This window comes from Lysinibacillus sp. NPDC056185, from assembly GCF_047737915.1.
In the GTDB taxonomy this organism is placed as follows: domain Bacteria; phylum Bacillota; class Bacilli; order Bacillales_A; family Planococcaceae; genus Lysinibacillus.
The window spans coordinates 1-57671 of record NZ_JBLLLQ010000018.1; the positions used below are offsets into that span (position 1 = coordinate 1).

Genomic DNA, 57671 nt, shown 5'->3' on the forward strand with positions numbered 1-57671 from the left:
CTGACCTTTTATTTTTTTTGTTCTTAGTATTTTTAGTATCATCTTCCCATCTACAAATACTTTATTCTCTAATTTTACCTTGTGGTTATTTTTTATTTTATTAATAATAATTCTTTGTATTTTAGGGATAGGTTATTCAAAATATAAGACCCCTCAATTGAAAATTTTTTTACTAAGTATTATTATCCCATTCTTACCATTCCTTTTTTTGTTTGCTATACCTGAGATTATTTCCTATAAATATATACTTTCTGCCGAAATATGCTCCTTATTTTTAATGTTCATACCATATAGCTTTATATGTACACAGCTCACTGAACGTATATTTGATATGGAATACTTTATTACCCGTTTACGCTATTACTTTAATTTTTCATTTGTTTTTACGATTTGGTTATTAGCAGGTCTGTATGTAATTACTGATTTGTCTATTTCAAGAATGGCGGAATTATTCTTTTTTGCCTTCTTATCATTAATAGCACTTTTCTATATTAAAGAGAAAATAGATTATCATAAGCGAAAAATTCTTTTTTCAACAAAAGGGGATTATATCCATCGATTGTATACGACAGTTGATAGTATAGGTAGGGTCGTGAAGATTGAAGACTTGCTAGATAAATTTGTTCAAGAAATTGCTTTACACCTTGAGATTAAACATGTTTACGTATTAACCTATGATTTGCAAACACATCAAGTTACTTCCACAAGTACATCAAAAGACTATACTCAAAATCAAATGGACGAAATATTACTTGAGAATCTCCACATGGGGGATATAAAGAAAACGGAGCATTTTTATATAGCTTTTATCCACCAAGATGTAAATTATAAAAGAATACTAGTCGTAGACCATAATAAATCGATTTATTTAAAGGATGAGGAGTTATTATGGCTTGAATTATTACTTTTATATGTAAATAATTTTATTGAAAATACGAAAATGGTGGAAGGTCTATTAGAACAGTTAAAGCATATGAAAGAGGCTGATAAAAGTCAGCTACCATGGCTCAATAAGCTTCTTTGGCTACGATTTGAACAAGAAAAATATCAATTAGCTCAAGAGCTTCATGATACGGTTTTACAAGAGCAGCTACATATTGCTCGAGAAATGGATGTATGTATTCATGCGAAGAGGACAACAGATATTCAGGTGAACCTTACTAAGATTCATGATCATATGATTGCATCGTTGAATGATTTAAGAGGCTACTGTGAAAATTTGAAGCCACCATTATTAGATACACTAGGCTTAAATGCTGCGCTTGAGAAGCTTATTCAAAAAGTTCATAAGCGTGCGAATTTTGTTTTAGTTTATACAATCGATCGTCTATATTTAGAAGATGAGCGTTTAAACTTGATGATTTATCGGCTTTTTCAAGAGTTGTTAAACAATGCATTAAAACATTCGTATGCCAACACTGTCGAAATTCATTTGTTAGAAACAGACGATGGCTTTGAAATTATTTATTTAGACGATGGTGTAGGATGCAAAATGGATGGAATTATTGTTTCTGATTCAATGGGAATCAGGGGGATGCAAGAGAGGGTACATGCTTTTAATGGTCAGTTTTCTATCAATACCAATGTAGGAGAAGGAATGTCCATTCGAATTAAGATAAATGAAGGAAATGATACTCATTCCTATGACTACGATACTTATAATAGAAAGCCAACTCTTAGTAGAGGATAATATATGAATAGAAAGAAAGATATGAACCATTTAAACACCTCCTAATCTTCTCGTATTGTGTAGAAATTACAGTGCGAGTTGGATTGGGAGGTTTTGCATTGAAGTATATAGAACTTCAAGATATGCGGATTTGGCAACTCATCAGGTAAAAAATTTAAAGAATGATTATTCATTTTAGTAAGGAGAAACTCACATGCTATTAGAAGAACGGTTAAATAATTGGGTAGATTCTTATAATCGAAACGGTTATTTGAATGGTACTTTATTAATTGCATCTAATGAGAATATTCTTTTAAACAGAGGGTTTGGTATGGCGAATTGGGAGCATAGCATTCCCAATGTACCCACAACTAAACTTCGTATAGGGTCGCTCACGAAAGCATTTACAGCGATGGCTATATTTCAATTGCATGAAAAGCAAAAATTGAATATTGATGATTGCGTAGGAAAATATCTACAAGATTATCCGAATGGTCAACAGATAACAATATTTCATTGTTTAACTAATAGTTCTGGAATACCTAATTATACAAATGCCCCTGATTTTTGGTTTCGCACAATGAGATTGCCATCAACATTAGATCAACTAATTGATTCCTTTAAAGAAAGGGAATTAGAGTTTGAACCTGGTAGTAAATTTGGCTATTCGAATTCAGCGTATGCGTTGTTAACGGCTATTATTGAAGAAGTTTCAGACATGTCTTATGCAGATTACATACAGCAGTATATATGTCATCCATTAGGTATGTATCATACAGGCTGTGATGATGGGGTGAAGCTTGTTCCAGGTTTAGCTTCTGGTTATTCATTTTGGGAAGAACCCATTCATTCAGCCTATGCGGATATGTCATTCCCATTAGGTTCCTACGGTTTATATTCAACAACAGAGGACTTATTTATTTGGGATCAGGCATTAACATCATCCAAAATACTTCGCAAAGAATTAACAGAGAAAATGTTGACTCCAAATCTTGGCTCCTATGCGTGTGGCTGGATGGTCTCTGAAGTAATGGGGAAAAAATGTGTGCATCATTTTGGAGATATTAGCGGTTATTCAAGTGATTTCCTTAGATTTGTTGATGACCAAGTTACGATTATCCTTTTAAGTAATATGAATGTTACACCTGTCATGCACTTAAGTAGAGAGATTGCAAAGATTGTTTTTGATAAAAATGTATCTTCACCAACACCTAGAGTTCCGATAGCATTCACAAAGAAAGAATCTATCGTGGGGCAATATTTAATGGAAAATAAAGTACTTACTATTTCAATTAAAAATGAAGAACTTTATCTAACAGTCCCTAAGATGTATGGAGCTTTATATAAATTTAAGCTTATACCATTTAGTCATGACGCAACGAAAACGGCTTTTTTAACCGAGATGATTTATGAACGATTGATATTTTATTATTCATTATCAGGCGAAATAGAGCGTGTGCAGTACGTCGATTGTTATGAAAAAACTTATACGCTTCATAAGCAATAGATGGAGCATCAATATTATATTTTGAAACTTAGAAAGAGGCATCCCAAATCATTAGTTGAGATGCCTCTTTGATTTTATTTATTATATGCGCTTAGCGTGAAACCGAAGATACTTTCCGGTACTTTTCGTATTGTGCAGCATTCACGGTACGTGTATGGATTGGAGGTTTTTGCTTTTGGTTGCTATATTTCCTATAACAAACACTGTTATTTATGTATCATGATAGTATATTTATATAGAGAGGAGATGATATCTTCATGGAAATGGAAGAAATGATCCTGAATTATACATCGCAACAAAATGAATTGAGGAAGCGTATTTCCCTACAAAACAATTTTTCTAATGATCAAATTCAGCTCGTTGCAGGGGTGGATATTGCCTATTGGGGCGAAAATAATAAAGAATATGGAGCTTGTTGCATTCAAGTTATTGATTTTAGTTCCAAAAAAATCGTTGAACAAGTTGAGTACATAAATGAAATCACAATTCCATATATTTCTGGGTTTTTAGCCTTTCGTGAATTGCCTCTTGTATTAGAGGCTGTTAAAAAGTTGAGAACGGATCCAGACATTTATATGTTTGATGGAAATGGTTATTTACATAGTCGTCATATGGGCATTGCTACACATGCCTCATTTTTCTTGGAAAAACCGACAATTGGAGTTGCTAAAACTTATTATAAAATAGAGAACACAGATTTTATAATGCCGGAAAATATAACTGGAGCGTTTACTGATATTGTGATTGATGGGGAAGTGTATGGTCGTGCTCTAAGAAGTAGAAAGGATGTTAAACCGATATTTGTGTCATGTGGTAACGAGATTGATTTAGATACGGCAACTAATATAACGATGCATTTTATTGAAAAAGACAGCCGTTTACCAATCCCTACAAGATATGCGGATTTAGCGACTCATCAGGCAAGAAAAATACAACGAGATTAGAGTAAGTGTTTAACTTCTTTCAGCGGGTATTCAAACTCGCTGAAATAGAGGAACTCAGGCTAAGTACTTCACATCCTGTGAAAACGCCTGAGTGACGGACATCGTGTCGGCCTAAATCCTCCGGACGCAATTATGCCAGGGCATAATTGATTAGTGTTAAGGAATTCAATTAATAATTAAAATGAGAGGGATAACAAGTGAAAAGTGAAGCTGAAATTCTATGGAATCGTATAATTGAAAAAAATTCGAAGTTAGAAGTGAATGGTATAGAAGCATTAAACCTTCAGCCTGGTGCAACAGCTGAAGAATTTCAACTAATCGAAACTACATTAGGTATTACTCTTCCAGAAGAGATGAAAAATTTTTATCGTATATGTAATGGGCAAGTCTGGTCGCAAGGTGTACAGCCCTTTGTTAGGAATTTAACACTTTCCCCCATTTCTGAAATTATTGACAATTGGAAGTTTCTACAGGAGGAGTTTGATCCAGATGATTTGCTTTCAGATACAGAGTATGCTGTTGAGGTAAAACCAACGCTTTGGAATGAAAAATGGATTCCGATTGCTGAAAATGGTGGAGGCGATTATCTTTGTCTTGATACAGATCCAACAGAAAAAGGAGTAGTGGGTCAAGTGTTGTATTTTTGGCATGATTGGGGAGATCGAACAATTGATGCAGATGGTCTGTTTGAATTTATAAAAATCGCTTTAAATGAAGAAACTATTTAAAAAAGGAGGTAAACGACGATGATTCAGTTGATAATGAACAAATTAAAGGTTCAATTAGACCAATTATTTTCACCTTTTTTAAATCCACCAGCTTCTGAGGAAGAGATACAGAAGGCTGAAATTAAGATGGGTATTAAATTTCCTGATGAATTAAGGGAGCTTTATCTTTTGCATAATGGAGAGAACGAAGATGGGCCGGGTTTGTTTTTTGGAATGCCGTTTTTACCATTAGATGATGTTTTACAGGAATGGCATGTATGGGCACAGCTAGAAGAGAAATTTGCATTGGAAGGTGCTTCTTATTCCGTCCCAACTGGATACATAAAAGAGAGGGGTATCAATCGTAAGTGGATACCTATTAGTAAAGATTTTGGTGGCAATAATATCGGCATAGATCTCGATCCAGATAAGAAAGGGCGAATAGGGCAAGTCATCAATTTTGGGCGTGATGAGGAAATAAAGTATGTGATAGCAAATCAATTATCAGAATTCCTACTATTTATTTCTGAAACGATAGTACAGGGTAATTATCAAATTGAACAAGAAGAAGATTATATCTACTGGAATTATGAAAACAGCACCCATTTTTTAGATATACTAAACGCCATTGAATTGCCTGTTCTAGACCCTGTGCCGAGGCATAATTGATAGTAACATACATGTGAAAGAGGCATCCCAAATAACAATGGAGATGCCTCTTTGATGTCATTCTTTAAATGCGTTTAGCATGGGTACGTAGATATTTTTCAACATCATTGTATAACCCTGATTGATTTGCGTATTTCACGTAGTTTTTTGCAGTACGTAACCAATCTAATGTAGATGGTTGTATCTCTTCTAAAACGTGTAATAAATCATTAGTTGTGATTGGACGTTCATCACCGGTTGCTAAAATTTCAGCAAGTACATTTTCAGTAGCTAATTCAATCATATTTTCAATGTCTGCACCTGAGAAAAATTCTGTTTGAGCGGCTAGTGTTGCTACATCTATTTCTTCAGCATATCTTCCCGCTAGCTTCAATTTAAAAATTTGCTCTCTCGCTTTTTTATCTGGTGGAGCGACAAAGATGAGACGGTCGAATCGACCAGGGCGCTTTAAGGCATTATCGATATCCCAAGGGGTATTTGTAGCAGCCATAATAAGCACTTCATCTGTGCTTGTATCAATTCCCTCTAACTCTGTAAGGAATGTGTCGATGATTCCTCGAGTATATTCAGAAGCTTTAGACCGACTCATACCAATCGTGTCTACTTCATCAAAAAACATAATACTTGGCTTTTGAAAACGCGCTTTATCAAAAGCAGCTTTTAAATTTTGTTCACTTTCTCCAATATAGCGATTTAATATGTCTGTAATATGAACAGGATAGAAATTAGCCTTACATTCACCAGCGGTTGCCTTGGCGATAAATGTTTTTCCACAACCCGGGGGACCATAGAGAAGAACGCCGCCGCCAACTTTTTTTCGAAACTTAGCAAATAGACCTTTGTTATAAAATGGGCTAATAATACGTAAAGTAATGGTCTTTTTTAAGTCATCAAGCCCAGCAACATCTGTAAAAGTGATTTGTTCCTTACCTTTTTTTACTGTTTTAGGGGCTTTACCATCAATAATTTTTAACCTAGGTGTAAAGTCTATTAATTGATCCGACTCGGTTTCTTCACTTTTGACTTCTCTTTCAAGCAATTCTTCTGCTGAAGCGGCAATGTCTTCAGTAGTCTCAATCATTTCATCTAAATCAGGACTTTTCTGCTGAATAACTGGTGATTGGATATCCATTGACTTCGTTTGCTGAAGTTGTATACTCGTTTTTGTTAATTCATTAATAATTTCCATACGTAGTGTATCATCTGTACAGAGAGAAATTCCTGTTGAATACGATTGTACAGCTTCTAGCCAGCGATCGTTTTCAGCAAGCTCTTTTCCAAGCCAGTAATGTGCTTGAGGGTCAGTTGGGCTTTGTTCCACCATTTGCTGTAACCATTTAATTTTATCCATATCGATAACCCCTTATTTTTCTTAGCCCTTTTGTCAAAGGAACTGATATCCATGTATAAAGTGCAAGTACTACATAGCATTTTAAAAACAGCATGGCTAGACTATCAAACCCTAATGCTAGTAACAAAAAGGTTAGCCCAATCCCTACAAGCCAAATGATAGAGGGACCCCCTAAACGCTCCATAAAACGATTAGGCGCTAGCAGAGGGTGAGTTGTAATTTCCATCTCTTCTAATATAGATAGTAGTGTTTGATCCTCAGGATTTAAAAGAAAGGCTTGTCTGTAATATTCTTTCGCTTCTTTTTCATTATTTCGGAAGGAGGCATTTATTCCAAGGTGCAACAATTTTGCAACTTCACTATCTGCTGAATTCATATATTGTTCTAATGCAAGGATTTGTTGTTCTTTACTTCCATGTACACCTTGTAAAATAAAGTTTCTACGTAACACATATGAATTTTCTGGATCTAATTCTAATGCTTTATTGATTAATAACTTTGATTTATTACGATATCCTGTTTGTTTCATTAAAACAGCATAGCTTGCATGTGTTTCTGCATTATTTGGATTTAAGCGAAGTGATTCAAGAAAGGCTTTTTCTGCTTCTTGCCATCGCTCCGTTTCCATGTATAGATGGCCGAGAAAATAAAATATGAGTTCCTCATCGAATCCTAATCTCATGGCTTCATGAAATTGTTCTTCAGCTTCGTCAAATTCATTTATTGCATAGTTACTGTAAGCTAACATATACCAAAGCCCGCTATTTTCAATATTGTCTTGTAATTCCTCGTTAATAAGCTCGATAACTTGGGGATATTTCCCTATATTAAAATAATGATTGATAACTTCAAAGGATGGTTCTTCATATTCATCATATTCATCATATTCATCATATTCTTCGAATTCACTCATAATATACCTCCTATAGTGCTAGTAAGAATAACGTAATCAAAGCATCGATTAAGCCAGAGAAGATGATTGCGATAAACCCTGGCTTCCATAATGATTCAGCAACACCATCTACTGCTAAATGTTCTTTATATGGCTCGTCTAAAAAAACGAAGAAAATGAAAAAACAGGCAACCCCAAATAGTCGGCCAACTAATTTAATATACTTTTCATCTATGAGGATTAGTTGTTGACCAATTGCGTAAACGATTGCAAGCTTCGCAATAATAAGTACAATACTAATAATCGTTAACAACTGTATGTATTTTTTCTCGATTTTTAGCCATTTAGCGTTTTGTATACCTAGTATGGTAATGGCAAAAATACCACCAAACATAGCAACAAAAAATAGATTACCAATCTCGTAGCTTCTTGTCCTGTCTACTTCATTGTTTGTTAAACTAGGTTCATAAAGATTTTCCATAATACCATCAAGCTCCTTGTTCCCTATTAATATCCTAATAATAGTTGTATTATACATATATTTCTTGAAACTGGAAACACCTTCTTTGCAGGATTGTAAAACGGTTATTATGCTCCTTAATTCTCATTACTTACTATATTGTTCAGGTTAATTTTTTGGATCAAATTCATTCGATGATTTCTTTTGTTTCGTCGTTTTGGAGCTCATTAACTCAAGTAAATGACATTTGCTGTGAAAATGTGGAAGGGGATAAAAGTAGTATTGAAATCGATGGATAATCAAAATATTATTATTTTTGTTATTGAAATAGGGAGGAAATACACTTTTTAGAAATATTCAATAAAATGAAGAGAATTATTAAAAATGTAACCGATATAATTCAATAGATGATAGAGGAGGTATGAAAATTTGAATAAAAAATTATTTTTGACAGCAGCAGCTATCCCAGTAGCTCTTATTGTACCAGCAGTTGCAGGAGCAGCAGCCAATACAGTTTCCATCACAGGACAAAATACAGTAAATGAAACTTTAAAAGCTTCTATTGAAAACTTACCAGCAAATTCGATTGTTAAAGGCTATCAGTGGTATTATGTAGATGGTTCTAACGATTCAACGAATAAACCAATCTCTGGTGCCACAACAGCGTCATTTACAATACCAGTAGAAGCGGCAGGCAAAGCAGTTTTCGTGGAAGCGACTACAACAAATGGCGATAAGTATAAGAGTGAACCCCGTTCGATTAATGAACTAAAACTTTCAATAACTGCGCCAAGAATTGATAGTAGTTCAAATTATGCAGTACCTGGTGAATTGGTACAAGTCGCAGGTGCGATTGTAACCGATGATGCCGGAGCAAAGTTGAAAAGCAGTCAGATTACATATAGCTATCAATGGTTTTATAAAGTAGGTGAATCCTTCACAATAATTGATGGAGCTACTAACGACACATACCGAATTCCTAATAATGCTTTAAGTATTGGCATCACAGATATAATGGTTAATGTAAAGGCAAAGGTAGGAACTGCTTTCGTAGAATCTGAGTTTTCTAGTGTGGTAACAGTATCTAACGAACCATCTGAGTCAATGATTAAGGAAATAAAAACTTTATTAATAAATGACAACAAATATAATGTAAAAAGTTTAGAATCTTTTAAAGCAGAAGTAACGGCATTAGAAAGTAAATATCAGGCACTATCAACTGCAGCAAAGGCGAATGTGACAAATTATGACGTATTAAAGAGAGCAGCTGCAGATGTAGATTTAATTAGCAAGTTAAATGAGAAAGTAGATAAGGTAAAAGAGGTTAATGAAAAAGACCTACCGAAATATTTAAAAGAAATCGATGAGTCCTATGATAAGTTTGATTTATTACAACGTAGTTTAGATATAAATGATGCTTTATACAATAGTATTAAAAACATTTTGATAGATCCGTCACATATCGAAGAATTTAAAGAAGTTAGAAGACTAAATCAGGCAATTGTAGAATTGTTAGCATATAAAAATTCTTTTGTTACGTATGTACCTACTAGCATAGAATCTTTACAAACAGCAGTTGAAACAATTGAAAAGGATATAGCAAAATTATCTCAAACTTACCGAGCAACTGTTCAAAATCAAACAATTTTAAGTGATGCTAAGTCGGATATTAAAAAGATTGAACAATTTATTAAACTTTTCGATAAGCTGTCACAAAATGATTCGCCTAGCAAACAGGTGACAACAGCAAAATCAATTCGTACGTCTTATGAAAAGTTAACTTATAAACAACTTCAACTTGTACCAGCAAAATATATTAGTACATTACTTCAAGCAGAAAACGCAGAAAACAGTCAAATTGACAGATTAAATATCGAGATTGACAATTATGTAGGCGATGTGGATGACAGTTACCCAATTGATCCGTCAGTAACTTCTTGGCAAAGTCATGTTAATAATGTAAACCGTATTATTAATGAATATAAGGGCTTAACGAAAAATTCAGCGGCTAAAATTGTCGGATATGATAGCATGGTAACCCTGCAAAAGGATTTTAAAGCAGCTGAAAAAATTATTAAGGACATGGACGCCTATCAAAAGCTATCAGTAACGCCAGGGGTAGCTGAAAGTAAGTTGAAAACTAATTACACTAATGTATTGAAAGCTTATAATAAGTTAACTAGTCTACAACAATCACTTGTTTATAATGCAAACGATTTTTTATTAAATACCCCGACTATTACGGTTGATTTAAATGGTAAGGAACCTGCTGATAAAGCTGCTGCATTGGCTTTAAAGACGGATGTTGATAAGCTTACTGATGTAACGAAATATACGTTTACCCAATTCGAAAGTGCTGTTAATGCAGCAACAACAAAATATAAAAACTTATCTTCCGCTGGACGAAAGTACGTAACAAACTATTATTTATTAACAGCGGCTAGTAAAGATCTTTCTGGTGTTAAGTCATTCCATAAAAAAGTGCAAACTGCAAGAGAAGAAACAGATGCTACGAAACAAGCGAAAAAAATTCAAACAGTACAAACTGCTTATGCAAAGCTACCTGCAAATCAACAGTTTCTAGCAAAACAGCAATATGAAGACTTGCTTAACCATCGTTTAGAAGATGTTAATGCACCAGATATCACAAAGTTAAATAATGAAATTGCAAAAATTGTCTCAAATGATACGTATACAGTTTCAATAGAAAAAATTAATGAGCTTTCAACGCAATATAATAAGCTGAGCTCTAGTGATAAAAAACGTATTACGAATGCGTCTATCTTAACAACAGCGGTTTCCGATGTGAAAAAAGTAGAATCATTTATGAAGACGTATGAAAAATCATTTACTAATAACCCAACAACTGTCATTAAAGCTTTTTATAAGCTAACATCAAAACAAATGAGTTTAGTCAGTCCAGAAATACGACAATCCATTATCGATAAGGATCAAGGTCAACAACAGTCTAATGAAAGTGCTTTGAAGTTAGTAGAATCAATTAATTCACTCCTTGTAAATGGTGAATATATTGATGATTTGGAGACTAAAGTAAAAGAAATTCGTACAGCATATGATGGCCTTAGTGCTTCAGAAAAGAGCATCGTAAAAAATTATTCTAAGCTAACACAGGCCGAGAGTGATTTGAAAAAGGTAGCCGATGTACATGCTCTTTATGTACCTTCGACAGAAGAGAATGCAGCAGCTCGTAAAACTTGGCAAACTGCTTACGGTAAGCTCTCGAAAAAATTAGAAATTTTATATAATAAAATGTATGCAAACGATTTATAAAAAATAGTTTAAACCAAAACCCCGAATAACGAATTTATTCGGGGTTTTAGTGTGTGTGCCTGGAAGGTGGATGTCGATAAAAATTAAAAGTTGGGTGATAAAACGTGAAAGTTAGTAGATAAAATTCAAAAGTTGGTTGATAAAACAAAAAAGTGTTCCGATGAAATTCATAAGTTGGATGACATTATGTTAAAAAGGATGTCATGTGGATAAGTTGATTGGAGAGAGGAAAATGGTTCAGGTAAAGCTTATATGGCGACAGCTGGTATTTTTGATGATGTCAATGATGCAATATCTTATCATCCGGGTACTTCTACATCTGTTTTGACTTACACCTCTCTAGCAAACTATGCAGCTACTTTTAAGCTTACCGAGAAGCAGCCACACCACATTTAGGAAGAAGTGTATTAGATGCAGTTGAACTCATGAATGTTGGGTAAACTATTTACATGAACATATCATTCCAGAAGCACGCGTGCATTATGCGATTACAAACATAGCAGGATCGTCTCCAAATGTCGTTCAACCATATGCAGAGGTGACATACTTAGTGATTTAGGAATACCAACTTATGAAATAGACTGCTGTTGATTTAATTGACAATCCAGCACTTATTGAAGAAGCTAAAAAAGAGTGGTAGGAACGTCTGGATGGGGAGACTTATGTTTTGCTAATTCCAGAAGGCTAAGCCTCGAAAACTTTAAAAAGTCTTTAAAAAGTTATACCAAATAGAGTCTTCGTAGGGTAAACTATGGAGACTCTGTTTTTGCCTATTATTAAGTTTTTTTCTTAGTAAAGTGTATTTATTGAGTAGTTATGGCGTAAAAATGCCATTTTTTGAAAGGAGATCACAAAATGCCGACAGAACATATCAATCATAATAATCAGCTTGCGGCAGAATGGGTGAAAATGTTTCGTCCTTATGCTAAAGAGGGACAATGCGCAAGCTATATTCCTGCTTTAGCGGAAAAAGATCCAAATCAATTAGCGATTTCGATTATCGGTACTAATAATGAGGAAATGAAAGCCGGAGAGACAACTGAACTATTTACCCTGCAAAGTGTTTCAAAAGTCGTTACATTTATTTTAGCGTGTATGGAACGAGGGTTACCTTATGTTTTAGAACGAGTAGATGTTGAACCTACAGGTGACACCTTCAATTCAATTATTCGTCTAGAGAGCCATCAACCTGGAAAACCTTTTAATCCAATGATTAATGCAGGTGCAATTACAGTATCCTCTATGCTTGATGGAAATTCTCCGCAAGAGAAGGTTTCAAAAATCCTTCAATTTTTAGAACAAATCGTTGGCAAGGAATTAAAGGTTAATGAAGAGGTTTATCAATCTGAGTGGCAAACTGCAAATCGAAACCGTTCATTAGCCTATTATTTAATGGATTCGGGCTTTTTAAATTGTCCTGTAGAAGAAGCATTAGAAGTATATTTGAAACAATGTGCTATTGAAGTAAATGTTTCGGATTTGGCAATGATTGGTTTAGTCATTGCCAATGATGGCTATCATCCTCATTTAAATAAACAGCTCTTCCCTAAACAAGTAGCAAAATTAGCGAAGGCATTGATGGTTACTTGCGGTATGTATAATGCTTCTGGGAAATTTGCGGCATTTATAGGATTACCCGCTAAAAGTGGTGTCTCTGGGGCAATTTTGGCGGCTGTACCAAGTCACGCAGGCTTAGATTCACCTTTTCCTACCGGCTGTGGTATAGGCATTTATGGACCAGCAATTGATGACATTGGGAACAGTGTAGCCGGAGTGAATTTACTCAAGCATATTGCTACCGAGTGGAATATGAATATTTTTTAATCAATATGAAAGATGACTTCGTAAATGGACGAAGTCATCTTTTTTGTGATTTTACTTCGCTTTCGCACAATAAATAAAGCCCTGAATAGGTACACTTTCTTTAAAAGTGTCACTATCCGGGACAATTCATTTTACCGTATTAGTTCTTTCTTTTCATTTTATAAATAATCATTAGTATGATAAACCAAATTGGTGTTAACAGTAATGCGGTGCGTGTTGCCTCTGAAATGAACATGACTACTAATAGAAAAGCAAAGAAGGCAAGTACTAAATAGTTCACGAACGGAGTAAAAGGTGCCTTGAAAATCGATGCTTCATGAAGTGCGCGATTTTTACGTTTATAAATGATATGAGAGATTAATATAATACTCCATACCCATATAAAGCAAATAGCACTAATCGTTGTAACAACACTAAAGGCGTTTTCAGGCATTAATTTACTTAGTAATGCACCAGCGGAAACTACAATTGCAGAAACAACGAGTGCGTTACTTGGCACACTGTTTTTATTGAGCTTTGCAAACTTTGGCGAAGCTTGCTTGTTGTTCCCAAGATTAAAAAGCATGCGGCTAGTAGAAAATAAACCACTATTACCGGCAGAAGCGGCAGATGTAAGTACGACAAAATTAATAATACCTGCAGCAATTGGAATACCAGCTAGTGTAAATACTTGTACAAATGGACTACTAGAGGCAGACATTTCATTCCAAGGATTAATGCATAAAATAACAAATAATGCCCCTACGTAGAATAATAAAATGCGTAATGGAATTTTATTAATGGCCGAAGGAATATTTTTTTTAGGATTGGCCGTTTCTGCAGCAGAAACTCCTACTAATTCGACACCAACAAATGCGAAAACAACCATTTGGAATGCCATTAGGAAACCGTGTAAGCCGTTCGGGAATAACCCGCCATGTGCCCAAAGATTTTCAACAGAAACTGTGCCAGAGCTTGTTTGAAAACCTGTAAATAACATGAATACTCCAATCACAATCAGTGCCACAATTGTAATGACTTTTATAAGTGCAAACCAAAATTCTAGTTCGCCAAATAGTTTTACAGTTAATAAATTCAATATTAATAACAGTACTAAACAGCCAATTGCAGGCACCCATTGTGGTATATCAAACCAATATTGTACATAAACGCCGACAGCAATAATATCTGCCATAGCGGTCATGATCCAGCAGAACCAGTATGTCCAGCCAGTGATGTAACCTGCCCAAGGTCCTATGTATTCGGATGCAAAATCAGTAAACGATGTATAGCCAGCATTCGATAATAATAGTTCACCTAATGCCCGCATAACAAAAAATAAGGCGGTTCCGACAATGAGATAAGCAAAGATAATGGAAGGTCCCGCTAAAGCAATGGCTTTACCTGATCCTAAAAATAAACCAGTACCGATTGTTCCGCCAATCGCTATGAGCTGCACATGGCGATTTTTTAATTCACGTTTTAATTGTTGTTGTTCCACGTTAATCCCCCTCAAAGATACGTAAAAACTATGACTGGAAAATAAAAAAAGAGACTAGTAGTGACACTAGTCTCGTAAATGACAGAATAACAAATACCAATTGCGGATGTTGTATGTAAAAAAAGAAAACATTCGTGTGGTATAGCTTTCATGTTGAAAGTTGATATTACTCCTCTGTCCTTTTGCCTGAGATAGTGAACCCTTCGGCGACGCAAAATGCGCTCTCTCCAGAACTGCTCCTGCTATAGTGTTATCCATAGCATTCATAGCTTATATTGTATGTCTGTATGACATTATTTTAAGATATTATAAATCCTATCAGTGCCTACTTAATTATTCAAGGATAAATTTCAGACATTTTCAGAAAAAAAGAAGAATGGAGTTCATCTAGGTAAATACTTTACGAAAAATAGTATTTTTAGACATATGTAAATTTAAGGATAATGTTTTAATTCGCGGTATATGGAGTTGGAAGAGATGAAAATTGGAACTAGCTTAGGAAGCGGCTCGCATTTTGGTAAAGGAATGTGAAAGAGAGTATGTATCTTTCGTTGCTTTAACTTACTCCAACTAACTTGTCAGACATTAAACAAAATATATAATATAGTAGAAACTCAGAATTTTTTGCAAAAAGTAAACCATCTCATAGTCATTTGAGATGGTTTCTTTTTGTTTAAACAATGTGATATAGGTAAATATAGATAAATTTACTTTGTTTCCGTGAGTAGATTTATTTATATTAGTCACTAATGTCTTATTGATTTTTTAATTTTGTTTTTTGGACTTTATTTTACCTGTCCAAGTACGGAAGCCTCCTTGAAGTTGGTAAATTTGGTTGTAGCCACGTTTTTTAAGAAATAAAGCAGCACGTGAGCTACGGCCTGTATTTTGACAGTATAAATATACTGGTAAATCTGGGCGGATTTCTTTGTGACGTTGACGTAGAGTAGTTGAAGGAACATTGCGTGCACCAAGGATGTGACCAGCATCAAATTCTTTTTGTTCACGTACGTCGATAAGCTGTGCTTTACGATAGCCTTCAATAAATTGTTCTTGTGTTAGGTTTGTTACGGCTTTTTTTAGTCGTAGGGCGTTAATGCCGATATAAGCAATTACAACTACTAAAATAACACCGATTGTGATAAGTATGTTCAACAAAATTTCTTACCCCTTTCTATCTTCTTTATTATTATAAAAGATGCGCTAGCGATAGTCCAATGAGTTTGATAAAATAAATTAGATTGTGGCTAGAATTAATTTATCTCTATTTATATGGATTTTATTAGTGAACTGTCACAGTATCTTTCCACTATTTTCTTGGATTAGGGTGGTGGATACTTTCATAAAGAATAGAACTTAACGCACGGTGTCAAAATTTTGAGAAGCATTATTTTTGGCTCATAACAAAGAATTGGATAACATTTGTTAAAATGAATGCCATATATAAGGTGACTTATTTTGTACACTTTCGCTAAAGTTTAATTAAATATTTGTAGGAGATGAAAATATGACAACTTGGTATTTTCTAAATTCAGGGAAATGTAGCCCTTCTTTTAATATGGCATTAGATGAAGCATTACTTGATTGGCATAGTGAAGGTTTAATTCCACCAGTTATTCGTTTTTATGAGTGGGAGCCAGCAACACTTTCGATTGGCTATTTCCAGCAGGCGAAAAGAGATATTAATCTAGAAGCGGTACGAGAACAAGGACTAGGCTTTGTTCGTCGTCCAACAGGTGGTAGAGCTGTTTTACATGAACATGAATTGACATATAGTGTCATTGTTTCAGAAAGCTATCCAAATATGCCTGAATCAGTGACAGAGGCGTATAGAGTGTTAAGTGAAGGTATATTGAAAGGTTTTCATAATCTAGGTATGGATGCTTATTTTAGTGTACCTGATACAGAAGAACAAAGAGCAGACTTAAAGAAACCAAAAAGCGCAGTTTGCTTTGATGCGCCAAGCTGGTATGAGCTTGTTGTAGAAGGTAAAAAAGTAGCGGGTAGTGCACAAACTCGTCAAAAAGGTGTTATTTTACAGCACGGAGCTATTTTACTTGATTTAGATCAGGAGAAATTATTGTCTGTTTTCAATTTTTCAAGTGAAGAAGCGAAGGACCGCATGCGTAGAAAGATGCCAGAGAAAGCGGTTGCTATCAATAACCTTGTCAAAGAACCAGTGACTATTGAACAATGTGTGACAGCTTTTCGTGATGGTTTTGCAAAATCGTTGCAAATTGATTTAAAACCATTTACACTTTCTGAGGAGCAATTAGAATATGTACATGCACTAGAAGAAAAAAAATATGCATGTGATGATTGGAACTTCAAAAAATAAAAAATGGTATAAGAAAAATATTTTTTTATCGTTCAACCCTTGTAATAACAAGCAGTTCGGATTCTATTCGAAATTGCAAGAGTTGAATTAAAAAACTATATATAGTATCTTTTTTAAAGAAACATACACAATATGTAGTGTTTAACGACACATGATATTGTGTATTTATTATTGTAATGCAGAAAACAAGGGAGGCAAAACGATGGTACTTACAAATCATCAACCCGAAGTAAACAAATTTGAACAGTTAAACAAAGATATTGAACAATTTCCACAGGTTCATCCTGTAACACCTAATATGCACATAACGCATAAAGGTGTATCTAGACTTGTGATGATCGATCGCTACTCGTTTAAGGATACGGAGAAGAAAACGTTAAAAGCCGGTGATTTCGTCGTATTAACAGTGAAGTCAGATCCAAAATTCCCTGCACGTGGTTTAGGGACAATCCAAAAGCTTGATATGTCTACAAAAACAGCAGAAATTTTGATTGAGGAAGATTACCGTAGTGCTTTAGATGATCCGAAAGAGCAAGAAACGGGTGTGATTACGCGTTCAATTGACGTGCTAGAAAAGCCTCTTGAAATATTTTATGAACAAATCGCAAAACGAAATGCAACAGGACTTGCTTCTGTTGAAAAAACACCAGAGAAACGCCAAGAATGGTTTGAGAAATTTTATGAGCAGTTAGTATCATTAAAATTCATTCCAGCTGGACGAGTTATTTACGGAGCAGGATCTGAAACAGATGTAACGTTCTTCAACTGTTACGTAATGCCATTTGTAGCAGATTCACGTGAAGGAATTAGTGATCACCGTAAGCAAGTAATGGAAATTATGAGCCGCGGTGGTGGTGTAGGGACAAATGGTTCGACATTGCGTCCACGTAACACTTTAGCACGTGGTGTAAATGGTAAATCATCTGGCTCTGTATCATGGTTAGATGATATTGCGAAGCTGACTCATCTTGTTGAACAAGGTGGTAGCCGCAGAGGTAAGCATAATCTAGGTGCTTCTGCGTAAACAAACCTCGTGAATTGCTGGAAACTCTTTAACGGAAATATTGTCACTTTAATCGAGGTGGGAATTATGGATGTTTATGATGCGAAACAGCCACAGACTTGTTTAATATGTGGTTTTACAATAAATCATAATAAACAAGGTTGGTATACGTCTCATTTGAAAAATGAGCATAACTTAACGTTAGATAATTATTTAATATCTTATTTTTATCCAATAGAAATGGTTACCTGCCAATATATTTTATGTAATAAAGAGGTTAAATTGAGGCGTGGTATTCCCAATCAATTTTGTAGTAGAAGCTGTCGAGGAAAAGGTGAGCCTTTAACTTGTGTAATTTGTGGAAAACTATTCGATGAAAAACATCGGCAGACTAAAACTTGTAGTAAAGAGTGTGCGAGTAGGCTTCGATCACAAAATACAGGAAAATGGCATAATGAAATGCCGGATGAACAAAAGAAGGTTCATTTTGAAAATATCATTTCAAAAACAGCTAAAACTAGAAAAATAAATGGAACTCCTTCATGGAATAGCGGTAAGACAGGGGTTTATAGTGAAGAAACCATCGAAAAGATTCGACAAGCTGCATTAAAGCAACTAGAGAGGGAAACATTTAGAAAAACTAGTATTGAAAGAGCTTTAGAGCATTTCTTAGTTGAACAATCAATTCCCTACAAATATTCCTTCATCTTTGAAGGAGCACAATTTGATTTTCTACTATTAGGGACAAATATTCTAATTGAGTGTGATGGCGATTTTTGGCATGGGAATCCAAAATTTTATTCCACTTTTTATGAAGTTCAAAAGAGGATAAAAGCCAGGGATATTGAAAAAAATCGAATTGCAGCGGCTCACGGGTACACTTTACTTCGTTTCTGGGAAGATGAGATAAAAAATGATTTTGAAAATGTTAAAAAACGCATTATAAATGCACTGCTAGCTACAACGTAACTGGAAACGGTAAGCGTGAATGCTTGAAAATAGCAGTGGGATAAAGACAATCAGCAGCCAAGCCTCTTTCAGAGAGGAAGGTTCAACGACCATCGAAAGCACGCTATGTTAGCGGAAGTGAGTAGAGTAGGAGTGAAGCCACTCCGAAGTGCGAGGACATCTAATAAGATGTAAGATATGGTCTCAACTTCTATGGTGACATAGAGAGTGGGTATAGCGAACCCGCGTAAGAAATCGGCACAAATGATTATGCTGGCAGATTGGCATCCTGATATCGTGGAATTTATTATTTCGAAAATGCAAAATCCACGTATTCTTCGATACCTAATCGAAAATACAACGGATAATTCAATTATTCGTCTAGCAAAAGAAAAATTAAACTTTAAGCCTCTTTCATCTCAAGAGGAAGCTATGTACCAAGGTATTGTTAACTATAAAGGTATCGAAGGCTTAGGCGGTTTTGATACGGCTATTATTCGTGAAGCAGAAAACAAACTTCGTGATGGTGGTACTTATACTGTTCACAATCAAGAGTTTTTAACTGGTGCAAATATTTCTGTAACATTAACAAAAGAATTTATGCAAGCTGTAGAAAATGACGCTGACTTTGAGCTTCGTTTCCCAGCTGTTGAAGAATATACAAAAGAAGAGATGGCTATTTACAACAGTGAATGGCATAAAGTTGGAGATGTACGCGAATGGGAGAAAATGGGCTATAAAGTACGCACTTACCGCACGATTAAAGCGAAGGAATTATGGAATTTAATCAACGTTTGTGCAACATACTCTGCAGAGCCAGGTATTTTCTTCATCGACAACGCTAATGACATGACAAACGCAAAAGCTTATGGTCAAAGCGTTGTAGCGACAAATCCGTGTGGGGAACAACCACTTGCACCATATTCTGTGTGTAACTTAGCGGCTGTGAACTTAGCACAGTTTGCGAATAAGGAAGATCAAACAATTGATTATGAAGCACTACGTGAAACAGTTCGTGTTGGTGTTCGTATGCAAGATAATGTTATTGATGCTACACCATACTTCTTAGAAGAAAACCGTGTACAAGCTCTTGGAGAGCGTCGTGTTGGCTTGGGTGTAATGGGCTTAGCGGACTTACTAATTTATTGTGAGAAAGAATATGGCTCAGAAGCGGGTAATGAGCTAGTTGATGAAATCTTTAAAACGATTGCTGAAACTGCGTATGAGACGTCAACAGAGCTTGCAAAAGAACGCGGTAGCTTCCCATTCCTTGTAGGAGCAACTGAGGAAGAGACAGCACGTTTACGTAAAGCATTTACTGAAACAGGCTTTATGCAAAAAATGCCTGCACACATTAAAGAACAAATTTTAGCAACTGGTATTCGCAACTCACATTTACTGACAGTAGCTCCAACTGGTTCTACTGGTACGATGGTTGGTGTGGCAACAGGTCTTGAGCCATACTTCTCATTCACATATTACCGTTCTGGTCGTTTAGGTAAATTCATCGAGGTAAAAGCAGAAATCGTACAAGAATATTTAGGACGTCATCCAGAAGCTAATGAGAATGAACTTCCTGAATGGTTCGTTACGGCTATGGAGTTAAAACCAGAGGCACATGCTGATGTACAATGTATCATCCAAAAATGGATCGATTCATCTATTTCAAAAACTGTAAACGCACCAAAAGGTTATACAGTACAACAAGTTGAAAAAGTATACGAGCGCTTATATAAAGGTGGCGCTAAAGGTGGTACGGTCTATGTAGATGGTAGCCGTGATTCACAAGTACTGACACTAAAAGCTGAAGAAAATGATATGGATCAACTATCATTTGAAGAAGAATTAGTAGAAGTACCAACGAAGCGTCCTGTTGTATTAGTAGATACGATTCAAGCATTAGAATCGACAACAGTTATTGGTTCGGATGTAGGGAATACTTGTCCTGTATGCCGTAAAGGAACTGTTGAAGAAATTGGTGGCTGTAATACATGTACAAACTGTGCTGCACAGTTGAAATGTGGCCTATAAAATAATGAAAAAGTGTCTATCTCGTCAAAATGACGGATAGACACTTTTTTTATCTTCATTTAGACAAAAGCTAACTACGGAAGTACCCCCACCTTTGAGGGGGAGGCCTAAGCACAAAGCCGATTGCCGTCCATTAAGACAGAGGCTCTTACTTGACGTTTTTAGTTATTACAATATTTCAATATACCCTTCTGTTCCATGTACGCGAATTCGTTGTCCGTCTTTAATCAGTTTAATGGCATTTTCCACCCCAACAACTGCTGGTAAGCCATATTCACGCGCGATAACTGCTCCATGGGTCATCAGTCCACCAACTTCGGTAACTAGACCTTTTATGGATACAAACAATGGTGTCCAGCTAGGGTCAGTAAAGGAGGTAACTAATATATCTCCTTCTTCTATATCGGCATCTTCCATGTTTAAGATGACACGAGCCCGTCCCTCGATAACTCCAGAAGAAACAGGCAGCCCTACAATAGCTTTGGCTGGGAGATTTTCTCGTTTGTATTCACCTACAATGATTTCACCATCAGACGTGATAACGCGTGGGGGAGTAAGTCTTTCATATAATTTGTACTCGTCTTTTCGCTCGCTGATGATCTGGTAATCTAGTTTATTTGTGTGTACGATTTCACGAAGTTCTTCAAAAGTGAGATAGTATATATCTTCTTTTTCATGAATAACGTTGGCTTGTACGAGTTGTCCGGCTTCTTTCAGTAAAGCCTGCTTATAAACGAAGTAGCGATTAATCATGCCGTATTTTGGATACTCGCGATAACCGATGAAATTTCGGATTAGGCTGATCATTCGTTTTGTTTCTTTGGCTTTTTGTTCACCATCCGGTAATTGCTTCAATCGCTCTAATAACTCTTGTTCTTTTTTCAAAGCTTCCTGTCGCCCTTGCTCAAATTTCCGAGTGCGGGCATTAGGCTGCAAGTTTTTTATATTGTTAAGAATCATGGGGACAAGTGTAATCGGTTTTTCACTCCAACGAGGTTTCGTAATATCGATTTCTCCAGCACATCGCATTCCGTATTTGTTGAGAAAAACATAGAAAGCGTCTCTAGCTTCCTGTCCACCATTGAATTTAACTAGTTCATCCAAAAAGGTATCATCTTTTGTGTGTTGTAAATATGCAATTACTTCTGGATAAGGACGGATCACATCTGCGACATCCAATAGTGCTAGACCCATTTCCGAAGTAATATTATTTGGTACAGATTGAGAAAGCGTATCTGCTACGTTTTTTTCACCTAACCACTCGTTCATTTTTTCATTAACCCATATTGAAGCATTTATAGCAGCCATAAATACAGCTGAACTTTGTGGGTCAGATAAAAACTTCTTTAATTCCTGAATATCTTCTAGAATAAAATCAAATAAATCTATTCCTGATTTCGTTTGGATGTTTTGTTTTAACTCTTCTATGGATGTTTGATTTCGCTTAATCAATTCAGAAACGATTGATGGATTGTTTTCGATTTGTGCTAGCGTATCTGTATTGCCTCTGTTGGGACTCGGTGCTTTAATATCATTCGGTAACGATTTTATAAAATCTCCACGCTCAATGATGTTCATAAGTGCGTCTTTCATGAGCGGATCGTGTTGTCCCATAGCTTTTAATAAATTGTTTCTACTGACCGGTAAAGCTAGTTGATGCGTAACATCAACAAACAACCTTCCGCCTGCTTTACGCATGGGCGCAGAAGTCGTTAACAGAAAAAAAGACAATCCCAATGGTTTCATAGGATCTGTCATCATTTGTTGGTGACCGACAGATATATAGACGTGGTTTTCTTGATCATTCGCATTAGGGATGGGGAAAAGAGTCGTGATTGGGCGACTTTGGACAATATAAAATGTATCATCAACCAAACACCATTCGATATCTTGTGGGCAACCAAAATAAGCTTCGATCTGTCTGCCGATGCGTGCTAGTTGTAAAATCTGTTGATCGGTAAGTGTTTGTGTCTTTTGCTGATTCGGATCGATCTGTTGTGTCTCTGTTCCTCCTCCTTTTAGGCTATAGATAGCTAATTTCTTGGTTGCTATCATTTTATCGACGATTTTATCTTCCTGTACTTTATAACAATCGGCAGAGACCAAGCCAGAGACCAGTGCTTCTCCGAGTCCAAAACTGGCATTGATTGATAGCAGTTTTCGGTTAGAAGTTATCGGATCAGCGGTAAATAAAATCCCTGATGCTTGTGGGAAAACCATTCGTTGTATGATAACGGATAAATACACTTGACTGTGGTCAAATCCATTTTGCATACGGTAGATTACCGCGCGATCCGTAAATAGGGAAGCCCAACATTTGCGAATATGCTGCAAGATGGATTCTTTGCCGATGATATTTAAATAGGAGTCTTGTTGACCAGCAAAAGAGGCATGTGGTAAATCTTCAGCTGTCGCACTAGAACGCACTGCATAAGCATGGTCATCACCTAGCTGAGAGAGTGTGTGAGCAACTGCATTTACAACGTCGGAAGGAATTATTACTTCCATAATGATTTGTCGAATCTTCCTGCTGATTTCACCAACTTGATCTCGATCCTCTACTTTTAGCGTTAATAGTTGGTCCAACAATATTTGAAACGTTTCGTTTTGTTCGATGGCTTTTTGATAACCCACCGTTGTAACACAAAATCCCTCTGGTACTTGTATTCCTTCGATTTTTGATAATTCCCCTAAATTTGACCCTTTTCCACCAACGAGCAAAAGTTGTGTTTTATCCATTTCCTGAAAACCAAGAACTAAAGAATTCATTCTGCATCTCTCCTAACCATTTTATTGAGAAAAAATATTTGACAAGAGCTTACCAGTGCGATATAATTAAATTATAAAATAGGATTACTATGCACATTTAGTGGATGACAATTGTAATATAATTATATCTTCGTGTCTGTTTTTGTGCAATATTAAAGAACTTGGTGAAAATATCCAAGTCTCTTCTTGATTTCCCTCTTCCGCTAATCACATCAAAAACCTGATTTAATCCGACTCAATACATAGTTAATCCCGGCATGCCTAAGATACTTTTTAACTCTTCTGCGGTTTTTTCTTTCCTATTTCGCTAAATTAATTCCTTCACGTTGACGTATTCGAATTAGATCACGTCTAACGGATTTACTATACCCATAACCGTCATTAAAAATTGCCTATACGGATTATCTTGCCACCAACGGGTGCTTATGTTGAATTACGCTTAAGCAATGTTCTTCAACAAAACCACATAATAAAAATAATATGATATCCATTAAAGGGCGCGATTGTGAAGGACGCAGGTAGAAAATGATCAAACTTTTTTATAAAACTGATAATTAATTCTTCTGGATAAGAATCCATTTTGATCTATCTATGTTCAAAATGGATTCTTTTTATTTATCGTAAAATACTGGTTGTGGGGTATTTTTGATCGAACTTTATTTCAAAGTAACCATCTATATCGTTAACAAGACGGATAGGTACTTTTTTTATCTTCATTTAGACAAACCCTAGCTACGGAAGTCTCCCACCTTTGAGAGGGGAGATGGGTCCTTGTCATTTCAACGTAAGATGTGGGGTCAGAACTAAAATTTAAATTTTTTTAGTAGGATTTTCAGGAAATCTCTCGAAATATTTAAGTATAGAGGGGGAGAGTGTATGTTTAGTTTACCAATTATAGTAGCTCCGATGTTTTTAGTTTCTAACCCTAAGATGGTTATTGAAGCTAGTAGAGCAGGGGCTATCGGTTCATTTCCATTATTAAACGCAAGACCCGCTTCAACATGTGCTGAGTGGCTAGAAGAAATAAAAAAGGCACTACCGACTGAGCAATGGGCAGTCAACTTAATATGTCACCCTGTAGCGAATACACGTTTTGAAGAAGATATACAGTTAATTGAACAATTCCAGCCACCAATTGTCATTACGTCACTTGGTAATCCAAAGAGAGTTTTGGACATTGTACATGGCTATGGAGGGAAGGTCTATGCAGATGTTGCGAACGTTAAGCATGCCGAAAAATCTGCTGCAACGGGTGTAGATGGGCTAATTCTTGTTTGTGCAGGTGCTGGTGGGCATGGCGGGCAACTGAACCCATTTGGCTTTGTATCTGCCGTAAAGAAATTCTTTAAGGGGACAATTATTTTATCTGGTTCCATCTCTAGCGGTGCAGACGTATTAGCTGCTCAAATAATGGGGGCAGACTATGCCTATTTGGGTACTCGTTTTTTAGCTTGTGATGAAGGAAATGCGCCTGAGGAGTACAAAAATATGGTGATTGACAGTGATACCTCTGATATTTTATATACCGATGCCTTTAGCGGTGTCCATGTTAATGTGTTAATTCCATCTTTATTGAAGGAAGGCATTGATCCAGCGACATTGAAGCCAAGAGAGGATGTTGATTTGACACATCTTGTCAATGTAAAAGCATGGCGAGATATTTGGTCGGCGGGTCATGGTATCACAAATGTTATCAAGCGAGAATCGGTTCGTGAAATACTCATAACATTGGAAGCGGAGTACGAGAAAGCAAAGCAACAAATAATTTCTGTACAGCCATTGTAAAAACTATAAAAAAGGGCAAGTCCAACCAAACTCATCAGTTGGACTTGCCCTTAATTTTTAATCATGATTTAAAGTAGCTGCGATTTCTGGTTGCTGTTCAACTTGAAGCAGCATATTGAAGGATGCGATGGCTACTTCTACTTGCTCATCCTTAGGCTCACGTGTTGTTAGTAATTGCAGCCATAAGCCTGGATAGCCCAGGAAGCGTAACACGGGAATATTACGGCACGCATTTGTCGCTTGAAGTACTTCAAATGATATACCAAGAACAACTGGAATTAATAGAATACGGTCCAAAATGCGTAACCAAAGTGGATCAGTTGGCACGAAGAAATATAAAAACATGCCTACGAACACAGTGAACAGCATAAAACTACTACCGCAACGATAGTGTAAGCGTGATTGTGCTTGCACATTTTCCACTGTTACGTCCATACCAGCTTCATAGCAATTGATAACCTTATGTTCTGCACCATGATATTGGAATACTCGTTTAATTAGTGGCGTTAAAGATATAAAATATAAATAGGAAAGTAGTAAAACTAACTTAATGCCACTTTCAAGTAAAATTTGACCAGTTTTGCCTTCTATCCATTTAGAGAAAAAATCCGCAATAAATACTGGAATTAATGTAAAGGCAAATTTACTGAATAAAAAGGTAAGAATACCTACAACTGCAACGCCTAAAATCATTTGAAGTCTCGAGCCTTCCTCTTTATGCTCTTCTTCTTCGCCAGGTGTAACGTCGAAACGGTCCCCTGAAAATTGCATGTGGCGAGAGCCTAAACCAGCTGATTCAATCAGTGCTACAACGCCCCGTACCAATGGAATTTTTTTAAGCTTTTGTAAAATAGGGTTTTGAACTTTTTTAAAATGATAATAATCAATGGAATCATCGTTACGGCGAATAGCGGTAACCGTATGTTCCTTTCCTCCGAACATTACACCTTCTAATTGTGCTTGTCCCCCGTATACAGGTGAATTGCTCAAGGCTAACACCACTCTCTTTATATATTTCAACTGTACCATTGTACTAAATTTAGTGAAAAACCTCTAGAGTTACGCATAGTAAAATTTCTATATGGTTACACTAATCGTACAGTTTAGGAAATGATTAACGTTTGAAAATAAACTCGTGGTACAAGTTAGGAGGATTTTACTTGAAAGTAGCTAGTATAACATCGCTCGTCAGTGCACTTGTTTTAGCATTGTGTTTAAAGGGGCTTGAATACTTTCAACTCATTAAATGGAATCCAATAGGTTTTTATAAGAAGTGGGATATATTTGAAGGAAGTTCAAAACTATTTCAATGGAGCTTTCTTATCCTAGTCTTATTTTTTATTGGATTTTTATTATTTATTACATTGAGATATGTCTATATTATCCCAGCTGTGCTATCTTCTTTTTTACTTGGCCTATTTTTGTCCATCACATTAGAATGGATTGTTCTGGATTTGCCTTTACAATCTTCTTCCTTTAAAAAACTATCAATCCCTTTCATGGTCATTGTTATTTGTCTATTACGTTTCTTGCTTGAAACTGCGAATTTTCATCAAAAGGAGCACACAGCACAAAAAGGAAATTAGTTGCTGTCTGCGCCTTGTATGATAAAATAATGGCAAGTACATAGAAAGAGGCGAATATGCGTGAAGTTATTATGTTTGAATGGACCTAACTTAAATCGACTAGGTAAACGAGAGCCACATATTTATGGGTATGAAACATTAGAAGATGTGAAAAAAAATGTTCAGAATCTTGCGGCGTCTTTAGGTGCTACTGTCGAGTTTCGTCAATCTAATCATGAAGGGGTACTTGTTGATTGGGTACATGAAGCAGAGGACGAAAAATATGATGGTATAATCTTTAATCCCGGTGCATATACCCATACAAGCATTGCGTTACATGATGCAATTGCAGGGATTTCTGTGCCGGTTATAGAAGTACATATTTCAAATATCCATAAACGTGAGGCTTTCCGTCATCATTCTTATCTCGCTCCGGCATGCCTTGGTCAAATCAGTGGACTAGGTACGAAAGGCTATGAACTGGCACTACGCACATTTATTGAGAGGGAGAATTGATTATGATGAAATTACAAAAGCTACGTAAGGCACTTCAGGAACAAAATATTGACGGTATTTTAATTACAAACGAGTACAATCGTCGTTATATGACTGGTTTTACAGGAACAGCGGGCGTAGCGATTGTGTCTCAAAATGATGCTGTGTTTATCACGGATTTTCGTTATACAGAGCAAGCAGCTGCGCAAGTACAGGACTTCCGAATTGTAAAGCATGAGGCGACGATCATTGAAGAAATTGCAACACAAGTAAAAAATATGGGTATCAAATTATTGGGCTTTGAGAAAGATACTGTTAGCTATGGCACGTATGAGCTGTATAAAAATAAAATTCAAGCTGATTTAGTGCCGATTTCTGGGCTAATTGAAAAAATTCGCTTGATTAAGACGCAACAAGAGATTAATATTATTAAGGTTGCGTGTGAAATTGCTGATCACGCATATACACATATCTTAAACTTCATTAAGCCTGGTAAAACAGAGCTTGAGGTTTCGAATGAATTAGAATTTTTCATGCGTAAACAAGGAGCAACTCAATCCTCGTTTGATATAATTGTTGCGTCTGGTCTTCGCTCAGCTTTACCACATGGCGTTGCAACGAATAAAGTGATTGAAAAAGGCGACTTTGTCACATTAGACTATGGAGCACTGTACAATGGCTATATCTCGGATATTACACGTACTGTGGCAGTTGGCGAGCCATCTGAAAAAATAGTGGATATGTACAACGCAGTCCTTGCTTCCCAGCTTTTAGCACTTGAAAAGGTTGGGCCTGGCTTTACAGGGATTCAAGCAGATGCGATTGCACGTAACTACTTAACAGAAAAAGGATATGGCGCGGCATTTGGTCATTCATTAGGACACGGGATTGGTCTTGAAGTACATGAAGGCCCTGGCTTATCAATGCGTTCAGAAGCGGTGCTAGAGCCAGGTATGGCCGTAACGATTGAACCAGGAGTGTATTTACCGGGAATCGGTGGTGTACGTATCGAGGACGATATTTTAATCACAGAGAAAGGTAATGAACTGCTAACTCATTCGTCAAAAGAACTTATTATTTTATAAACTATGGAGGAACACAAATGATTTCAGTAAACGATTTCCGTACAGGTCTAACAATTGTTGTAGATGGCCAATTATATCGCGTGTTAGATTTCCAACACGTTAAACCAGGTAAAGGTGCTGCGTTCGTACGCTCTAAATTACGTAACTTACGTAACGGTTCAGTAAATGAAAAAACTTTCCGTGCTGGTGAGAAAGTTGAAAAAGCACAAATCGATAACCGTAAAATGCAATACCTTTATGCACAAGGTGACGAGCATGTTTTCATGGACTTAGAATCATATGAGCAAACTGAACTTGCTTCAGCTGCAATTGAATATGAATTAAAATTCCTAAAAGAAAACATGGAAGTTCATATTCAATCATACCAAAGTGAAATGCTAGGTGTTGAATTACCAAATACTGTTGAGCTAGAAGTAACAGAAACAGAGCCTGGTATTAAAGGTGATACAGCTTCTGGTGGTACAAAACCTGCAACTCTTGAAACAGGTCTTATTGTACAAGTGCCATTCTTCGTAAACCAAGGTGACAAGTTAATCATCAATACAGAAGAAGCTTCTTACGTTTCTCGTGCGTAATAAATAAAAACAATCAACCTACTCTTTTTTAACAAAAGGGTAGGTTTTTATTTAAATTCTTTCAGGGGTGTCCAAACATCTGTACCTGTCGCTACGCTTTCGCACATAAAACATCTGCTCGTATTTGATACATATAAAGTTAAATTTTTTGTGACAATAGATAGAGAAATAGCGACCTTTACTATTTTTATAAAAAGTAGTTTCTATCATTTGGTATGTGGTCATATTTGGAAAAGTTGTTTACAATAATAGTAAGGAGTGAATGCTATGTTACAAACAATTTTTGAGACCACGTCTCCAATAATACAGGCGCCAATGGCTGGTGTAACTACGCCAAAATTTGTGGCTGCCTGTGCAGAGGAAGGTATTTTAGGCTCGATTGGAGCAGGCTATTTAGATGGCAAGCAAACAAAAAGTTTTATTCAGGAAGTTAAAAAGCTAACGAAAAAGCCATTTGCTGTTAATTTATTTGTACAGGAAGAGCCACGTATTGATATCGATGTACTTCAAAAAGCTCGAATGGCTTTACAACCGTTTTATGATGAGCTTGGGCTTTCGCCTGTACAAAGTGTCACGTCCAAGGAAGTATTTGAAGAACAAGTACAAGCTGTTCTTGATGAAAATGTAGCCATTTGTTCCTTTACGTTTGGCATTCCTTCAGCAGATGTGATTCATCGTTTAAAGGACAACAATGTTTATGTTATTGGTACAGCTACTACATTAGAGGAAGCGAAGCGTGTAGAACAAGCAGGGATGCAAGCTGTTGTCCTTCAGGGTGGTGAAGCCGGTGGTCATCGTGGTTCTTTCACTGAACCAATGCAATTAATAGATTTGCATGATTTACTGCAGCAAGTAGTAGGACAAATTTCCATACCGATTATTGCTGCTGGGGGCATTGTCACAAAGGAAGATGTAAGTAAAGCACTAGCAATAGGTGCTCAAGCGGTTCAAATTGGTACAGCGTTATTAGTAGCGGATGAGTGTGAAATTTCACCTCTTTATAAAAATGCCTTGCTTGAATCGAAAGCGCAGCAGACGACGATTACTCGTGCTTTTTCTGGTAAACCAGCAAGAGGCTTAGCAAATGCTTTTACGGAACGTATGAAGGATGCTGTTGTAGCACCTTATCCATTGCAAAATGATCTAACTACAACTATTCGTAAAGAAAGTGCAAAACAGAGCAAAGCCGAATATTTATCGATGTGGATGGGTGAAAAGAGCTATTTAGTGAAACAACCAGGTTCTGTGAAAAGCATCATTGAAAAGCTACTGTAACTTATTTCCAATACAGGACGTAGTTTTGCCAAGGCATCATTAATTTCATAAAAATACTAAGATCTCTATACGTATGTATAGAGGTCTTTTTTTTGGGGTAGCAACATATATTGCTGTACACGAGGGGGCGTATGAAATGGAATTACAAGACGTATTAAGAGTCGCTGGAGTGGGACTAGTAGTTGCGCTTCTTCATGTCTTCTTTGATCAAACAGGAAAAAAAGAATTTTCATTTTTCCTATTTTTCATTGCCTACTTATATATGACAGCGGAATTACTGCGATTTTTACGTCTATTTTTCAATGAAATCCTTACATTCTTTCAATGGCTGACCTCTTCTGGGTAGTGTAAATGGAAATTGTCATTGTAGCTGTTGTCATGCTGCTTTTATTATTGCTTATAAAAGAAGTCATAAAGCCACTCCATGCGCTGATTAGTGTAATGTTTTCGTTTTTGCTGTTTAGTATGCTGTTTTCTACACTCCTATTGCCATTCATCAAGCAATTGCTTGAGACATTAGCTTTTTTGCCTTATGCAAAAGCAATAGTAGTAAGTGCTAGCCTTTTTTATGTAGGGCAATGGGTGTCTTTTTTACTTGTAGAACAAAGCTATAAAGTACTCGGGCATATTGTCTACGATGGGGTCAAGATTGTTATTTTGTTGTACTGGTTTAAGGAATTTTTGGCTGTTTTACAGGAGGTGTCGGCCATTTTACAACGGCTAAACTAAGGGGCGAAGACATTGCTGGAGCAAATATTTTCGTTTTTAACGGATCCATTTTTTCTATTGCTGAAGATGACGCTTATTTTGTGTGGGTATGTCATTATTATTTTGATTGTTAATATGATTTTACCAGAATTTGAAAAAGGGACAAGGATACTTTTTTTTCTTATTGTACTGGCGACTATAGGACCAGTTGTTGTGAGTTCATTTAATTTGATAGACGAAATAGCACAGGGACTTGCACATATATTTACTGCATTTTATCCCATTCTTACTTCAAGTTTTCTTTTATCTAGCAGTATTACAGCGATTGCTTCTTGGCAGCCTTTTTTACTTTTCTTTGTACAAGTCTTAACGATTATTAGTAGTAAATGGCTTATTCCAGGAGTGCTTTTTGCCATTGTGTTTGATGTCTGCAGTGTCATTGTTAAAGAAATTTCGTTTACGAGAATTGCCGAATTGATTCGTTTTACCATTATGAGCATCGTCTCGGCATCTGTAATTTGTTACATCATTTTAATGTCGGCGAGTGGCGTGGCCGCATTTAGTGTCAATGCAGCTGTTGCAGAGCCTGTGAAGAAATTAATAGAGGAAAATATTCCGGTTGTTGGTTCCTTTATAGTAGATAGTTTTTCGATGTTCCAGCATATGACACAATTTTCCTCTTCTATTACTAGTATTTCTGCTTTTATAGCGGTTATTACCGTGTCGTTTATTCCAACAGTTCAGCTTGTTGTCAGTGCGTATTCGTTGAAAATGTTAGCTGCTATTTTAGAACCGATTGCTTTTGATGATATTTGTAAACTACTTGATCATGTTAGTAAATCTCTATTTACCTTATGTGCTGTATCATTTCTAATTGCTTTTTCATTTATGTTTTCTTGTTTATTCCTCATCGTTTTTGTGCAAGTTATGGCTGGGGGGAGATAGATTGATTCTTTTATTAGCGATGCTCTTTATCTGTCAGATATTTGTGTTTTTAACAGAAGATAAAGAAATAATTTCACTTACAAAGCTTGTTATTACGTTAGTATTTTTGCAATTGCTATTAAAGATTCCATTTATCAATTCATAGGAGGAAACAAGCGTACATACACTTGAAAAAGAGAAGATGAAAGGAGGCAATGTACAAGTGATGTGGAAAAGAAACGAAAAAAATCAACGTCATTTATAGTCTTAATGCTTATTGCTGCCTCCGTGGGAATTTTCATCATTTTACCAATGTATCAAACGGGTACAACGAATGGGCAAGTAACTTCGATGACCAGTGAAGAAAAACTTGAGCAAACACTAAAGGCTATGAAAGGTGTTGGGGAGGTTAAAGTCTATTTTTATTACGGAGATATGACAGCTGAGAAGGATGACAATAAACTATTCAGTCAATATTTTCGAGGAACTGAACAAGGCACGAAAGAAGTAACAGGGATGCTAATTGTTTCAGAAGGAGCATCAGATATCTTTGTGAAAAATGAAATTCGTGCTGTTGTTAGTCAAGTAATGCAATTGCCGATTCATCGAATTATTATCGTTCCAATGGAGAATAAGGAGGAAAAGTAAATGCGCGTACGTAGAAGAACAGTTTGGTTTATGACATTATTAAGTCTAGTAGCGGTTATCTCAGTGTATTATTTGGTTGATCCAGCAAAACAATTTAATGGACTAACTATTTTCACAGATGACGCATTACAGCAAACTGCGGTAACGGGTGTGACTGATCAAGAAGCAACGAAAGAGGGAGAGACGAAGGAAGTATCTTCTCCAAGTCATTTATTTGAAGAAATGCGCATGCAAGTTAGTGATGAAAGAAGCCAGCTTCGTTTGCAATTAGAGCAGAAGATCGGTTCAAAAGATTACACAGCAGAACAAAAAAGTGAAGCTTATAATGAAATGGATAACCTTATAAAACAAGAATCCTCTGAAGCAATGTTAGAAATGCTTATTAAATCTTCAGGTTACTCCGATGCGTTTGTTCGAGCAGATGGTGATAAAGTACAGGTAACTGTTATGGCTGAGGAGCTATCAAAAGCTCAAGCAAATGAAATTATTTACTTGGTAAAAACAGAGATGGAAGGCGCAAATGACGTCCAAGTAAAATTCAGCGCGAATAACTATTAAAAATAGAGAGAAAAAGAGGAATTTTCTGTTTATTTGAAACTGTTGTTATATATCAGTATAATGAAAAGGCTTTCGTTTAGTAAAGGAAAGCCTTTTATTTTGTTCATATTTACTTAATTTGCATTAAAGTATTTCAAATTGTTCGAAAAAAATATAAAATAGTATTTGTAGTAGATTTTATTTCATAAGGAGAGTTAGAAATGTTCAAAATTCAAGAAATTCGCGAAATTATTAAATTAGTAGATTCTTCTTCGATTGACGAGTTCGTTTACGAAGTAGATGGCGCAAAAGTTAAATTAAAAAAGAATGGTGTTGTTGTTACTGATACTGTAGCACCTAAAAAAGAAGTAGTTGCACCTGTTGTACAACAGTCTGCGCCTGTAGCAGCTCCTGTAGCACCAGCTACTCCAGCAAAAGCTGAAGAAGCACCAGCTGCAGCACCAGCAAATAACGACCCATCGTTACATAAAATTGTGTCACCGATGGTTGGAACTTTTTATCAATCTCCAAATCCAGATTCACCAGCTTACGTTAAAGTGGGGGACAAAGTTGGTGATGAAACAATCGTATGTATCGTAGAAGCTATGAAACTATTCAACGAAATTGAAGCAGAAGTTCAAGGGGAAATCGTTGAAGTACTTGTTAAAGACGGTGAATTAGTAGAATACGGTCAACCATTATTCCTTGTAAAAGCTGAGTAAGGAGTGCACAACCATGAAAAAAGTTTTAATTGCAAACCGCGGCGAAATCGCTGTGCGTATTATTCGTGCTTGTAAAGAGTTAGGCATTCAATCTGTTGCCGTATACTCAGAAGCAGACGCTGACGCATTACATGTGAAATTAGCAGACGAAGCATATTGTATCGGGCCAAAGCTTTCAAAAGATTCATATCTTAGCTTCCCAGCTTTACTTAGCGTAGCAGAAAAAACTGGTGCAGACGGTATCCACCCAGGTTACGGTTTTGTATCTGAAAACGCTGACTTCGCTGAGGCTTGTGAAAACGCAGGCATTAAGTTCATTGGACCTTCATCTGATTCTATTAAAATTATGGGTATTAAAGACGTTGCACGTACAACAATGGAAGCAGCAGGTGTTCCACTTGTTCCGGGTACTGGTATTGTTCCAGATATCGAAACAGGTAAAGAATGGGCTGCTAAAATTGGTTACCCTGTGATCATCAAAGCAACTGCTGGTGGTGGCGGTAAAGGTATCCGTGTAGCTCGTACAGAAGAAGACCTTGTAAAAGGCATTGAAATTACGCAAAAAGAGGCTGCTGCAGCATTCGGTAACCCAGGCGTATATTTAGAAAAATTCATCGAGTACTTCCGTCACTGTGAAATCCAAGTATTAGCGGATGGCTATGGTAACGTTGTACATTTAGGTGAACGTGACTGTACCGTTCAACGCCGTATGCAGAAATTAGTAGAGGAAGCTCCATCTCCAGCGCTATCTTCTGAGCGTCGTGCTGAAATGGGTGCCGCTGCCGTTAAAGCTGCTGAAGCTTGTAACTATGAAGGTGCCGGAACAATCGAGTTTATTTATGACTATCAAGAAGATAAATTCTACTTCATGGAAATGAATACTCGTATCCAAGTAGAACACCCAGTAACTGAAATGATTTCTGGTGTGGATCTTGTACAACAACAATTAAAAATTGCATCTGGTGAAAAACTTCCTTTCACTCAAGATGATATACAATTAAATGGTTGGGCAATTGAATGCCGTATTAACGCAGAAAATGCTTATAAAAACTTCATGCCATCAGCTGGTACTGTAGATACTTACGTAACTCCAGGTGGCTACGGTGTACGTATTGACTCTGCTGTATATGCTGGCTATACAATCCCACCATACTATGACTCTATGGTTGCAAAACTAATTGTTCATGCCAATACACGTGAAGAAGCGATTGCGAAAATGAATCGTGCGCTTAGCGAATTTGAAGTATCTGGTCCTGGGATCAATACAACAATTCCATTCCACGAAGCATTGATGAACAATGACGTTTTCAAATCAGCACAATTCAATACGAAGTTCCTAGAAGAGAATGATGTTTTGGGGACAAGCAAGTAATTGGATTCGTGGATTTGGGGAATAGAATAAGGAATAGAATGCATTCCAAATATCGCAATAAAATTACCTTCTAACATTCAATTGTTAGGAGGTTTTTTATTTGGCTAAAAATGGTCAGCGTACAGGGATTTTTGATTTAGAAGATGTGACAGAAGCTATACAGCTACCAAATTTTGAGGGTACGTTTCAAGAGGAAGATACGATACTGATTACTCCACCAAAGCTAATGATCGATGTAGCTGAATTACATGAGGGTAAGAAAGGTGTAGAAATTAATAGTGCTTTGTTAATTGTGAAAGAGCAAATGCGTCTGTCGGGCGTTCGTAAAGCGACAATCAGTGAATATATTTATACTTTTAACCGTTTAGTAGATGCAATGAAAATTGAATACGTAGATGACATTAAATTGGAGTCTATATTTGGTTGGCTTGCGAGCTTAGGGGATATTTCAGATGTATCGAAACAAAGCCGTCTACGTGTCATTAAAGCTGTTTTAAATCGACTTTACGATAACGGGTGGATAGAGAGAAACTTTTGGAAAGACGTTCGTATACGTGTTGATACCAAGATTAAACTTCCTGCTGATGAGAAGCAATTATCAATCTTATTGTCATTACTTGATATGGCGAATTTCATTCAGTTTCGTGATGCGGTGGCTGTACTGACTATATACAAAACAGGTATTCGAATGAACACGTTAATACAGCTAGAAGAGAAGCATATTGACTTTAAGACTAACTCATTGCTACTGACAGGTGACATTATGAAGAACCATGATGTATTGAAATTGCCATTCGATGATGAATTAGCACTGTATTTGAAACGTTTGATAACTCAAAATAATATCATTCGTAAACATTATAAGAAACGAAATGAAGTTGTATTTTTAAGTAAGTTTGGTGATTCTCTAGATGTTGAAACAAAACCATGTGCAATTACTAAAAGGCTTTCTTACTATGCTAAGAAGTACAAGTTAAACAATATCAGCGCTCATGCTATTAGAAGGTTGTATGCAACTAACTTAAGGAAAAAGGGGGCGGATGTTGTTTTAATTAGTAAGGCGCTTTCTCATAAATCATTATCAACCACAACGAGATACTTAGGGATAAGCTCTGATGACCTATTGAAGGGGTTAAGGGATTATTTATAACATGCTATGAGACTGTCCTTTCTTGGATTCAAGATTACTGATTACTTGATTTATGAACTATTAAATAAGAGAGTATAGGATTTAGAGAAGCTAGAGGAGAAATCTAGCTTCTTTTTGTTTGGTTGTATTATCTCAAAGTGATTTGGATTGCAGAATATCAATGCTCATGCAATTAGGAGAGTCTATGCGAAAAACTTACATAACAATGGAGCAAGCGTAGCATCAATCTTAAAGGCAATAGGATATTAACCTTAGTTCCACAGCTTTTTATCTTGATTTAGATGTTGAAGAAGTAGCGAATGATTTGAGGGAATATCTAAAAAAATTTAGTAGCTGTTTACTTCTTTGATTGATGATGGTTTGTGTTCGAATGAAATATTAAAGGTGCATTGATTAGTATTATGGGATAGGGTGGTTATTTATAAAATCATAACAGTGAGAAAATATAAATTAGTTGATCTGGTATATTTTGCCTAAATTTGTGATAAGATATTGAGTTGTATGGATGATAATAATTTGAGAGGTGAGTTTTGTGGAAAGAAAGCGGTCAGCAGAGTCTACTATTGCAGGATATTTGTATCAATTTGATAAAACAATTATAGAGTTAATTAAGCAAGAGGATAATGATACGGTTATCTGTGTGGAAGGAATTGAAGATATTGACATTGAGAATATAAACGAATTGGATAATACCTCTGTTCAAGTAAAATATTATGCAAAAACTACATACAATACATCTGAAATTAAAGAACCTATTCAACAGATGTTTAAGCATTTTAAAGAAGTAATAAGAAATAATTTTAATAGGCGAAATTATTATTTATATGCATATTTTAAAGAAGAAACAGAAAAGTTGAAATTAGATGCTAACAAGAATCTTATAAGTCAAGGGGAGAAAAGTGCTTTAGATTTTCTCAAAGATGATATATTAACAACTAGGAACATTAAAGGAGAAGTTGTAACACAATTGTATATTGATTCAGGTGTTGAAATACCTGAAGAAGATTTAAAAGAATTTATACGGCTATTAAAAGTGGATTTAGAAGCAACAGATATACATCTCCAATATAATGAAGTTTTATCATTATTGAACGAGAAGATAGATAACTGTAAGGACTTGGAAGAAGCAGAGAATTACTATTACAATAATGCTCTTAAAGTTATTTTTAACAAAGCGATTCAAATTTGTGAAAATGGAGAAGCCCTAGAAGAAAAGCATAAAGAATTAAAACAAAGAATTACATCTGTACAGGGGAAAATCAAATATAGGGAAAAATGTATAAGAGACGGGAAAGGAGAAAAAGAGAAACATACTGATGATTTACATACTTTCAAAATAGAATTACAGGGATTAATCGAGGAATTAGAATCACAGGATTATATAGTAAAAGCGCAAGAGAAGCATAAAGAGAAGAGAAAAATAACTAAGGAAGAATTCTTAAATGAAATCGACAAGAAGGCTCTTTTGTTTAATAAATGGTTTGCTTGGCATAGGGGAAAGGATAATTATTACGATTATGTAATAGAAAAATTGAAAAGTACAAAAGGGCTTAGTAAAACAAAAAGTAGGTATCTTTATATAGGGAAGGATTATCTCGCTAATAAAGAGGGAGAAATATCATTTAGCGATTTTATCTCAAATGTGATAGAAGATTCATTTGCTTTAAATGAGGCGCTTAGTAAACACAAAGTTTGGACTGTTGTATTAGATTTAAAGTCGGACGAAATTTCTTTATTAAAAAGAGAACTTTTGACAAAGAATATTCAGTTTAACGATGGTAATGAGAGTTGGCAGATATTTGATGCTGATAAATTTAACCGAGAGCCTATAGTTTATGTTGATCAAAATAGCGCTATAAAACAGGCTGAATATCAAATTAAAATTATATCAGCAAATACTTTTATAAATCGAATTCAGGAAATAAACCATATTGATGTAGTTATATGCTTTGGTGAAAGTACGCTGTATAAGTCAATTTTAGATAAAAGTGATGCAACGGTGTATGCTATAGAAGATACAAAAGATATCAAGACACTAAGTGATATAAGCAAGATTTTCACATTGAAAAACAGAAACAATAAATTTTTCCGAATTCTTTCTGTATCGCCTAGCTGCATACAAGTAGAAGTAACTGATCCTGATAAATTTAGAAACTTAAATGATAAATTTACTATAGGGAGTTATATAAAAATAACAGATGAATTTGAGGAGTCGGTTGTAGGGGTTTTAAAAAATTATAAGATAAGAGATATAAATGACTATTTTAATGAAATAAATATAAAAAAACAAAAGCCTACTTTTATACTCGATATCCATCCTATTGGTTATATACATAATAATGAATTCTATAGAGGAAGTAATAACATCACTGTACCTCCAAATCATGTAGAAATTGTTGATAATGAATTACTAAAGCGTATTTTTCATCAGGAGATAAAAGAAAATGAATTTTATTTTAGTTCACTTCCACAAGCTCTTTCCACAAATAGTAAAGCAATTAATGTGGTATTGGACGGGAATAAATTTTTTAATAAACATTTGGCGGTAATTGGGTCTACAGGTAGTGGGAAATCATGTACTGTAGCAAAAATTTTACATGAAGGAATAAATCCGTTTACTGTGGAACAAAAAGAGGGACTGTTGAATAATTCCCACATTATCATATTCGATATTCATGGGGAATATCAACACTCTTTTAAAGATAAATGTAGAGCATTAACTGTAGATGACATAAAATTACCCTATTGGTTAATGAACTCAGAGGAACTAGAGGACTTCTTTTTAGATGTAGAGGGTTCAGATCATAATCAAAGAAATATTTTTAAGAGGGCAGTTGTACTCAATAAGAAGTTTTATAACAAAGGTACAGATGGCGAGTTTAAAGATGAAATCACATATGATACACCAGTTTACTTTAATATTAAAGAAGTGCTTCAATATATAAAAAACTATAATATCGCTAAAGAAGCAAATGGTCTTGTAGTTTTTAAAAAAGGTACTGAGCATATTTATGATGATTTTGAGAATCAAAAAAGTGGCAGTATATTTGAAGAGTTAGAAGAAGCTGAGAAAAAAATTGGTGATATTAATACAACTAAATCCACTACATTTAACGGGAAATTCACAGGATTTGTAAATCGTTTAGAAACAAAAATCAATGATGATAGATTGAAATTCCTGTTAAATAAAGGGGATGATTATCGTATTAACCTTGCTGATATAATTAAACAATTTATTGGATATAAATTTGGGGAAGAAGGTTCTATTCAAGGAAAGAAAAATGTTGTTATTATTGATTTAAGTGGTATGCCATTTGAGATTATTAATAATTGTGTTTCGCTTGTTAGTAGATTAATTTTTAACTTTGCATTTCACAGGAAAAAAATTAGAAAGGAAGAAGATGTAAAAATACCATTTTTGTTAGTTTATGAGGAAGCTCATAATTATATTCCTAAAAGCACGGAAGCAAAATATAAGTATGTAAAGGAATCAGTTGAACGGGTAGCAAAAGAAGGGAGAAAATATGGGGTTTCAGTAATGATTGTAAGCCAAAGACCATCTGAGATATCTGAAACAATATTTTCACAATGTAATAGCTTCGTGGTAATGAGAGTAACCAACCCTAACGATCAACAGTATATAAAGAAACTACTGCCAGACGATGTAAGTTCTCTAACTGACAGTTTATCTTCTTTTAAGCAAAGAGAAGCCTTGATTATCGGGGAGGCTATCCCTATGCCAGCAGTAGTTGAGATAAATAAATTAGATAGTAATCAGCTACCAAAATCAAATGATGTGAAATTTATTCAAGAATGGAGAAGAAACTGGGATTCATTTAGTGAGTTTGATGAAGTTATAAATTCATTAATAGGAAACTAGGAATAAAGTCTTATTGGGCATGAATAATATGAAAAGGATAGCCTAGTATTTGGGGCTATCCTTTTTGTCTTGTTCTTTTAAGTCATTTTGATTTATTGAGAACTAGGCAAGGCATTTTTACATTGAGCAGTTTCAACTCAACCTCCTTCATGATAGGGATGCGTAAATTGCTGTCAATTCGAAATAGATGCTTGGTGCAAATAAAAATGCTCATGCTATTAGAAGAGCTTTTGAAAGAAAAATGTAGAGGAGGTTGCGGAGGATTTGAAGGAGTATCTTTAATATTGTGAAAACGGAGTGTTATTTATCTAGAAAAAATTATAATAGCTATTTACAAATTCGTTAAAGTGTTGTAAAATCCAAATACACGAATATTTCTATGTATAAAAACGTAGAAAGTTCGTGTTTTGTACTATATATGGTTGATTAGTGTTGCTGATACTAATCAACGTTCGGATTTTTTTGTGCAAAGTACATAATTGTATATAAGGTGAGGTGATAATAAATGACTAAAGAGTTCTATACTATTCCAAAAGATTGGTTTACTAATCTAGTAATTGAAAAGTTCCGAGCGTATGTAATCGTAGATGTTGAAAATAAAATTCAAAAACTAATTCTTTCTTCTAGCAGAGGTGAAAATTATGAAGAATTAATCGCAGAACTTAATAAGAAAAGGAACTACTATTCCAAAGCATCAAATCAACAACTATTGGATGAGTTCGTATTATAAGGTCAGCCAGATATTTCTGGTTGACCATTTTTTTTATGGATTTATTATAGCAGTAGCCAGGGTAGAACGTAACTGCCCGTGGGGCTTGACCCCGTCAACTAAACCGTTCGCCCCCTACTTGCAGAAACATGATTGAGGCTGGTTGGGACTTAGATCTCGTATAACAAGCGAAGCTATGACACTGCATGGAGGATTAGGGGTAACTGGCAAACTATGATTCTAGGAGGAGATTAATAATGAATCCAGTCGTTGGTCTGGATATTTCAAAAGGAGAAAGCCAGGTTCAAGCATTTTTAGATAAAGGCAAACCATATCGTAAAAGTTTTAAGGTAACTCATACTTTAGAAGGTCTTAATGACCTTGTTATATTTTTAGAGGATGTAAAAAACGAGGCTGGTATGAAGCCTACAATCATTTTAGAAGCTACAGGACATTATGGTGCTCCTGTCATACATCATTTAGAAGAACGAGGATATTTATTGATTATCATTAATCCGTTAATTTCATATAAGGCAAGAGGAACGAGTTTGAGAAAAGTAAAAACGGATGCCATTGATGCCTATCTTCTTTGTGAATTGTTCTATAAAGAGGAATTAGAGCCATATAAAAAGCGTGGTGTGCAGTTATTAAATCTTCGTAATCTTACAAGACAACATGAAAATATAACTGGCGTAATGATTCAAACTAAGTTGCAATTTCAGGCAGTCCTTGAACAGGTATTTCCTGAATATAAAGGGGTTTTTGGAGATTTATATTCTAATGTTTCACTATTAACTCTTTCAGAGTTCCCTTCTTCAGAAGATATTTTGAAAGCAAGTGAGGAATCCATTACAGACAAAATTTACGAACTATGTAAGAGTAGATCCATTAGATGGGCAAATGAAAAAGCTTTACAGCTTAAAGCCGCTGCAGCTCGTAATCCTTTTGAAAAAACAGTTTACCAGAGTCATATTTTAAGTCTGGATATGTATATAAAGATCTTTCTTCAATACAAAGAGCATCTATCAAATTTAGAGTCAGAAATAGATGCCCTCGCTAAAGAAATTGAAGAATATAGTATTATCAAATCTAACCCCGGTATCGGTGAAAAAATCGCTGCAACGATTATTTCTGAGATTGGTGAAATAGATCGATTTAACAACCCTAAAAAGCTTGTGGCTTTCGCTGGAGTTGACCCAAGTGTTTTCGAATCAGGTAAGTTTTCAGCGACCAAGAATCGAATTACAAAACGAGGTTCAAGTAGACTTCGTCATGCCTTGTTCATGGCTGTTCGTTGTGCAATAAGAGATTGCAGAAAAACTAGAACAGACGATAAAATCATTCCTCGAAACAAGAAATTACGTGAATTTTACGATAAAAAACGTGACGAAGGAAAACCTTTTAAAGTAGCGATGGTAGCTTGTATTAATAAACTATTACATTGGATTTTTGCCTTATTAAAAAACAGAACTACGTACCAAGATTTAGCCTGATAAGTAAGTACAACTAAATCAAACAAAACCTTCCAAAAACAAACTTTAGGAAGGTTATTTGTCATGCGCTTTTTAGTATAGCACGTGCATATTAAACTTTTAACAGAAAATTATTGACAAACTATTAGCTGGTTTAGTTGAATAACTGAACAATCAGTTGTTTTGTCTAGAGTAATATATTTACAAAAAAAGTTGTAGATGCGTGTAGCATTAACAAGAAAGATTGGCTGTTACAGCAGGCGATACGATAATGTTTAAACCGTTACAAATCTAATCAATCGCTAATGTCAGAGGAATCACACTATAAACCTGTATTAGTTGCTCCATTGAATAGATAGATAAAAAAGTAGCAGTACATAAGTGAAAATGTGTCAATATCTAGATTATGTGATTTTTTAGGGTGTTTTTATAGAAGAACTAGATCTTTACGAGAGCGCATACGATTACATTAAATAACCATAAGGGAAGCTACAAAATGGGAGTGCAATAAAAGATTCTAGATGCCGAGGGAACAACTAAAGGCAACTGCTATGGAGTATAGAGAGCCTTTAGTTGATATGTAATTGACTATCGTGAAAGATACGTAAAAAAATCTGATTTGACTTGATCGGGTCGAAACATTCGTCCCTTTTCAAGTTTTACGAGAAGATGATGAATTAGTTTTCAGCGTTAAAAATTTCATCGTATAATTGGTTGTGCCCTTCAATTGAATCATAAATAGATGGATTGAATTTACTTTTACTACAGTAATAGATAGGAATTTCATTTGATGTAGTACGCATGTCACCATCTAATGAAACTAACGCACTGTTATTTTGAACAGCACTACTCATAATAAAAGCATCGGCTGAATGTAAAGGGTATTCAAAGGAAATTTGTAAAGCTTGTTTTGCTTCAGCTGCAATAGACTTTGTTACTTTGAACAAAGGAAATAGTTCGTTGATAGATGTCAAAGCTTTTTCATTATAGTCCTTAAGGAGCTTAAGGTTGGAGGGTATGCGACCTTTAGGTAACTCTATCCAAGCTGAACTAGCCTCGTATTTTTCTTTGTAATTGCAGCTTAAGAGTTGCTCAGTTATAAACAATTCTTTAGCAACAATGTATAAAAGCTCTTGTAAAGCTGTTTGTGAAATAAACCTTTGGCAATCTTGATTTACAGTATGTATTATGAAATGCTTAATTGCTTCATGGTTCTTACTTTTTTCGTTTAAATAATCTATTAAAACATTGGTATCAAAAAAAAGGGAGTCACCTTCGTTTAATTGGATGACTCTCTTTGAAAAGTTTATATCGTTATTTGTCATCTATATGTTTACCTCGTAGTATATTTGTAGCAGTTACAGAATCGAAATCTTCGCTGAATTGATGAATACCTGCTGATTTTTTTATAGCTTTTGCTAATCTGAGTTGTTTAGCAGAAAATTGTTTTTTGGTTTCTTCTCTATTTAGTAAAGGTGTAGTCAATTTTTGTTTCCTCCTTTTCTTCATTAGAAAGCACCTCCTTGCTAAGCTATACCCATAATATATGTGAGTTAAGCAAGAAAGAATACTTATTATCATATTAACATTTACTAATTTTTGTGTAAATGGATCATGAGGGAAGTTGTTCATTTGAATTAGGTAATATGTTTGATGGTATCATAAATTTTAAGCTTTGACACCGTTAAAATGATGCTGTATTATCAAGGTATCAAACGGTGTCGTAATTAAGTGTCATAAATAAGCTTGGGAAGAGGAATTAAAATTACAGTATATGGATATGCACGTGTCTCAACTATAGGTCAAGACCTAGAAGCACAGATTCAAGATTTGAAGAAGAACGGTGCTGAAATCATCTATAAAGAAAAGTTTACAGGCACGAAAACAGATAGACCACAATTTAATGAACTTTTAAGCGTACTAAAAGAAGGTGATACGCTTATGGTAACAAAGTTAGACCGTTTTGCTCGTTCAGCTTCACAAGGTAGTGAATTAGTAAAAGACTTAATTGCAAAAGGCGTGAGAGTACATATTTTGAACATAGGGCTTCTGGATAACACACCTGCTTCAAAGCTTATTAAAAATATTTTCTTTGCATTTGCAGAGTTCGAGCGTGACATGATTGTGGAGTGCACACAAGAGGGGAAAGCGATAGCAAAACAAAATCCAAGTTATCGTGAAGGGCGCAAGCCTACATATACAAAGGCACAGCTTGATCATGCTATGAAGCTGAAAGAAACACATTCATTCTCGCAGGTAGAAGAAATCACAGGGATTAGCATGAGTACCTTAAAGCGTGAAGCTAGAAAGAGAAAAGCAAAGAAATATAACAACTTTACTTGTTTTTCAAAAGGTGACGTTTATGTATATTCAGACGAAAACCTTGATTTATAGGACTTTATGACACACTAGATTTTTATGAGTTGACGTGTTAAATCATCGTTTCACTTTGGTCAAGCTACGGAGTGTCAGAAGTAATCTATAGAGCTACAGGAGCGTTACAGGTCGCTCCTAGAAGTCAAATTGATAAATTGGTCAGTGAAGGTCAGAAGCGTGTCAGGAGAGCGTTTGGGGCGCTACAGAGTGTGGAAGTAGAGGGGGTATTTTCCGATATTTTGATGATGTTGAATGAAGAATCTAAGCTACCTGTTACACGCACACCAAAAGAAAGTTGAAGCGATACGAGAGCGAATTTGTGGAGTTGAAGTATATTGGCATCATTGATGATGAAATAGACAAAATAATGGAAGGCTTTGTACTTTAGGTAGCATTGTTGTGAGTGTAACTTTTAGAAGTTAATGGGTATAAACGATGAGCTATTAACATTTAGTAAATTCCCTAAAATATTACTTATAACTTTTTTGTGTGTTAAAATATGGATTGAAAATAAATGTAAATATGTATGGGGGTTTATCAATGAATGTTCAAACTCGTATTAATAAAATTGAAGGTCTAAAAGATTCAGTACACTGTATAACTAATGGAGATTTTAATGAGGTAGAAAAAGTAAAACATATTTCAGATTTAAAATTACATTCTTTACTAGAACAAAGCAGTGCAGATAAATTGTGTGAACAAATTGCAATTTTAAATTTTAATTATTCGGGTATAAGATTTAGTGGGAATGATTACTCGGACAGAGAGTATAATAGTTTTGAGAACGCAAGAAATAGTTTCTTAGCTATTCTAGACACTGCTATTGAAGAGATAAAAGTTAAAGAAGAATTTGAACAATTTAATTCAGAAAAAGAAGATGAGACTTCTCAAGTCGCAGTAAAAGATGTTCAGAATGACAGGATATTTTTAGTTCATGGGCATGATAGAGAACTTCTATTAGAGGTTGATAGATTTATAAGGAAACTATCATTATCTCCTGTTATTTTAAGTGAAGCTGATGATGATGGACAAACAATCATTGAGAAGTTTGAAAGAGAAACACAGGACACAAAGTTTGCAATTATTCTGAGTAGTCCTGATGATTGTGGTTATTCGGTAATAGATGGAAGTGACAAAATCAAATATAGAGCTAGGCAAAATGTAATATTTGAAATGGGTTACTTTGTTGGTAAGCTTGGAAGGGAAAGGACTCTAACAATTCTTAAGGGAGAATTAGAACTGCCTAATGATATACAAGGAATAATATACAAGAAAAATACAGAAGATTGGCAACCATATTTAGCAAAAAAGCTATCCAAATTAGGTTACAACGTGAACCCTGATTGGTGGAAGTAAAATCATTCTTTTAGCGGAATTTAAAAATGTATGGGGAGTGTAAGTTTTCTATAAAAACTTGCACTTTTTTAGATTATTTAAAAATTAACTTATGGATAAAAAAGGTGTGTAGTATTATTAATAGAGACAACAAATTTGACCATAATGAGATGTGATTAAAGTGCAGTTTTATTGTGGGCAAGTTAATTTGAATTGTTTAAGTGGAAAAATAGTGAAGAGGTTGTGGATGAAAACTTAGTAAAGATGTAGGATGAACTGGCTGATATTATTACATATACACTGCTATTTGCTATTGAGACTGGAGTTGATGTTGTTAATGTAATTGAACAGCAAGTAAAAATAATGTTAAGTATCCTATTGAAAAAGCATATGGGATTATTGAAAAATATTAAGAATTATATGGGCGGGGATAGTTTCCGAATCGATGTAATTAGACTGGGAATGGCAGGTTGTCCATGTACACACACGAAACTGAGTTGAAAATACAAGCGGGGAACTATTTTTAGCATGAAATTCAAAAGGGAAGAAAAAAATGAACTTATTTGAAGTATCAAAAAAAATTAATGATGAGCAACTAAATTATAAATTTAAAATGCTGAAAGATAATTTAATTGAAGAGAAGAAAATAATTGAAGAATGGTCAAAAGGTTTTATAGATAAAGATAATAAATTTGCGCATCAATTTCAAACAACTTTTCATTCTTCTTTTTGGGAATTATATCTACACGCAGTTTTTAAAGAGGCTAAATTTACCTTAGATTATTCAAAACAAGTGCCTGATTTTATAGTTAAATCACCCATTGAGTTTTATGTTGAAGCTGTGGTTGCAAATATTAAAGATAAAGGTTTACAAGAGGAAGAAAGGACCTTCATGGATACCTTTATAGGATTAGAAGCATTACATTTTAATCCCAATTTTAATCAAATAATAGATGAATCAATTGTTAGGTATTCTAATTCAATTCGTTCAAAACTTATGAAATATAAAAATCAATATTCCACAAAAGAATGGATAAATAAAGAGGCTCCATTCACTATTGCTTTAGCTTCTTATGATCAAATAAATTATGGAGTAGAGTTTATTTACCCTCTAATGGCATTATTATATGGTTTATATTTTGATGTTGAATCCCAAAGTTACGGGCAGAAAGACTTTATTTTGAAACCTGGAACTGATGCTGAAATAAAGTTAAATATTTTTAGTGATGAGGAATTTGAAGATATATCAGCAATTATCTTCACCTGCACGCTTACAATAGGAAAATTAACATCACTAGTTATTTCGAAAGGTGAAGATTCTTTAAATAAAGTATTTTGTATTCAACATGATATATCTGATGATGATTTTCCATACAAATTAAATAAAGTGTCTCCTGCCACTCCTGAACATCTTTCGGATGGATTAATAGTTTTCCATAATCCGAGAGCTAAGAGTCCATTACCCCTAGAACTTTTTAAAGAAACAAATGCATTGCAAATTTATGCCAATCACAGTGGTGATTTACAATTGATGTCAGAAAATTTACCATTAATTGCTCGTGTAAATAGTGCTTTTTTGAGATTATTTAATGATGAAATGATAATGGACTTGATGATTAAATATAATGGATTGGATGATAAAATGATTATTGATTTGATGATGAAAGATTTAGGGTTTAAATCTAGTGAAAAATAGAAGATTTTAGCGATGAAAACTAAAAAAAGAACTTCGATTACTTTGAGTTTTTTAAGGTGCACTCTAACCAAACATAACATAGTATTGAAGATTGTAATGCTTGGTATAGTGCTGTATATGGAATGATTAAATGACGTCAATATTGCAATGAACTCATACCAAAGAGAATTGAAGTGGTGCGATAACTCATAAGGAGAACATATGGAAATAACACATTTTAGACAATTAGATTACTTTATAAAAAAAGGCGCAATTCCAAGAATAGAATTGACTGACAAACAGTCTATCGATTTTAGTTTGGGTTTCTTTTTAGGTATTGAAAATGGATTTCCCTTACATGAAGCTTCTAAACTTTCTGCTCAAAGTTTAAAACAATCCTGGGAAGAAAATAATAATTATATAGAAAAAGTAATTGAGTATCTAGAAGAATTTTGGAATTGGGAGATAGAGTATAGTAAGAATTATATCAATTTACATTTGGATAACGAAATCATACGAGCTATAAAAAGTGTAACCTTTCAACCTCCTACTACTTGTTGTCCTATTTATATAATTACAGTTGGTGAAGGTGAAAGTGAAAAAGTTGTTTATATTGGGAAAACTTCTTCTGCAAATAATAGATTTAGGGGAGGACATACAGTTGCCCTTAAGTTGCATCATCCAAAATACGATGGACTGAAAAAAAGTATTTATTTTGCAAGCGTTATGTTACTAAGTAAAGATGAAGAATATCTTCCTTTAGAGTTTATTTCTAACTTAAAAGGAGCTGAAAAGTTATTATTAGAAGTAGAGGCTAGCTTGATATACCAATATAAACCTGAGCTAAATACCATAAGTAAAAAGAAAGCTAATTATGATATAGTTTCAGAAGTCCACATTCAAAATTTTTCTCATTACAGTAAGTTCCTTAATGATAATTTCATTTATGTTTAGTTAGCAATTTCAATGCATACTTCATTAGCTCTGAAGAAACTAGTAGGGCATGTTTCTGATATTGAGGTAGGGTATCTTTCTATATAAAGGTGACCTGCTGCATGCACACGAAATGACTTGATGAATAGCGTCTAGCGTTCAACTTTTAAAAATGCTATTCTATTTAATAGAAGGTGATAGTATTGCGTTCTGAAATCATTCTATTCTTAAATATCCGTATAATTCTTGCTCTGTAAGGGTTTCTGAGCTTTGTAAGATGCTCTTGAATCCTTATGGAACAACAATTCCATTCCACCAAGCATTGATGAACAATGAAGTTTTCAAATCAGCGCAATTCAATACGAAGTTCCTAGAAGAGAATGATGTTTTGGGGAAAAGCAAGTAATTGATAATGCGGATTTAGTAAATAAAATACCTATCAAAGTTCGCAATTTTATTACCTCCTAACTTTTATTAGTTAGGAGGTTTTTTATGTCCCAAAATATACAGAAAACAGGGATATTTGATTTGAATGACATTACAGGGGGCATACAGCTTCCAAACTTTAAAGGGGCATTTCAACAGGATGATACAGAGCTAATTGCACCTCCGAAATTTTTAGTGGACGTCAGGAGAAGGGCATCAAAATCGCTAATGCATTGCTCTTTTTTAAAATTATCTCCAAGCATTTCATTTGCCAACAATCCCATACTCGGTCTTTGTGCCAATATTGATTAAAAAAACTAGAGACATTTGCATTCGTCTCTAGTCATTTTTAAATAATAATTTTCGTGATTTTACATCATAAATTTCGTAACCCATAGTAAACATATTGTCTTTTGTAAACATATTTTCTTTTGTAACTGACACCTTACAATAGTAAGGAATTGACATACCATAAGCATCCAGTTCAGGAATATCGAATGAGGTATATTGTTCACCAGTTTCAATCATTTCAAAAGTTGTTGATGTACGGCGTCCGAATGAACCAACTTCGATCGTACACTCTCCACTAATAACGTCATAATCTTTTTGGATAATAGTTTTTAGACTCGGTAGGGTAATCACTAATAACGTAACACCTACTAAAAAACCAAAAAGAGACTTAAATCCATCGAAAGATAGCAATTCTTTGTCTTGATACATAAAAATTAATGATATAGCTTGCGAGAGAGCAAGTATTAATCCTATTGAGAGTACTATATAATACAATTCTTCACTTCCTATGTATAACTGTTGAATATTTCCTTGTGCAAATTTGAAGTTGGCCTAACATATTTTATCGTATTATTCTTATCAAGGTAAACAGGATTATTATTCCATTGATAATTATTATTCATGATTAATTTGAATAAAGGGGTGTAAAGCTAAAGGAAAGTTAAAAGGGCGTAAACGAAGTTAGTTGAAGGCGAAGAAGAAATCAGACGCAACGCAATCATTAAGGATTATCAATACGGCGTTTCAATTGTTGACATTCGCAAGACTTACAAAATCGGAAAAGGAACAATTTATCGATTGCTTGAACGTGAAGGAATAAAACGATAACAAAACGATTAACGAAAGAATTAAATCTCGTTTGTTGGTCGTTCTTTTTTGCGTTGAAAGTGCGTGACCCCAAAGCCCTTTATTCTGACAGGTGCATTCTAGTGTTCGGAACTTGCGCACAGCTTTTAAACATTTTGAAGAATAATAGTTATAATATACACATTAATATTTGTAAAGATGGTGAAACGATGGAACAGATGATAAAGGAAATGATGTCTCCAAGTAATCAATATAAAGTTCAAATTATAAAAAAGAGGGATCGTCTTTATACAACAGAAGTATATATGTGGCAAGAAGACTGCGGATATGAATTTTGGAGTCCAATAAAGATAGGATTGAGTTTAATTGAGACAGAAGAAGGTGCAGTGATATTAGCCATTGAACATTTAAGAGAATACTCTGATGAAATTATCATTCTTTAGTTACCTCACTTATTCAACGCTGTCAGACGTATCGAGATCGTTTAAGTGGATAGTTGGTCGTCATGAGCAATATATAGAATTTAGTTATCCCGATTAACTTACGTCAGTTTTGCGTTAAAAAAATAAGCGCAGGAATCCCCATAAGCTCATAACTCGTTTTAATAGCCCAAAATAAAAGTCATGACAGCCGATTTTCATGTGGTGTCAAGGGCATTATACTCCGAATTAAGGAGAGTGATTGACGGTGCATACACGAAATTTATCAGTAGACCAATTACACATAAAGTTAGGCTTTTACATACTAATAAGAATGCTTTTGTCTTGGAGATATCGGAATTGTGAGAGGCTAGGTAGTTATGGAGGTTGTAACGGTTTATATTACTCGCAAGCGGAATTGGCGGTCAGGCTTATTTGATTTGACAGTATAGACACCTTTTATGAAGCATGTTTTTGGGTGTGTTATAATCAAATTTATGAAGAAAACTACACTAACGGTGCAGTATGGTTAAATGAAAAAGGGGGACAAATGATGGATAACCAATATGTCGTAGGTTGGGGTACATTGGCGTTGATAAATGCTGCACTTGCACAAGGGAAGAATAGAACAGGGTTCAATTGGTTTTTACTTTCTCTTTTGTTAGGCCCATTAGCAACACTAATTTTGTTATTTGTTGAAAAGAGACAGTAACACTACATATTCACAATAATTTATATAAGTTAATAAAGTGAGAAGTGTGGTAATGTAGACTCTCACTTATTCAATTAGGGTGTTTAATAAGTCGATTATTGATCGGCTTATTTTTTATATACTAATGTACTTTTTAACGCTTAAATAAAATATCTTTTTTTGGAAAAATGATACAATAAATATAATTCAGGCCAACATCAAAATATGTACTTGCAATGGTGGCGAGTTTTAGTTCCGAAAGCAAAGCTGTGCCGACGGAAAGCATTCACCTGTAACGGAATATACAGTCAAGCATACATTTTGATGAAGAGCCATAATTCAAAAACTAAATTGTTCCTTATTTTAAACAACGCGGTAATTACAAGTTGGAACAAATCGATAGTAAGGAAGGAGAAGAAAATGAAAACTCAAGTGTCAAACTATATAAAAATAGGCTCTTCAGAACAATTTATTTCTATTTTTGGTGAAGATAACGATCTGCCTCTTTTAGTGTATTTGCACGGTGGTCCAGGTGATGCCGCTTTACCACTGATTTATAAATATAACTCAGAACTTGGAAAAACGTTTAATGTTGTAGTCTGGGAACAAAGAGGGGCGGGGAAATCTTACTATACTTTTTCGGAAGAGGAACAAATAACTATTGAAACTTATATAGAAGACTTATACAGTTTAATTCATTATTTGTTAGAAACGTTTAAACAAGAGAAAGTTTACCTTTTAGGTCACTCATGGGGAAGTGTCCTAGGCTTAATTTTCATTAAAAAATATCCACAATTAGTACATAGTTATTTTGGATGTGGTCAAGTAGTTAACATGAAAAAAGGATTGCAGTGTCAATATGATTTTGTTTTGAAAGAAAGTCGAGAACAAAATAAAAAAAAGATTGTTCAGCGATTGGAAAATATTGACCTTTCATTGACTCAAAAAGATTGGTTAAACGATTTATTATTTGTTACTAAATTAGTGGTTCGATACAGACATTCTTTATATGGGAAAAGCAATTACAACCAACTGGTAAGGGATTTCATTTTTTCATCAAAGTACACATTTAAAGATTTAATCAATCGCGAAAAAGGTAGTCTACAATCTATACAATATTTGTGGCAAGAGCTCATGGAAATTGATTTTAGTGAATACAAGAGTTTCGATGTCCCTATTACGTTTTTTGAAGGGCGTCATGATCAGCATGTTTCTTCTTCATTAGTAGAGGATTACTATCACACGATAAAAACGACAAAAAAACTCATTTGGTTCGAAAACTCAAGTCATTTTCCCCAGTGGGAAGAGTCAGTCAAGTTTAATCAGTCTTTGATAAGTGTCAAAAAGCAGAATTAATGAACAATGACGCTAATTCAAGCTTAACATTAAGAACCAAGATGTCCATGTTGGCTTTTAGTCTATTTATTTTTTGGTAATTTGGCTTAGGAGAAAATGTCATTAATTTCTAAAAAATCCATCAAAAAAGCCACTCATTTGAGCGGCTTAATTTTTACTTATTCAAATGTCATAGTCCAATTACCATCGGCTTTTATATCAAAGAAGTAAGTTGATGTATCTTCTACTTTTTGAACTTTTGAGCCACTATATGCACCAATTTCATTTACTAATAAAGCACTATCATTTGCTTTAACTACAAAATTTCTAGAGCCATCATGCGTAAATGAAACTTTCTTTGCTCCTTTTGATATGTTCATAAACACAACACTATCACCTTTACCAGAAACTTTACCTTCTGGTGATACATCTTTCGGGATGTCTTGTGACATGTTAATTGTCCATGGTCCGCTTGCGGTTACCTCATATAAGTATTCACCGGCTGGTATTGCATATATCATTTTGCCTGAATAATTACCTATCTCGTTTACCACTAACTTTAAAGTATTGGAATTAGAGTCTAGTAACTTTACAGCGAAGTTTCGTGACCCTTGATGTGTAGCATCGATAATTACGAAACCAGCATCTAATTTGATTTTTTTAGTGACAGTATCACCTGATCCTGACAATTTTAAAGCTTCTAATTTAACAAGTCTTTCAGCTTCAGCCTTAGCCTTTGCTTCTTCTTCCGCTTTAGCTTTCGCCTCAGCCTCTTCTTTTGCTTTCTGTTCAGTTAATGCTTTTTCCTCAGCTTCTTTAGCTTCACGTGCAGCTTTTTCCTCTGGTGTTTCTTCCTTAGGCTTTGCTGCTGTTTCTACTTTTTCTTTGTCATTTTTAGTTGTATCACTTGCGTCTGAAGTCATGCCAAATCCAATAAAAGATACAACCATTATGGCCCCAGCAATACCTGCAAATTTAATTTGTTTTTTACCTTTTTGGCTGTCCTTTTTTGCAAATTGAATAACAGCTAAAATTGCAAAAATAAGAATAGCAGCGATACTTAAAAATGAAATAATAAGAAATAAATCGTCCATAATATTCCTCCTTCTATCTATATAACTATATAGGAAACGATAGGTAATTGTACATATAAAAAACAGACAACCTAATAAGTTATCTGTTAAACTACTACCTGATCATAGAATATTTATTTTATATTAATGTTCCCCACAAAGTTCCCCAAATGCATTCTTTTCTTTTGTTTTCTTGCTTAGATATTAACGATAATTTAATAAAGCAGCAAAACCCTAGTTGTATAAAGGATTAGTAGTTTTCCGAGCCTATTCATATCCATGTGATAAAAAAATGAAACGGATCAGAAAATATAAAAAATGTTTTGTAACGTAGTATAAATGAGTTCGTCAAATATTAAGGGGGGATGTGCATGAAGAAGAAATATTTTTTATATTTAGCAGCTCTTTTTGGACTTACCTTAATGGGGTGTTCAAATACTAATGGATTGCCAGGAGGAAAGCCTCCTAAAGTCTATATAGAAATTGATAATAAAAAATTTGAAACTACACTCGGTACCTATTGTTGGCCAAATAAATGCGTTGATACCGCTGGACCAGTTGAACTATTAGAAGATAAAAAACCTATAAAAGTTAAATCTGGTGAAAATATAACTCTTGTGATGGAATACGAACCAAAACCAAATGAATTTAATATTGTACTAATAAGTGATAAAAAGGAAACTGAAGTAATGGTGAAAGACAATCGTTTCACCGCACCAACAAAACGTGGAGTTTATTATTATTCATATGGTGTATGGTGGAAGGATGAAAAGGAAGCGAATTTATCTCGTGGCGACGCTTTCTACCCCTCGCTTTAGAAGTAGATTAGGTAGTTCATTAAAGGGAGCTATTATTGCACAAACTAAGGAAAAAATTGCTCCCTTTAGAGTAATTCGAAAACATTATGTTTTTTATACTGCTACTTTTATTTCTCCCATTATTTCACCTACTTTAGAAAAGTGCTAATTCAGCATATTTGATATACTCTTTTAAAAATTTAGGTGCTTGAGGGTTGTTAAGTATTTCTTCCGTAGCTAATAAAAATACTATTTCTACTTCTTCAGGTTGTTTAACAAAAATATCACCTGATTCATATTCACAGAGGAAAATAATATCAACAACGTTTTCACCCTTATCTGTTACAAATGAAGTGCTATGTATATATTTTAAATTCTCTTTAATTTTAATACCAATTTCTTCAAAAATCTCTCTTTTCAAAGTTTTTTCTAATATATTTGGTGAAATTCCTTCAATATCTACTTTTCCTCCAACAAGTGAAAGTAATCCACCCGCATGTTCTTCTTTTTTACTTCTTTCAACAATTATCCACTTATCATCTTTTCTTATAGCCCCTTCAACATTGACAATAAACAAATCTAATTCCCCCATACTGAAGAAACCTACGAAGATTTCTTCGCTTTTCAATTTTTATCGAGAGGTTATTTGAATTTATCGATTAAAATTTTGGATTTATCGCCTAACTTTTTAAAATTATCACCCAACTTTTTATATATTTATCGACATCACGACTTTCAAAGCGGTTTCGTTTGCGAAAATGCATTGAATCTGTTATTTATTTAAATTTGTTAGAGTTAAGATCATACGCACAAACCTAGAATAAATGTTCAACTTAATCACTTGTATTTTCTTCTTTATCGTGGTTGTTCTTCTTCAATATTTCAATAATTTCTTTATTTTGTTCACGTATATCTTTCAAAATTCTTTCTATTGATAAACCTGTAAAAACTAAAATTAACACTAATATAAACGTAAAAATACCCATCTTGTTCAATTCCTTCTCTTACATATTTTTAATTATTCAGAAATTCCGTATATAAGGGAATTATAGCGTATTATGATTGTTTGTTGAAATTAAAATGGAAAAAATGAAATATTTTGGGATGTTGATTATCGGAATAAGAAGTCGTAGGTGATAAAATCAACGTCAGGTTTCCGAGTGAAAAATGGCTAGTAGGAGGATTCAATCTTCTGTAAGTTAAATTTGATTATTTTACAAAGAGGGAAGTGGAAAATTCATTGTGAGGTAGCGGTTGTTTTCGCTTTTCATTTTTATCGCCCAACTTTTTAAATATATAGACATAAATCTGTCTCATATAAATTAAATCTGCTTTACGAAGCCAAACCTCCCTTTTTATAGTATAATAAGCGTAAGTACAGCATTTGTTTGTGATGTGTAAGGGAAAGGATGATATTTGTATGGCAGAGAAAGTAGGACAATCTTTCGTACAACCAACGCCTTCTGGAAAAGAAGAACTTGGGAAAATTGAAGTAGCAGCGGAAGTAATCGAGGTTGTTGCTGGAATCGCAGTGAACGAGGTAGAAGGGGTCGCGGCCACTCGTGGTAATATTGCTACTGGCGTAGTAGAACGCTTCGGTAAAAAAGTTCACAATAAGGGCATTAAATCGGGTGTTACTGAAACTGGTGAGATTGCCATTGATGTATTTTGCTCTGTAAAATACGGTTATACAATTCCGAAAGTGGCGAAAGAAGTACAAACTCAAATTCGCCAAGCGATTTATAATATGACAGCACTTGAAACAGCAGAAGTGAATGTACACATTACAGGTATTCACTTTGAAAAAGAAGAAGTAGCCGTACAAGAATAAAAAGAAGGGTTGCCTATAGGGCAATCCTTCTTTTTACGTTATTAATGGAAATTGATCAGCAGTGATTAGTATTGCTATTTTATTATATTTCAATATGCTTTGGTTTTCTCCAGAACAAAGCAAGGATAACACCGAGTGTTAAAACAATTGTCGCAAAGTAATATGGGTAGTTCAAATTGATATCGAACAATACTCCACCTAAAATAGGGCCGAAGATATTACCAAGACTTGTAAACATGGAGTTCATGCCACCAACGAACCCTTGTTCATTACCAGCTATTTTTGATAAATAAGAGGTAACGGCAGGACGAATTAAATCGAAGCCGACGAAAATAAAGAATGTGACAAATAATATTGCGAAATAGTGGCTTACAAATGTCATAGCAAATGTTAAAACAGCAGATAGGACGAGTGAATAACGGATAAGATTAATCTCGCCCATTTTCTTTGTTAGCCAATCGAATAAAACTAGCTGAGCAAGAGCCCCGACTACTCCACTTCCCGTAATAATAATCGCGATATCTGAAGGTGTAAATGCGAATTTATGATCCACAAATAGGCTAAATAACGATTCAAATGCAGCTAAACCAAATGATAATACGAAAATAAGCACGAATGGAATAAGGTATAGTGGGCTAAAAATACGCTTCATACTGCCTAAAATTGATGGTGCAGACTGTTCATCATCGGCAGCACGTGTCGGTTCTTTTAGTAAAAAGAATGACAAGAGCGCTGCTAAAAATCCGAGTATACCAGCAGCATAAAACGGTAAGCGCGTTCCGAATTCGGCCAAAAATCCACCGATACCTGGTCCGATAATAAAGCCAGTACTAATCGCTGCGCTCATGTAACCTAATGCCTTTGGACGTTGTGACAGGGTTGTAATGTCAGCGATAT

At 34.9% G+C, this 57671-nt stretch carries 52 protein-coding genes, 4 pseudogenes and 1 riboswitch (1 of these 57 running past the window's edge); of the genes and pseudogenes, 42 read left to right on the forward strand and 14 right to left on the reverse strand.

What is annotated here, in order from left to right; genetic code table 11:
- Positions 1–157 precede the first annotated feature (157 nt).
- The 5 genes and pseudogenes from ACMZ42_RS16730 to ACMZ42_RS16750 all read left to right on the forward strand — a co-directional run.
- Positions 158–1690: a sensor histidine kinase gene (locus ACMZ42_RS16730; RefSeq protein WP_415732095.1), complete on the forward strand. Its 1533-nt coding sequence runs from the start codon at positions 158–160 to the stop codon at positions 1688–1690.
- A 193-nt stretch (positions 1691–1883) separates the two neighbouring features.
- Positions 1884–3176: a serine hydrolase domain-containing protein gene (locus ACMZ42_RS16735; RefSeq protein WP_415732096.1), complete on the forward strand. Its 1293-nt coding sequence runs from the start codon at positions 1884–1886 to the stop codon at positions 3174–3176.
- 257 nt (positions 3177–3433) lie between these two features.
- A complete protein-coding gene (locus ACMZ42_RS16740; RefSeq protein ID WP_415732097.1) occupies positions 3434–4120 on the forward strand; it encodes an endonuclease V in 687 nt (228 codons plus the stop codon).
- Positions 4121–4317: 197 nt separating this feature from the next.
- A complete protein-coding gene (locus ACMZ42_RS16745) occupies positions 4318–4848 on the forward strand; it encodes an SMI1/KNR4 family protein (RefSeq protein WP_402874701.1) in 531 nt (176 codons plus the stop codon).
- An 18-nt stretch (positions 4849–4866) separates the two neighbouring features.
- Positions 4867–5478: pseudogene (locus ACMZ42_RS16750) on the forward strand (SMI1/KNR4 family protein); the annotation flags it as partial.
- Between the two features lie 82 nt (positions 5479–5560).
- Here the strand turns inward: ACMZ42_RS16750 and ACMZ42_RS16755 are convergent.
- Genes ACMZ42_RS16755 through ACMZ42_RS16765 form a run of 3 tightly spaced genes read right to left on the reverse strand, consistent with a single transcriptional unit; the run spans position 5561 to position 8220 of the window.
- Complete coding sequence (locus tag ACMZ42_RS16755; RefSeq protein WP_415732098.1) at positions 5561–6847, reverse strand: AAA family ATPase; 1287 nt, start codon at positions 6845–6847, stop codon at positions 5561–5563.
- Positions 6840–7760, reverse strand: coding sequence for a tetratricopeptide repeat protein (locus ACMZ42_RS16760; protein ID WP_415732099.1), 921 nt, complete (start codon positions 7758–7760; stop codon positions 6840–6842). The genes ACMZ42_RS16755 and ACMZ42_RS16760 overlap by 8 nt, the downstream gene beginning before the upstream one ends.
- 10 nt (positions 7761–7770) lie before the next feature.
- On the reverse strand, positions 7771–8220 hold the full coding sequence (locus ACMZ42_RS16765) for a hypothetical protein (RefSeq protein WP_370079816.1): 450 nt from the start codon (positions 8218–8220) through the stop codon (positions 7771–7773).
- 408 nt (positions 8221–8628) lie between these two features.
- On the opposite strand from ACMZ42_RS16765, the gene ACMZ42_RS16770 reads away from it, so the two are divergent.
- The 3 genes and pseudogenes from ACMZ42_RS16770 to ACMZ42_RS16780 all read left to right on the forward strand — a co-directional run bounded on the left by ACMZ42_RS16770 (position 8629) and on the right by ACMZ42_RS16780 (position 13314).
- Positions 8629–11490 (forward strand): hypothetical protein, encoded by a 2862-nt coding sequence (locus tag ACMZ42_RS16770; protein WP_415732100.1) that lies wholly within the window; start codon positions 8629–8631, stop codon positions 11488–11490.
- A 225-nt stretch (positions 11491–11715) separates the two neighbouring features.
- A pseudogene (locus ACMZ42_RS16775) lies at positions 11716–12043 on the forward strand (amidohydrolase); the annotation flags it as partial.
- Between the two features lie 302 nt (positions 12044–12345).
- A complete protein-coding gene (locus ACMZ42_RS16780; protein ID WP_415732101.1) occupies positions 12346–13314 on the forward strand; it encodes a glutaminase in 969 nt (322 codons plus the stop codon).
- A 139-nt stretch (positions 13315–13453) separates the two neighbouring features.
- Here ACMZ42_RS16780 and ACMZ42_RS16785 read toward each other — a convergent pair whose 3' ends face one another.
- Together ACMZ42_RS16785 and ACMZ42_RS16790 are read right to left on the reverse strand one after the other, a co-directional pair.
- Entirely contained in the window at positions 13454–14794 is a 1341-nt protein-coding gene (locus tag ACMZ42_RS16785) for an amino acid permease (protein ID WP_415732102.1), read from the reverse strand.
- A gap of 164 nt (positions 14795–14958) precedes the next feature.
- A riboswitch (glycine riboswitch) is annotated at positions 14959–15035 on the reverse strand.
- A gap of 524 nt (positions 15036–15559) precedes the next feature.
- Positions 15560–15949: a rhodanese-like domain-containing protein gene (locus ACMZ42_RS16790; RefSeq protein WP_132357268.1), complete on the reverse strand. Its 390-nt coding sequence runs from the start codon at positions 15947–15949 to the stop codon at positions 15560–15562.
- Between the two features lie 352 nt (positions 15950–16301).
- Here ACMZ42_RS16790 and ACMZ42_RS16795 point away from each other — a divergent pair, with 352 nt between their 5' ends.
- The 4 genes and pseudogenes from ACMZ42_RS16795 to ACMZ42_RS16810 all read left to right on the forward strand — a co-directional run.
- Positions 16302–17132, forward strand: coding sequence for a biotin/lipoate A/B protein ligase family protein (locus ACMZ42_RS16795; RefSeq protein ID WP_402874690.1), 831 nt, complete (start codon positions 16302–16304; stop codon positions 17130–17132).
- A gap of 202 nt (positions 17133–17334) precedes the next feature.
- Positions 17335–18129: pseudogene (locus ACMZ42_RS16800) on the forward strand (ribonucleotide reductase N-terminal alpha domain-containing protein); the annotation flags it as partial.
- A gap of 93 nt (positions 18130–18222) precedes the next feature.
- On the forward strand, positions 18223–19104 hold the full coding sequence (locus ACMZ42_RS16805) for an endonuclease domain-containing protein (protein WP_402874687.1): 882 nt from the start codon (positions 18223–18225) through the stop codon (positions 19102–19104).
- A 228-nt stretch (positions 19105–19332) separates the two neighbouring features.
- Positions 19333–21114: pseudogene (locus ACMZ42_RS16810) on the forward strand (vitamin B12-dependent ribonucleotide reductase); the annotation flags it as partial.
- 168 nt (positions 21115–21282) lie between these two features.
- On the opposite strand, the gene ppsA reads toward ACMZ42_RS16810, so the two are convergent.
- Positions 21283–23883 (reverse strand): phosphoenolpyruvate synthase, encoded by a 2601-nt coding sequence (gene ppsA, locus ACMZ42_RS16815; protein WP_415732103.1) that lies wholly within the window; start codon positions 23881–23883, stop codon positions 21283–21285.
- An 876-nt stretch (positions 23884–24759) separates the two neighbouring features.
- Between ppsA and ACMZ42_RS16820 the strand changes: the two genes are divergently transcribed.
- A complete protein-coding gene (locus tag ACMZ42_RS16820) occupies positions 24760–25668 on the forward strand; it encodes an NAD(P)H-dependent flavin oxidoreductase (protein ID WP_415732104.1) in 909 nt (302 codons plus the stop codon).
- Positions 25669–25725: 57 nt separating this feature from the next.
- On the opposite strand, the gene ACMZ42_RS16825 is transcribed toward ACMZ42_RS16820, so the two are convergent.
- Positions 25726–26658, reverse strand: a complete 933-nt coding sequence (locus tag ACMZ42_RS16825) for a DUF1385 domain-containing protein (protein ID WP_402874681.1) — start codon at positions 26656–26658, stop codon at positions 25726–25728.
- Positions 26659–26828: 170 nt separating this feature from the next.
- Between ACMZ42_RS16825 and ACMZ42_RS16830 the strand changes: the two genes are divergently transcribed.
- The 17 genes from ACMZ42_RS16830 to ACMZ42_RS16910 all read left to right on the forward strand — a co-directional run bounded on the left by ACMZ42_RS16830 (position 26829) and on the right by ACMZ42_RS16910 (position 42806).
- On the forward strand, positions 26829–27254 hold the full coding sequence (locus ACMZ42_RS16830) for a hypothetical protein (protein ID WP_370079833.1): 426 nt from the start codon (positions 26829–26831) through the stop codon (positions 27252–27254).
- 60 nt (positions 27255–27314) lie between these two features.
- Positions 27315–27749: a type II 3-dehydroquinate dehydratase gene (gene aroQ / locus ACMZ42_RS16835; RefSeq protein WP_323655051.1), complete on the forward strand. Its 435-nt coding sequence runs from the start codon at positions 27315–27317 to the stop codon at positions 27747–27749.
- 2 nt (positions 27750–27751) lie between these two features.
- Positions 27752–28813, forward strand: a complete 1062-nt coding sequence (locus ACMZ42_RS16840) for a M24 family metallopeptidase (RefSeq protein ID WP_415732105.1) — start codon at positions 27752–27754, stop codon at positions 28811–28813.
- A 17-nt stretch (positions 28814–28830) separates the two neighbouring features.
- Entirely contained in the window at positions 28831–29388 is a 558-nt protein-coding gene (gene efp, locus ACMZ42_RS16845; protein ID WP_370079837.1) for an elongation factor P, read from the forward strand.
- A 267-nt stretch (positions 29389–29655) separates the two neighbouring features.
- Complete coding sequence (locus tag ACMZ42_RS16850; RefSeq protein WP_415732106.1) at positions 29656–30663, forward strand: NAD(P)H-dependent flavin oxidoreductase; 1008 nt, start codon at positions 29656–29658, stop codon at positions 30661–30663.
- A gap of 136 nt (positions 30664–30799) precedes the next feature.
- On the forward strand, positions 30800–31009 hold the full coding sequence (locus ACMZ42_RS16855; protein WP_012295089.1) for a hypothetical protein: 210 nt from the start codon (positions 30800–30802) through the stop codon (positions 31007–31009).
- Between the two features lie 5 nt (positions 31010–31014).
- The gene (locus ACMZ42_RS16860; protein WP_370079841.1) at positions 31015–31392 is read left to right on the forward strand and encodes a hypothetical protein; all 378 of its coding nucleotides are present in this window, start codon (positions 31015–31017) and stop codon (positions 31390–31392) included.
- A gap of 12 nt (positions 31393–31404) precedes the next feature.
- Positions 31405–32316, forward strand: coding sequence for a stage III sporulation protein AE (locus tag ACMZ42_RS16865; protein ID WP_402874669.1), 912 nt, complete (start codon positions 31405–31407; stop codon positions 32314–32316).
- A 1-nt stretch (position 32317) separates the two neighbouring features.
- Complete coding sequence (locus ACMZ42_RS16870; protein ID WP_199777723.1) at positions 32318–32461, forward strand: hypothetical protein; 144 nt, start codon at positions 32318–32320, stop codon at positions 32459–32461.
- 62 nt (positions 32462–32523) lie between these two features.
- The gene (locus tag ACMZ42_RS16875; RefSeq protein ID WP_370079845.1) at positions 32524–32943 is read left to right on the forward strand and encodes a hypothetical protein; all 420 of its coding nucleotides are present in this window, start codon (positions 32524–32526) and stop codon (positions 32941–32943) included.
- Positions 32944–33501: a SpoIIIAH-like family protein gene (locus ACMZ42_RS16880; RefSeq protein ID WP_370079847.1), complete on the forward strand. Its 558-nt coding sequence runs from the start codon at positions 32944–32946 to the stop codon at positions 33499–33501.
- A gap of 200 nt (positions 33502–33701) precedes the next feature.
- Positions 33702–34202, forward strand: coding sequence for an acetyl-CoA carboxylase biotin carboxyl carrier protein (gene accB, locus ACMZ42_RS16885; protein ID WP_370079849.1), 501 nt, complete (start codon positions 33702–33704; stop codon positions 34200–34202).
- Positions 34203–34215: 13 nt separating this feature from the next.
- Positions 34216–35574: an acetyl-CoA carboxylase biotin carboxylase subunit gene (accC, locus tag ACMZ42_RS16890; RefSeq protein WP_415732107.1), complete on the forward strand. Its 1359-nt coding sequence runs from the start codon at positions 34216–34218 to the stop codon at positions 35572–35574.
- A 100-nt stretch (positions 35575–35674) separates the two neighbouring features.
- Complete coding sequence (locus tag ACMZ42_RS16895; RefSeq protein ID WP_415732108.1) at positions 35675–36724, forward strand: tyrosine-type recombinase/integrase; 1050 nt, start codon at positions 35675–35677, stop codon at positions 36722–36724.
- A gap of 532 nt (positions 36725–37256) precedes the next feature.
- Positions 37257–40604: an ATP-binding protein gene (locus tag ACMZ42_RS16900; RefSeq protein ID WP_415732109.1), complete on the forward strand. Its 3348-nt coding sequence runs from the start codon at positions 37257–37259 to the stop codon at positions 40602–40604.
- Between the two features lie 505 nt (positions 40605–41109).
- Positions 41110–41334, forward strand: coding sequence for a hypothetical protein (locus ACMZ42_RS16905; RefSeq protein ID WP_415732110.1), 225 nt, complete (start codon positions 41110–41112; stop codon positions 41332–41334).
- A gap of 236 nt (positions 41335–41570) precedes the next feature.
- Positions 41571–42806, forward strand: coding sequence for an IS110 family transposase (locus ACMZ42_RS16910; RefSeq protein ID WP_415732111.1), 1236 nt, complete (start codon positions 41571–41573; stop codon positions 42804–42806).
- Positions 42807–43462: 656 nt separating this feature from the next.
- Here ACMZ42_RS16910 and ACMZ42_RS16915 read toward each other — a convergent pair.
- A complete protein-coding gene (locus ACMZ42_RS16915; protein ID WP_415732112.1) occupies positions 43463–44110 on the reverse strand; it encodes a type II toxin-antitoxin system VapC family toxin in 648 nt (215 codons plus the stop codon).
- A complete protein-coding gene (locus tag ACMZ42_RS16920) occupies positions 44100–44270 on the reverse strand; it encodes a hypothetical protein (protein WP_415732113.1) in 171 nt (56 codons plus the stop codon). The genes ACMZ42_RS16915 and ACMZ42_RS16920 overlap by 11 nt, the downstream gene beginning before the upstream one ends.
- A 279-nt stretch (positions 44271–44549) precedes the next feature.
- On the opposite strand from ACMZ42_RS16920, the gene ACMZ42_RS16925 reads away from it, so the two are divergent.
- From ACMZ42_RS16925 to ACMZ42_RS16950, 6 genes are all read left to right on the forward strand, one after another.
- Positions 44550–45179: a recombinase family protein gene (locus ACMZ42_RS16925; RefSeq protein WP_415732154.1), complete on the forward strand. Its 630-nt coding sequence runs from the start codon at positions 44550–44552 to the stop codon at positions 45177–45179.
- Positions 45180–45250: 71 nt separating this feature from the next.
- Complete coding sequence (locus tag ACMZ42_RS16930; RefSeq protein WP_415732114.1) at positions 45251–45460, forward strand: hypothetical protein; 210 nt, start codon at positions 45251–45253, stop codon at positions 45458–45460.
- 241 nt (positions 45461–45701) lie between these two features.
- Positions 45702–46517, forward strand: a complete 816-nt coding sequence (locus ACMZ42_RS16935; RefSeq protein WP_415732115.1) for a TIR domain-containing protein — start codon at positions 45702–45704, stop codon at positions 46515–46517.
- A 532-nt stretch (positions 46518–47049) separates the two neighbouring features.
- Positions 47050–48192: a hypothetical protein gene (locus ACMZ42_RS16940; RefSeq protein WP_415732116.1), complete on the forward strand. Its 1143-nt coding sequence runs from the start codon at positions 47050–47052 to the stop codon at positions 48190–48192.
- Positions 48193–48393: 201 nt separating this feature from the next.
- The gene (locus ACMZ42_RS16945) at positions 48394–49125 is read left to right on the forward strand and encodes a hypothetical protein (protein ID WP_415732117.1); all 732 of its coding nucleotides are present in this window, start codon (positions 48394–48396) and stop codon (positions 49123–49125) included.
- Positions 49126–49596: 471 nt separating this feature from the next.
- Complete coding sequence (locus tag ACMZ42_RS16950) at positions 49597–49842, forward strand: hypothetical protein (protein ID WP_415732118.1); 246 nt, start codon at positions 49597–49599, stop codon at positions 49840–49842.
- A 27-nt stretch (positions 49843–49869) separates the two neighbouring features.
- Here ACMZ42_RS16950 and ACMZ42_RS16955 read toward each other — a convergent pair whose 3' ends face one another.
- Positions 49870–50316, reverse strand: a complete 447-nt coding sequence (locus ACMZ42_RS16955; protein ID WP_415732119.1) for a hypothetical protein — start codon at positions 50314–50316, stop codon at positions 49870–49872.
- A gap of 261 nt (positions 50317–50577) precedes the next feature.
- On the opposite strand from ACMZ42_RS16955, the gene ACMZ42_RS16960 reads away from it, so the two are divergent.
- The 4 genes from ACMZ42_RS16960 to ACMZ42_RS16975 all read left to right on the forward strand — a co-directional run bounded on the left by ACMZ42_RS16960 (position 50578) and on the right by ACMZ42_RS16975 (position 53094).
- On the forward strand, positions 50578–50649 hold the full coding sequence (locus ACMZ42_RS16960; RefSeq protein ID WP_415732155.1) for a hypothetical protein: 72 nt from the start codon (positions 50578–50580) through the stop codon (positions 50647–50649).
- A 101-nt stretch (positions 50650–50750) separates the two neighbouring features.
- Positions 50751–51071, forward strand: a complete 321-nt coding sequence (locus ACMZ42_RS16965) for a hypothetical protein (protein WP_415732120.1) — start codon at positions 50751–50753, stop codon at positions 51069–51071.
- Between the two features lie 529 nt (positions 51072–51600).
- Positions 51601–51759 (forward strand): hypothetical protein, encoded by a 159-nt coding sequence (locus ACMZ42_RS16970; RefSeq protein ID WP_415732121.1) that lies wholly within the window; start codon positions 51601–51603, stop codon positions 51757–51759.
- A gap of 399 nt (positions 51760–52158) precedes the next feature.
- A complete protein-coding gene (locus ACMZ42_RS16975) occupies positions 52159–53094 on the forward strand; it encodes an alpha/beta fold hydrolase (RefSeq protein WP_402874094.1) in 936 nt (311 codons plus the stop codon).
- 158 nt (positions 53095–53252) lie between these two features.
- Here the strand turns inward: ACMZ42_RS16975 and ACMZ42_RS16980 are convergent, their stop codons facing one another.
- Positions 53253–54167, reverse strand: a complete 915-nt coding sequence (locus ACMZ42_RS16980; RefSeq protein WP_415732122.1) for a hypothetical protein — start codon at positions 54165–54167, stop codon at positions 53253–53255.
- A gap of 350 nt (positions 54168–54517) precedes the next feature.
- On the opposite strand from ACMZ42_RS16980, the gene ACMZ42_RS16985 reads away from it, so the two are divergent.
- Positions 54518–54964 carry a hypothetical protein gene (locus tag ACMZ42_RS16985; protein WP_415732123.1) on the forward strand — a complete coding sequence of 149 codons (447 nt, stop codon included), beginning with the start codon at positions 54518–54520 and terminating at the stop codon, positions 54962–54964.
- 133 nt (positions 54965–55097) lie between these two features.
- Here the strand turns inward: ACMZ42_RS16985 and ACMZ42_RS16990 are convergent, their stop codons facing one another.
- Together ACMZ42_RS16990 and ACMZ42_RS16995 are read right to left on the reverse strand one after the other, a co-directional pair.
- Complete coding sequence (locus ACMZ42_RS16990; protein WP_415732156.1) at positions 55098–55520, reverse strand: NUDIX hydrolase; 423 nt, start codon at positions 55518–55520, stop codon at positions 55098–55100.
- Between the two features lie 256 nt (positions 55521–55776).
- Positions 55777–55929 (reverse strand): hypothetical protein, encoded by a 153-nt coding sequence (locus ACMZ42_RS16995; RefSeq protein ID WP_415732124.1) that lies wholly within the window; start codon positions 55927–55929, stop codon positions 55777–55779.
- 434 nt (positions 55930–56363) lie between these two features.
- Between ACMZ42_RS16995 and ACMZ42_RS17000 the strand changes: the two genes are divergently transcribed.
- On the forward strand, positions 56364–56774 hold the full coding sequence (locus ACMZ42_RS17000; RefSeq protein ID WP_132356667.1) for an Asp23/Gls24 family envelope stress response protein: 411 nt from the start codon (positions 56364–56366) through the stop codon (positions 56772–56774).
- A gap of 82 nt (positions 56775–56856) precedes the next feature.
- Here ACMZ42_RS17000 and ACMZ42_RS17005 read toward each other — a convergent pair whose 3' ends face one another.
- A protein-coding gene (locus tag ACMZ42_RS17005; protein WP_370079863.1) for an MFS transporter crosses the window boundary here: on the reverse strand, positions 56857–57671 show its 3' portion. The gene runs 355 nt beyond the window's last position; only the last 815 of its 1170 coding nucleotides appear in the window; its start codon lies beyond the right edge, outside the window — the gene reads right to left on this strand; its stop codon occupies positions 56857–56859.

What these genes read in the sequence shown, in the direction of transcription:
- accC (WP_415732107.1), top strand. Translation starts at nt 34,216, where the DNA reads ATGAAAAAAGTTTTAATTGCAAACCGCGGCGAAATCGCTGTGCGTATT.
- ACMZ42_RS16910 (WP_415732111.1), top strand. Translation starts at nt 41,571, where the DNA reads ATGAATCCAGTCGTTGGTCTGGATATTTCAAAAGGAGAAAGCCAGGTT.
- ACMZ42_RS16970 (WP_415732121.1), top strand. Translation starts at nt 51,601, where the DNA reads ATGGATAACCAATATGTCGTAGGTTGGGGTACATTGGCGTTGATAAAT.
- ACMZ42_RS16915 (WP_415732112.1), bottom strand. Translation starts at nt 44,110, where the DNA reads ATGACAAATAACGATATAAACTTTTCAAAGAGAGTCATCCAATTAAAC.
- ACMZ42_RS16765 (WP_370079816.1), bottom strand. Translation starts at nt 8,220, where the DNA reads ATGGAAAATCTTTATGAACCTAGTTTAACAAACAATGAAGTAGACAGG.
- ACMZ42_RS16820 (WP_415732104.1), top strand. Translation starts at nt 24,760, where the DNA reads ATGTTTAGTTTACCAATTATAGTAGCTCCGATGTTTTTAGTTTCTAAC.
- ACMZ42_RS16760 (WP_415732099.1), bottom strand. Translation starts at nt 7,760, where the DNA reads ATGAGTGAATTCGAAGAATATGATGAATATGATGAATATGATGAATAT.
- ACMZ42_RS16855 (WP_012295089.1), top strand. Translation starts at nt 30,800, where the DNA reads ATGGAATTACAAGACGTATTAAGAGTCGCTGGAGTGGGACTAGTAGTT.
- ACMZ42_RS16805 (WP_402874687.1), top strand. Translation starts at nt 18,223, where the DNA reads ATGGATGTTTATGATGCGAAACAGCCACAGACTTGTTTAATATGTGGT.
- accB (WP_370079849.1), top strand. Translation starts at nt 33,702, where the DNA reads ATGTTCAAAATTCAAGAAATTCGCGAAATTATTAAATTAGTAGATTCT.
- ACMZ42_RS16995 (WP_415732124.1), bottom strand. Translation starts at nt 55,929, where the DNA reads ATGGGTATTTTTACGTTTATATTAGTGTTAATTTTAGTTTTTACAGGT.
- ACMZ42_RS16945 (WP_415732117.1), top strand. Translation starts at nt 48,394, where the DNA reads ATGGAAATAACACATTTTAGACAATTAGATTACTTTATAAAAAAAGGC.
- ACMZ42_RS16980 (WP_415732122.1), bottom strand. Translation starts at nt 54,167, where the DNA reads ATGGACGATTTATTTCTTATTATTTCATTTTTAAGTATCGCTGCTATT.
- ACMZ42_RS16950 (WP_415732118.1), top strand. Translation starts at nt 49,597, where the DNA reads ATGTCCCAAAATATACAGAAAACAGGGATATTTGATTTGAATGACATT.
- ACMZ42_RS16795 (WP_402874690.1), top strand. Translation starts at nt 16,302, where the DNA reads ATGACAACTTGGTATTTTCTAAATTCAGGGAAATGTAGCCCTTCTTTT.
- ACMZ42_RS16905 (WP_415732110.1), top strand. Translation starts at nt 41,110, where the DNA reads ATGACTAAAGAGTTCTATACTATTCCAAAAGATTGGTTTACTAATCTA.
- ACMZ42_RS16940 (WP_415732116.1), top strand. Translation starts at nt 47,050, where the DNA reads ATGAACTTATTTGAAGTATCAAAAAAAATTAATGATGAGCAACTAAAT.
- ACMZ42_RS16880 (WP_370079847.1), top strand. Translation starts at nt 32,944, where the DNA reads ATGCGCGTACGTAGAAGAACAGTTTGGTTTATGACATTATTAAGTCTA.
- ACMZ42_RS16755 (WP_415732098.1), bottom strand. Translation starts at nt 6,847, where the DNA reads ATGGATAAAATTAAATGGTTACAGCAAATGGTGGAACAAAGCCCAACT.
- ACMZ42_RS16975 (WP_402874094.1), top strand. Translation starts at nt 52,159, where the DNA reads ATGAAAACTCAAGTGTCAAACTATATAAAAATAGGCTCTTCAGAACAA.
- ACMZ42_RS16860 (WP_370079841.1), top strand. Translation starts at nt 31,015, where the DNA reads ATGGAAATTGTCATTGTAGCTGTTGTCATGCTGCTTTTATTATTGCTT.
- ACMZ42_RS16850 (WP_415732106.1), top strand. Translation starts at nt 29,656, where the DNA reads ATGTTACAAACAATTTTTGAGACCACGTCTCCAATAATACAGGCGCCA.
- ACMZ42_RS16985 (WP_415732123.1), top strand. Translation starts at nt 54,518, where the DNA reads ATGAAGAAGAAATATTTTTTATATTTAGCAGCTCTTTTTGGACTTACC.
- ACMZ42_RS16780 (WP_415732101.1), top strand. Translation starts at nt 12,346, where the DNA reads ATGCCGACAGAACATATCAATCATAATAATCAGCTTGCGGCAGAATGG.
- ACMZ42_RS17000 (WP_132356667.1), top strand. Translation starts at nt 56,364, where the DNA reads ATGGCAGAGAAAGTAGGACAATCTTTCGTACAACCAACGCCTTCTGGA.
- ACMZ42_RS16735 (WP_415732096.1), top strand. Translation starts at nt 1,884, where the DNA reads ATGCTATTAGAAGAACGGTTAAATAATTGGGTAGATTCTTATAATCGA.
- ACMZ42_RS16840 (WP_415732105.1), top strand. Translation starts at nt 27,752, where the DNA reads ATGATGAAATTACAAAAGCTACGTAAGGCACTTCAGGAACAAAATATT.
- ACMZ42_RS16935 (WP_415732115.1), top strand. Translation starts at nt 45,702, where the DNA reads ATGAATGTTCAAACTCGTATTAATAAAATTGAAGGTCTAAAAGATTCA.
- ACMZ42_RS16740 (WP_415732097.1), top strand. Translation starts at nt 3,434, where the DNA reads ATGGAAATGGAAGAAATGATCCTGAATTATACATCGCAACAAAATGAA.
- ppsA (WP_415732103.1), bottom strand. Translation starts at nt 23,883, where the DNA reads ATGAATTCTTTAGTTCTTGGTTTTCAGGAAATGGATAAAACACAACTT.
- efp (WP_370079837.1), top strand. Translation starts at nt 28,831, where the DNA reads ATGATTTCAGTAAACGATTTCCGTACAGGTCTAACAATTGTTGTAGAT.